This window comes from Clostridium sp. C8-1-8 (assembly GCF_009928445.1).
In the GTDB taxonomy this organism is placed as follows: domain Bacteria; phylum Bacillota; class Clostridia; order Clostridiales; family Clostridiaceae; genus Clostridium_AR.
The window spans coordinates 346,028-403,698 of record NZ_JAABNO010000001.1 but is presented as its reverse complement, the minus strand read 5'-3'; the positions used below and the strand labels follow the sequence as shown (position 1 = coordinate 403,698).

Annotated in this window: 53 protein-coding genes and 1 riboswitch (2 of these 54 running past the window's edge); of the genes, 17 read left to right on the top strand and 36 right to left on the bottom strand. The window is 31.3% G+C overall.

Annotation, left to right across the window (positions count from 1 at the left end):
- The 7 genes from GXK57_RS01685 to purR all read right to left on the bottom strand — a co-directional run.
- Positions 1–719, bottom strand: partial view of a S1C family serine protease gene (locus GXK57_RS01685; RefSeq protein WP_160670476.1) — the 5' portion only. Its footprint begins 478 nt before the window's first position; 719 of the gene's 1,197 nt are visible here — the first part of the coding sequence; its start codon is at positions 717–719; its stop codon lies beyond the left edge, outside the window.
- 34 nt (positions 720–753) lie between these two features.
- Complete coding sequence (locus GXK57_RS01680; RefSeq protein WP_160670473.1) at positions 754–2,169, bottom strand: HAMP domain-containing sensor histidine kinase; 1,416 nt, start codon at positions 2,167–2,169, stop codon at positions 754–756.
- On the bottom strand, positions 2,170–2,856 hold the full coding sequence (locus tag GXK57_RS01675) for a response regulator transcription factor (protein ID WP_128211180.1): 687 nt from the start codon (positions 2,854–2,856) through the stop codon (positions 2,170–2,172).
- Positions 2,857–3,132: 276 nt separating this feature from the next.
- The gene (locus GXK57_RS01670) at positions 3,133–4,092 is read right to left on the bottom strand and encodes a ribose-phosphate diphosphokinase (RefSeq protein WP_128211179.1); all 960 of its coding nucleotides are present in this window, start codon (positions 4,090–4,092) and stop codon (positions 3,133–3,135) included.
- 40 nt (positions 4,093–4,132) lie between these two features.
- A complete protein-coding gene (glmU, locus tag GXK57_RS01665) occupies positions 4,133–5,500 on the bottom strand; it encodes a bifunctional UDP-N-acetylglucosamine diphosphorylase/glucosamine-1-phosphate N-acetyltransferase GlmU (RefSeq protein WP_160670470.1) in 1,368 nt (455 codons plus the stop codon).
- A 548-nt stretch (positions 5,501–6,048) separates the two neighbouring features.
- On the bottom strand, positions 6,049–6,327 hold the full coding sequence (gene spoVG / locus GXK57_RS01660) for a septation regulator SpoVG (protein ID WP_128211177.1): 279 nt from the start codon (positions 6,325–6,327) through the stop codon (positions 6,049–6,051).
- 152 nt (positions 6,328–6,479) lie between these two features.
- Positions 6,480–7,295 carry a pur operon repressor gene (gene purR / locus GXK57_RS01655; protein WP_160670467.1) on the bottom strand — a complete coding sequence of 272 codons (816 nt, stop codon included), beginning with the start codon at positions 7,293–7,295 and terminating at the stop codon, positions 6,480–6,482.
- 405 nt (positions 7,296–7,700) lie between these two features.
- On the opposite strand from purR, the gene GXK57_RS01650 reads away from it, so the two are divergent.
- The gene (locus GXK57_RS01650; protein WP_160670464.1) at positions 7,701–8,762 is read left to right on the top strand and encodes an HD-GYP domain-containing protein; all 1,062 of its coding nucleotides are present in this window, start codon (positions 7,701–7,703) and stop codon (positions 8,760–8,762) included.
- 49 nt (positions 8,763–8,811) lie between these two features.
- Here GXK57_RS01650 and GXK57_RS26320 read toward each other — a convergent pair whose 3' ends face one another.
- Together GXK57_RS26320 and GXK57_RS01645 are read right to left on the bottom strand one after the other, a co-directional pair.
- Positions 8,812–8,946: a clostri-philic family protein gene (locus tag GXK57_RS26320; RefSeq protein WP_279285473.1), complete on the bottom strand. Its 135-nt coding sequence runs from the start codon at positions 8,944–8,946 to the stop codon at positions 8,812–8,814.
- A 67-nt stretch (positions 8,947–9,013) separates the two neighbouring features.
- Positions 9,014–9,559, bottom strand: coding sequence for a hypothetical protein (locus tag GXK57_RS01645; protein WP_160670462.1), 546 nt, complete (start codon positions 9,557–9,559; stop codon positions 9,014–9,016).
- A gap of 241 nt (positions 9,560–9,800) precedes the next feature.
- Here GXK57_RS01645 and murC point away from each other — a divergent pair, with 241 nt between their 5' ends.
- Positions 9,801–11,177 (top strand): UDP-N-acetylmuramate--L-alanine ligase, encoded by a 1,377-nt coding sequence (murC, locus tag GXK57_RS01640; RefSeq protein ID WP_160670459.1) that lies wholly within the window; start codon positions 9,801–9,803, stop codon positions 11,175–11,177.
- Between the two features lie 175 nt (positions 11,178–11,352).
- On the opposite strand, the gene GXK57_RS01635 is transcribed toward murC, so the two are convergent.
- The 3 genes from GXK57_RS01635 to GXK57_RS01625 all read right to left on the bottom strand — a co-directional run bounded on the left by GXK57_RS01635 (position 11,353) and on the right by GXK57_RS01625 (position 14,653).
- A complete protein-coding gene (locus GXK57_RS01635) occupies positions 11,353–12,642 on the bottom strand; it encodes an alpha-amylase family glycosyl hydrolase (RefSeq protein WP_160670456.1) in 1,290 nt (429 codons plus the stop codon).
- Between the two features lie 330 nt (positions 12,643–12,972).
- Positions 12,973–13,926, bottom strand: coding sequence for a hypothetical protein (locus tag GXK57_RS01630; RefSeq protein WP_160670453.1), 954 nt, complete (start codon positions 13,924–13,926; stop codon positions 12,973–12,975).
- A gap of 160 nt (positions 13,927–14,086) precedes the next feature.
- On the bottom strand, positions 14,087–14,653 hold the full coding sequence (locus GXK57_RS01625; protein WP_160670450.1) for a YdcF family protein: 567 nt from the start codon (positions 14,651–14,653) through the stop codon (positions 14,087–14,089).
- A 545-nt stretch (positions 14,654–15,198) separates the two neighbouring features.
- On the opposite strand from GXK57_RS01625, the gene GXK57_RS01620 reads away from it, so the two are divergent.
- Both GXK57_RS01620 and GXK57_RS01615 read left to right on the top strand, forming a co-directional pair.
- Entirely contained in the window at positions 15,199–16,935 is a 1,737-nt protein-coding gene (locus GXK57_RS01620; RefSeq protein WP_160670447.1) for an ABC transporter ATP-binding protein, read from the top strand.
- Complete coding sequence (locus tag GXK57_RS01615; RefSeq protein ID WP_160670445.1) at positions 16,935–18,722, top strand: ABC transporter ATP-binding protein; 1,788 nt, start codon at positions 16,935–16,937, stop codon at positions 18,720–18,722. Before GXK57_RS01620 ends, GXK57_RS01615 begins: the two co-directional genes overlap by 1 nt.
- A 278-nt stretch (positions 18,723–19,000) precedes the next feature.
- Here the strand turns inward: GXK57_RS01615 and GXK57_RS01610 are convergent, their stop codons facing one another.
- Positions 19,001–19,615, bottom strand: coding sequence for an NUDIX hydrolase (locus GXK57_RS01610; RefSeq protein ID WP_160670442.1), 615 nt, complete (start codon positions 19,613–19,615; stop codon positions 19,001–19,003).
- Positions 19,616–20,330: 715 nt separating this feature from the next.
- On the opposite strand from GXK57_RS01610, the gene GXK57_RS01605 reads away from it, so the two are divergent.
- Positions 20,331–22,487, top strand: coding sequence for an SPFH domain-containing protein (locus GXK57_RS01605; RefSeq protein WP_160670439.1), 2,157 nt, complete (start codon positions 20,331–20,333; stop codon positions 22,485–22,487).
- A 38-nt stretch (positions 22,488–22,525) separates the two neighbouring features.
- Here the strand turns inward: GXK57_RS01605 and GXK57_RS01600 are convergent, their stop codons facing one another.
- On the bottom strand, positions 22,526–23,185 hold the full coding sequence (locus GXK57_RS01600) for a hypothetical protein (protein ID WP_160670436.1): 660 nt from the start codon (positions 23,183–23,185) through the stop codon (positions 22,526–22,528).
- Between the two features lie 657 nt (positions 23,186–23,842).
- On the opposite strand from GXK57_RS01600, the gene GXK57_RS01595 reads away from it, so the two are divergent.
- Both GXK57_RS01595 and GXK57_RS01590 read left to right on the top strand, forming a co-directional pair.
- On the top strand, positions 23,843–25,012 hold the full coding sequence (locus tag GXK57_RS01595) for a phosphopentomutase (RefSeq protein ID WP_160670433.1): 1,170 nt from the start codon (positions 23,843–23,845) through the stop codon (positions 25,010–25,012).
- A 39-nt stretch (positions 25,013–25,051) separates the two neighbouring features.
- Positions 25,052–25,870, top strand: coding sequence for a purine-nucleoside phosphorylase (locus GXK57_RS01590; RefSeq protein WP_160670430.1), 819 nt, complete (start codon positions 25,052–25,054; stop codon positions 25,868–25,870).
- 30 nt (positions 25,871–25,900) lie between these two features.
- Here the strand turns inward: GXK57_RS01590 and GXK57_RS01585 are convergent, their stop codons facing one another.
- Positions 25,901–26,086, bottom strand: coding sequence for an aspartyl-phosphate phosphatase Spo0E family protein (locus GXK57_RS01585; protein WP_128211163.1), 186 nt, complete (start codon positions 26,084–26,086; stop codon positions 25,901–25,903).
- Between the two features lie 161 nt (positions 26,087–26,247).
- Positions 26,248–27,324, bottom strand: coding sequence for a Xaa-Pro peptidase family protein (locus tag GXK57_RS01580; RefSeq protein WP_160670427.1), 1,077 nt, complete (start codon positions 27,322–27,324; stop codon positions 26,248–26,250).
- A 346-nt stretch (positions 27,325–27,670) separates the two neighbouring features.
- Between GXK57_RS01580 and GXK57_RS01575 the strand changes: the two genes are divergently transcribed.
- Positions 27,671–28,369 carry a metallophosphoesterase family protein gene (locus GXK57_RS01575; protein ID WP_160670424.1) on the top strand — a complete coding sequence of 233 codons (699 nt, stop codon included), beginning with the start codon at positions 27,671–27,673 and terminating at the stop codon, positions 28,367–28,369.
- 99 nt (positions 28,370–28,468) lie between these two features.
- On the opposite strand, the gene GXK57_RS01570 is transcribed toward GXK57_RS01575, so the two are convergent.
- The gene (locus GXK57_RS01570; RefSeq protein WP_160670421.1) at positions 28,469–28,912 is read right to left on the bottom strand and encodes a cytochrome b5 domain-containing protein; all 444 of its coding nucleotides are present in this window, start codon (positions 28,910–28,912) and stop codon (positions 28,469–28,471) included.
- 335 nt (positions 28,913–29,247) lie between these two features.
- Here GXK57_RS01570 and asnS point away from each other — a divergent pair, with 335 nt between their 5' ends.
- Complete coding sequence (asnS, locus tag GXK57_RS01565; protein ID WP_160670418.1) at positions 29,248–30,639, top strand: asparagine--tRNA ligase; 1,392 nt, start codon at positions 29,248–29,250, stop codon at positions 30,637–30,639.
- A gap of 61 nt (positions 30,640–30,700) precedes the next feature.
- Here the strand turns inward: asnS and GXK57_RS01560 are convergent, their stop codons facing one another.
- Positions 30,701–31,522, bottom strand: coding sequence for a hypothetical protein (locus GXK57_RS01560; protein WP_160670415.1), 822 nt, complete (start codon positions 31,520–31,522; stop codon positions 30,701–30,703).
- 4 nt (positions 31,523–31,526) lie between these two features.
- On the bottom strand, positions 31,527–32,195 hold the full coding sequence (locus GXK57_RS01555; protein ID WP_160670412.1) for a sigma-70 family RNA polymerase sigma factor: 669 nt from the start codon (positions 32,193–32,195) through the stop codon (positions 31,527–31,529).
- A 218-nt stretch (positions 32,196–32,413) separates the two neighbouring features.
- On the opposite strand from GXK57_RS01555, the gene GXK57_RS01550 reads away from it, so the two are divergent.
- Positions 32,414–33,736: a DUF5667 domain-containing protein gene (locus GXK57_RS01550; protein ID WP_160670409.1), complete on the top strand. Its 1,323-nt coding sequence runs from the start codon at positions 32,414–32,416 to the stop codon at positions 33,734–33,736.
- 83 nt (positions 33,737–33,819) lie between these two features.
- Here GXK57_RS01550 and GXK57_RS01545 read toward each other — a convergent pair whose 3' ends face one another.
- Both GXK57_RS01545 and GXK57_RS01540 read right to left on the bottom strand, forming a co-directional pair.
- The gene (locus tag GXK57_RS01545; protein ID WP_160670406.1) at positions 33,820–35,295 is read right to left on the bottom strand and encodes a leucyl aminopeptidase; all 1,476 of its coding nucleotides are present in this window, start codon (positions 35,293–35,295) and stop codon (positions 33,820–33,822) included.
- Positions 35,296–35,670: 375 nt separating this feature from the next.
- A complete protein-coding gene (locus tag GXK57_RS01540) occupies positions 35,671–36,498 on the bottom strand; it encodes a VanW family protein (protein ID WP_160670403.1) in 828 nt (275 codons plus the stop codon).
- A 321-nt stretch (positions 36,499–36,819) separates the two neighbouring features.
- Here GXK57_RS01540 and GXK57_RS01535 point away from each other — a divergent pair, with 321 nt between their 5' ends.
- Positions 36,820–37,719: an alpha/beta hydrolase gene (locus GXK57_RS01535; RefSeq protein WP_160670400.1), complete on the top strand. Its 900-nt coding sequence runs from the start codon at positions 36,820–36,822 to the stop codon at positions 37,717–37,719.
- Between the two features lie 133 nt (positions 37,720–37,852).
- Here GXK57_RS01535 and nrdG read toward each other — a convergent pair whose 3' ends face one another.
- The 4 genes from nrdG to nrdD form a co-directional block, all read right to left on the bottom strand.
- Positions 37,853–38,362: an anaerobic ribonucleoside-triphosphate reductase activating protein gene (nrdG, locus tag GXK57_RS01530; protein ID WP_160670397.1), complete on the bottom strand. Its 510-nt coding sequence runs from the start codon at positions 38,360–38,362 to the stop codon at positions 37,853–37,855.
- A gap of 75 nt (positions 38,363–38,437) precedes the next feature.
- The gene (locus GXK57_RS01525) at positions 38,438–39,085 is read right to left on the bottom strand and encodes an HD domain-containing protein (RefSeq protein WP_347709074.1); all 648 of its coding nucleotides are present in this window, start codon (positions 39,083–39,085) and stop codon (positions 38,438–38,440) included.
- Positions 39,086–39,322: 237 nt separating this feature from the next.
- Positions 39,323–40,063, bottom strand: coding sequence for an NADPH-dependent oxidoreductase (locus GXK57_RS01520; RefSeq protein WP_160670391.1), 741 nt, complete (start codon positions 40,061–40,063; stop codon positions 39,323–39,325).
- 243 nt (positions 40,064–40,306) lie between these two features.
- Positions 40,307–42,427, bottom strand: coding sequence for an anaerobic ribonucleoside-triphosphate reductase (gene nrdD / locus GXK57_RS01515; RefSeq protein WP_160670388.1), 2,121 nt, complete (start codon positions 42,425–42,427; stop codon positions 40,307–40,309).
- Positions 42,428–42,784: 357 nt separating this feature from the next.
- Here nrdD and GXK57_RS01510 point away from each other — a divergent pair, with 357 nt between their 5' ends.
- On the top strand, positions 42,785–43,813 hold the full coding sequence (locus GXK57_RS01510; RefSeq protein WP_160670385.1) for a DUF3048 domain-containing protein: 1,029 nt from the start codon (positions 42,785–42,787) through the stop codon (positions 43,811–43,813).
- 66 nt (positions 43,814–43,879) lie between these two features.
- Here GXK57_RS01510 and GXK57_RS01505 read toward each other — a convergent pair whose 3' ends face one another.
- Positions 43,880–44,983: a diguanylate cyclase gene (locus GXK57_RS01505; RefSeq protein ID WP_160670382.1), complete on the bottom strand. Its 1,104-nt coding sequence runs from the start codon at positions 44,981–44,983 to the stop codon at positions 43,880–43,882.
- Between the two features lie 345 nt (positions 44,984–45,328).
- On the opposite strand from GXK57_RS01505, the gene GXK57_RS01500 reads away from it, so the two are divergent.
- The 5 genes from GXK57_RS01500 (at position 45,329) to GXK57_RS01480 (ending at position 48,297) form a co-directional block, all read left to right on the top strand.
- Positions 45,329–46,171, top strand: coding sequence for a DegV family protein (locus tag GXK57_RS01500; protein ID WP_160670379.1), 843 nt, complete (start codon positions 45,329–45,331; stop codon positions 46,169–46,171).
- 9 nt (positions 46,172–46,180) lie between these two features.
- Complete coding sequence (locus GXK57_RS01495; RefSeq protein ID WP_160670376.1) at positions 46,181–46,633, top strand: PadR family transcriptional regulator; 453 nt, start codon at positions 46,181–46,183, stop codon at positions 46,631–46,633.
- A gap of 233 nt (positions 46,634–46,866) precedes the next feature.
- A complete protein-coding gene (locus GXK57_RS01490; RefSeq protein WP_128211144.1) occupies positions 46,867–47,076 on the top strand; it encodes a hypothetical protein in 210 nt (69 codons plus the stop codon).
- Between the two features lie 30 nt (positions 47,077–47,106).
- Positions 47,107–47,209, top strand: a riboswitch (TPP riboswitch).
- Positions 47,210–47,289: 80 nt separating this feature from the next.
- Complete coding sequence (gene thiT, locus GXK57_RS01485; protein ID WP_160670373.1) at positions 47,290–47,994, top strand: energy-coupled thiamine transporter ThiT; 705 nt, start codon at positions 47,290–47,292, stop codon at positions 47,992–47,994.
- Positions 47,995–48,006: 12 nt separating this feature from the next.
- Positions 48,007–48,297, top strand: coding sequence for an MTH1187 family thiamine-binding protein (locus GXK57_RS01480; protein WP_160670370.1), 291 nt, complete (start codon positions 48,007–48,009; stop codon positions 48,295–48,297).
- Between the two features lie 210 nt (positions 48,298–48,507).
- Here the strand turns inward: GXK57_RS01480 and GXK57_RS01475 are convergent, their stop codons facing one another.
- The 10 genes from GXK57_RS01475 to GXK57_RS01430 all read right to left on the bottom strand — a co-directional run.
- Complete coding sequence (locus tag GXK57_RS01475; protein WP_128211142.1) at positions 48,508–48,696, bottom strand: ferredoxin; 189 nt, start codon at positions 48,694–48,696, stop codon at positions 48,508–48,510.
- Positions 48,697–48,865: 169 nt separating this feature from the next.
- Entirely contained in the window at positions 48,866–49,708 is an 843-nt protein-coding gene (locus tag GXK57_RS01470; protein ID WP_160670367.1) for an Mrp/NBP35 family ATP-binding protein, read from the bottom strand.
- Positions 49,709–49,725: 17 nt separating this feature from the next.
- Positions 49,726–50,559 (bottom strand): hypothetical protein, encoded by an 834-nt coding sequence (locus tag GXK57_RS01465; RefSeq protein ID WP_160670364.1) that lies wholly within the window; start codon positions 50,557–50,559, stop codon positions 49,726–49,728.
- Between the two features lie 250 nt (positions 50,560–50,809).
- Complete coding sequence (locus tag GXK57_RS01460; protein WP_160670361.1) at positions 50,810–51,394, bottom strand: hypothetical protein; 585 nt, start codon at positions 51,392–51,394, stop codon at positions 50,810–50,812.
- 139 nt (positions 51,395–51,533) lie between these two features.
- Positions 51,534–52,892, bottom strand: coding sequence for a hypothetical protein (locus GXK57_RS01455; RefSeq protein WP_160670358.1), 1,359 nt, complete (start codon positions 52,890–52,892; stop codon positions 51,534–51,536).
- 197 nt (positions 52,893–53,089) lie between these two features.
- Positions 53,090–53,944 carry a 16S rRNA (adenine(1518)-N(6)/adenine(1519)-N(6))-dimethyltransferase RsmA gene (gene rsmA, locus GXK57_RS01450; RefSeq protein WP_160670355.1) on the bottom strand — a complete coding sequence of 285 codons (855 nt, stop codon included), beginning with the start codon at positions 53,942–53,944 and terminating at the stop codon, positions 53,090–53,092.
- Positions 53,945–53,948: 4 nt separating this feature from the next.
- Positions 53,949–54,503 carry a ribonuclease M5 gene (gene rnmV / locus GXK57_RS01445; RefSeq protein WP_160670352.1) on the bottom strand — a complete coding sequence of 185 codons (555 nt, stop codon included), beginning with the start codon at positions 54,501–54,503 and terminating at the stop codon, positions 53,949–53,951.
- 489 nt (positions 54,504–54,992) lie between these two features.
- Complete coding sequence (locus GXK57_RS01440; protein ID WP_160670349.1) at positions 54,993–56,012, bottom strand: G5 and 3D domain-containing protein; 1,020 nt, start codon at positions 56,010–56,012, stop codon at positions 54,993–54,995.
- 299 nt (positions 56,013–56,311) lie between these two features.
- Positions 56,312–57,094, bottom strand: a complete 783-nt coding sequence (locus GXK57_RS01435) for a TatD family hydrolase (RefSeq protein WP_160670346.1) — start codon at positions 57,092–57,094, stop codon at positions 56,312–56,314.
- A 148-nt stretch (positions 57,095–57,242) separates the two neighbouring features.
- Positions 57,243–57,671, bottom strand: the 3' portion of a protein-coding gene (locus GXK57_RS01430) for a DUF445 family protein (RefSeq protein WP_160670343.1). Its footprint extends 1,092 nt past the window's final position; 429 of the gene's 1,521 nt are visible here — the last part of the coding sequence; the start codon falls outside the window, past its right edge — the gene reads right to left on this strand; it ends in the stop codon at positions 57,243–57,245.

Below are 57,671 nucleotides of genomic sequence, written 5' to 3'. Positions count from 1 at the left end.
GACTGTTTTTCTGATCCTTGAGCTTTAGCACCATCTACCCTTATATTGGTAGATGTAACTATACCAGTAGTTACAATACCTATATAATCATCTCCTATAGAATTGCCTAAGGCTATTACCTTATTACCTTCTCTGATATCTGAAGAATCGGATATCTTTACACAGGGCAATTTATCTGCATCTATCTTTAAAACAACAAGATCGCTACCAGCATCATAACCTATAACTTTTGCTTCTTCAACTTTAATACCTAGTCCGGCTCTCTTCACGAATATTTTCTCGTACGCCGCTATAGAACTAAAATTAGTTACTATGTACCCATTTTCCTTAAATATTAATCCTGTTGCATTTGTGGTGCTGTTTATATTAAAATTATCCTCTTTGTTACTTAAACTTACTATGGAAGGAGAGACCTTTGAAACTATATTACTTATTTGTCCATCGTCAGAATCAATAGAACTATCCTTATTTTCTACTATCTGAAATATAGTTCTATTATTGTCCTTAAGTCTTAGCCCATACTTTACTTGAACAATATAAGCACCAGATATAGCTCCAGCTACTGAGGCTACTAATATTATAACTATACCTTTTGTTAATCTTCGTATAGTACTTCTTCTTTTATTCTCTTTAAATCTTATCATTCCTTCTAAACTATCAGTGTTATCCTTTTTTAGTGCTTTCTTATCAACGCGTATAGTTTTATCCTCCTTCTCCATGTAGCACCTCCTACGGTATTAAAACCATACAATATTACACTTTTTTAAGAGAAAATGTGAAAATGACGCCTTTATCTCCAGTTTTATTTTCTACCCAAATGTCTTCACCATGCAACGAAAGTATATGTCTTACTATAGGTAACCCTAAACCAGTACTTACTTTATTGGTTCTGGATTTATCTGATTTATAAAACCTATCCCAAATATAAGTTTTTTCTTTCTCTGTTAATGTTGCTCCATCATTGTACACACTAATTAAGGCTTTGTTTCCTTTTGATCTAGTAGATATCTTTACATTTCCATTTTCATTGCAGTATTTAATTGCATTATCGATAAGATTATTTACTACCTGGATTAATCTATCTCTATCTCCTGCTACATACAAATTCTGACCTTCCAACACCACATCTACCTTTAGTCTCTTTTCTTTTATCTTCTGCTCCAAACTTATAGTACAGTGTCTAATAATCTCATTAATATTTATCTCACTAACATTTAGCTTAAGCTTACCAGCCTCCATTGCTGATAAGTCAAGAAGATCGTTTATCAGTCTAGTAAGTCTCTGAATTTCTTCATAGACTACACCTAAATAATATTTTTCTTTCTCAAGTGGAATAATTCCATCTAGTATACCAGCTATAAATCCTTTGATTGAGGTTATTGGCGATCTAAGTTCATGTGAAACATTTGATATAAATTCCCTTCTGTTCTTTTCTACTTCTTCTAAGGATTCTGCCATTGTATTAAAAGAATCTGCCAATTCTCCTATCTCATCCTTAGAACGTATGTATACCCTATTTTCTATATCACCTTTAGCTAACCTCTTGGCAGCGGTATTTATCTTAGCAAGGGGAATTATAAGCAATCTATCACAAACATAGTATATTATTATACTTGATATCACTAGAGCAACTAGTATTGAAACCCATATTATTGTATAAACTTGTTTAAGCTGACCTTTTATCTGCTCTAAGGGCGTAGTCATAACAATAGAACCAATAAAAGTATCACCATACATTATAGGTTTATAATATACATATTGAGAATCCCCGAAAGCTCTGTTTTTCCCATTCCTATCCTCAATAGACTTTCCTGACTTCAAATCTTCTATATTCTTACTATCTATAATCTGAGTTCTAAGAAGACTCTGTTTTGATTCACTAGAAGAAATAGCTACTCCTCTGTAGTCAGTAACTACTATATCTGCCCCTATGGATAAACTTACATAGTTTGCTACAGAGCTTAGATCCTCTAGCTGGCTATTTCCATTATATACATTTATTCTTTCCTTTGAAATCAAAGCAGCTTGAAGATCTAATTGTTGCTTTCTCTGATTAAAGTGATAGTTTTCAAACCAAACAGATAATACTATAGCTATAACAACCAGACAGGTAGCTATTATTAGAGTGAAAGTCATTAAAAGCTTAGAAACTAAGCTATTTTTTTTCATCTACTTCACCTCAAACTTATATCCTACTCCCCATACGGTTTCAAGCTGCCAGTTAGAACCTCCATGTAGTTTTTCTCTCAGTCTTTTGACATGAACATCAACTGTTCTTGAATCTCCAGGATAGTCATACCCCCATACCTCGCAAAGTAATTGTTCTCTTGTAAAAACCCTATTTTTATTAGATGCAAGATAATATAATAATTCAAACTCTTTAGGAGGCATTTTTATTTCATTATTCTTATAAACAACATTATACGAGTTGGCATCTACTACTAGTTCAGAGAAATATAAGGTTTCTTTATTACTTGAATCAACATTATACCTTCTCAATACTGCCTTTACTCTAGCAATCATTTCCTTTGGCTCAAATGGTTTTACAATGTAATCATCTGCACCTAGCTCAAGTGCAAGTACTTTATCAAAAGTTTCACCTTTTGCAGTAAGCATTACAACTGGAGTCTCATGTTCTTTTCTTATCCACTTTAAAACGTCTATACCATCTATATGTGGTAGCATCATGTCTAAAAGTACTAAATCCGGTTTGTAATCTAAAAAGATTTCTTCAGCAATTCTACCGTTGTTAGCAACCTTCGTATCATAATTAGCACTCTGTAAATACATTTTTATTACTTCGCATATATTTTCATCATCATCAACAATGAGTATCTTTCCTAGCAATCCATCCATAAATAACACTCCTCATTTCTTTATATATTAAATTTAACATACTTAGACTATTATTTTATATACCTTTTCAAAAAAGTTACAAATTATTCACCTCAATCGCGTTTATTAAACTTGTTTTTGGTAAAAAAATAAAGATGTACCAAGTCAATCCGAAAAATATTTTCAAAACTTTTATAGCTTTTATGAGCTAATCTTAAAAATACAACTTTCATCATGAAATGGCACATCTGTACTATCAATATAAATGTATATTAATTTATTATGTATAAGTTTATTTTAGCCTTCAAATAACTTACTTAGTGGTTTATCATCATATATTCTATTTATAGCTTCTGCAATAAGCGGAGCTACTGACAATGATTTAAACTTATGTAGATCTTCTCTTTCAGGAAGCGCTATGGTATTTAACATAACTAGTTCCTCTATAGCTGAATTATTAATCCTCTCAAATGCAGGACCTGAAAGAACCCCGTGAGTACAACAAGCATAAACATTAGTTGCTCCTAGATCTTTAAGTGCATTGGCTGCATTTGCTATTGTTCCAGCAGTATCAATCATATCATCTATAAGTATACATACTTTTCCTTCAACTTCTCCTATTATGTTCATTATTTCAGAAACATTAGCCTTAGGTCTTCTCTTATCTATTATTGCTATAGGTGCGTGTAATCTATCTGCAAATTTTCTCGCTCTAGTTACACTACCTAAATCTGGTGATACTACAACTACATCATCTCTATCACCTAGTCCCTTTTCGATAAAGTACTTAGAAAGTATTGGAGCTCCCATTAAGTGATCAACTGGAATATTAAAGTAACCTTGAATTTGTGCTGCATGTAAATCCATAGTCAAGACTCTCTCTGCCCCAGCAGCAGTAAGCAAGTCCGCTACTAACTTTGCTGTTATAGGATCTCTTGATTTTGCTTTTCTATCCTGTCTAGCATATCCGTAATAAGGAATAACAGCAGTTATTCTACCTGCAGAAGCTCTCTTAAATGCATCAATCATTATAAGAAGTTCCATAAGGTTATTATTAACTGGGGCACTTGTTGATTGAACTAAAAATACATCAGCACCTCTAACAGTTTCTCCAATATCTACTGAAATTTCTCCATCACTAAATGTACCTACTTTAGCAATACCTACAGGCAAGCCTAAGATACTTGCTATTTCGTGAGCCAATTGTGGATGTGAGTTTCCAGTGAATATTTTAATGTTCTTTCCATGAGTTATCATATTGTGAAGACCTCCTTAAAATTTAGGGTAGCAGTAAAAACTATTTTTTTAGTCCTTTCTTATCTACCCATCCAGCTATATTGGTTTGCTTAGCTCTAGCTATTGCAAGACTTCCTTCCGGAACTTCTTTAGTTATTGTGGAGCCAGCAGCTATATAAGTATTATCTTTAACTTCCACCGGAGACACCAAATTAGTATTACATCCTATAAAGGCGTTATCCCCAATGATAGTTTTATGCTTATCTTTTCCATCATAATTTACTACAACAGTTCCGCATCCAAAATTACAGTTTTTGCCTACCTCTGCGTCTCCTATATATGTCAAATGAGAAACCTTTGTATTATCATCTATAGTTGACTTTTTAATCTCTACAAAATCACCTATTCTTACGTTATTTCCAATCTTGCTTTCAGGTCTAATATATGCAAAAGGACCTACTGTAGTTTCATTACCAACTATACTATCTATTATTACAGAAGATTGTATCTCTACGTCATTACCTATTGTACTATTGTTAATCCTTGAGTTTGGATATAGAACACAGTTTTCCCCTATGATAGTATGACCTTCTAAATAATTTCCTGGATAAATAATAGTATCCTGGCCTATAACTACATCAATTCCTATATAAGTACCGTTTGGATCTATTATTGTAACTCCGTTATCCATATGATATCTATTTATCTTATCTCTAAGTATCTTTTCTACTGTAGCTAGTTCTACTCTAGAATTTACACCTATAGTTTGCTCAAATTCAGTTATAACAGCTCCAATTTTTTTATCTTCATCTTTAAATATACCAATCACATCTGTCAAGTAATACTCACCTTGAGCATTATTATTTGATAATTTATCTAGTGCATCTACTAAACTCTTTATATCGAAACAATACATTCCTGCATTTATCTCATTAATTTTTAGTTCCTCAGCACTACAATCCTTGTGTTCCACTATCTTTTCAACATCATTATTGCTTCTTACAATTCTTCCGTATCCAGTTGGATTGTCTATAAGTGATGTTAGTAGAGTAGCTGAATTTTTGTCATTTATGTGTGTATCTATAAGCTTTTTCACAGTTTCGCTAGTTATTAACGGGGCATCTCCTGTAAAAATTGCTACAACCCCTTCTTTATCATTCAAAAATTCTTTTGAGCACTTAACCGCATGCCCAGTGCCTAACTGCTCTTCTTGTAGTGAATAGGATACATTCCTATCTGCAGTTTTCTCTCTTACTAATTCAGCACCTTTTCCTATTACGACGTTTATGTCATCAATTTCTGCATTTCTAATGGTATCAATAACATGGTTAACCATCTCTTTGCCTACAACCTTATGCAATACCTTGGGTAAGGTTGACTTTATCCTTTTCCCTTGTCCAGCTGCTAATATTATAGCACATTTATACATCAAATCACCTCTTTATGAGTTATATAAATCTAATAGTATATATTATTAATTTAATATCTCAAGCTTAACGCCTATTATATTATATTTTAAATGCCCCTGCATTTCAACTTTTTGTGAAAAATGAATTAACATATAACCGCAAAACAAAAAAGTTGCTGAAGCGACCTTCTTCAGTAACTTTTTTGTTTTGCGCATTTGCCTTTCCGAATGTACATGAGGAAAATCTGGCAGGCGAATATGATTTATTTTTTACTGTTTACCCTAAATAGCTGTTCTAAGTTCTTGAGATCACTAGGTTTAACTAGAATTTTTTTATAATTTCCTATACAGTAAAAAGTTACTGAAGCGACCTTCTTCAGTAACTTTTCTTTGCGCATCTGCCTTTCCGAATGTATATGAGGAAAATCTGGCAGGCGAATATGATTTATTTTTTGCTGTTTAACCTAAATAGCTATTCTAAGTTCTTGACATCACTAGATTTAACTAGAAGAAAATTTATACTTTCATAAACAGAAATAAAAGGAAGTAGTAACTTCCCTTTATCCATATTACTCAGCATCTTCAGTATCTGATTCTAATGCCTTTTCATATTCAGTTAAAATAGCTTCTTGAATTTTTTCTCTAGTATCAGTATTTATTGGATGGGCTATGTCTTTAAATTCTCCATCTGGAGTCTTTCTGCTTGGCATAGCAATAAATAGACCATTTTGACCTTCTATAACCTTAATATCATGAACTACGAATTCATTATCAAAAGTTACAGAAACTATTGCCTTCATTTTTCCCTCAGCAGCTATCTTTCTGATTCTAACGTCTGTGATTTGCACTTCACTACACCTCCAGTTGCTTTATTGATTTATAAATTCTCTAAAAATTACTGAATTCCTCTTTTTTTAATTAAATTTTTTGAAAATTTTTTATTATCCTTTAAATTATATATTTTATATAATATCTAAAAGCATATTAATATTATTAACTGTTATTGAAATAATGCTGACGGGTTCATTATTACATCTCCACTTTCCTCTACACCCTTTAGCTCAGCTATTGCAACATAATTGTTAATGAGCTTCTTATTAGCCCCTACGTTGTCAACTAATACACCTATGCCGATAAGATTGCTATCAAATTCCTTCAAAAGGTCTGTAATACCTTTAGCAGTTCCTCCACCCTTCATAAAATCATCTATAAATATACACTTACTCCCATTTCTTAGTGATCTTTTTGATAATGACATTTGCTGAAGTCTTCCTGATGAACCAGAAACATAATTTATAGTTACAGTCGGACCTTCGGTAACTTTACTATCCCTTCTAGCAATAACAAGCTGTACTCCAAGATATCTTGCTACCTCATAAGCTAAAGGTATTCCTTTAGTCTCTACCGTAACAACATAATCAACCTCATCTTTATTGAAAAATGAAGACAAAATCAGTCCAGCTGTACTTATAATCTGAGGATTGTACATAACATCAGTCATATAAATAAAATTACCAGGAACTACTCTGTTAGTATCTTTTAACATTTCACATAATTTATTAGCAAAGTCTTTCTTAGCAGCTTCTCCTATTTCTGCTATATACTTTATGCCTCCAGCTGCACCAGATATTGTTTCAATTCTTCCCATATCCATCTTTTCTAACAATTCTCTTACTATAACAATATCTTCACTTATAGTCGACTTAGCCGCATTTAATAACTCTGAAAAAGTATTTAAACCGATTACTTTATTAGGATTTTCTATTAAATATTTAGTTATAGCCGCAATTCTACCATTTCTACTTATCTTTTCCACTATATCACCTACATCATAAACTTTACGAATTATACATATAAAAATATAATCTATTATTCATATTGTATTCAATATTATATCCATAATCAATCTTTTTAACCACTTTATTATAGTTTTACAACCATATAGTTAATTTTATTGTAATTTTTAGCTATTAGATGTACTATTAATAGTTCGTTTTTTTGAAATTAATACATATACTATTAATCTTTCTATTAAATTCTAATATAATATATAATATATAATATAGTAAAATGTAGGTAGTTTAGATTTATAGGCACCATTATAACTACCTACCAGTAAAAAATGGTGAGAATTAAGCAAATCCTAATTATAAGACACTACTATTAAATACATTACTAAATTGTAAGCTTGAAGCGATAATTTCCAAAGGAAGGTAAAAACATGAATATTTTTCAGCAAATTCCATCTCATGAACTAAAAAGTGGAATGATAGTAGCTAAAGATTTTACTATTAATAACTTGACATTGTTAACTAAAGGCACTGAAATAACTGAAAATATAGCTGAAAAAATAAAGCTTAATTTTCCCCTTTCAGACATAGTAATTTATTCAGAAACAAACCCAAATAATGCACTATTATTTGAGAATAGAAATTCTATTAAAATTAGCAACATTGAAAAATCGTTTGATAAAATGTCCGAGATTGCGGAAAACATCTTTGATTCCATAAAAAATACAGATAAGTTTAATATGTCTGAAGTAAGATGTATTTCTGACAGCATAATGGAACAACTAACCGAAACAGGATTAGTGATAAGAAATATAATTGATGAAAGAAATGAAGATAAATACCTCACACGACATTGCGTCAATGTAGCAACAATTAGCTCACTAATTGGCAGGTGGCTTCAGCTCCCAAAAAAAGAACTTATATTTTTGACATATGCGGCATTGCTACACGACATAGGAAAGATTAAGATAAATCCTAGAATTCTAAATAAAAAATCGAAGCTTACTGAAGATGAAATTAATCTTTGTAGAACTCATTCAACTTTAGGATATGATATTGCTAAAAAGGTTCCTTACATAGATCAATCGATCCTATTTGGAATACTATTCCATCACGAAAGAGAAGATGGTACAGGCTATCCACTTAAAATAAAAGGCCCCCAAATCCCTAAGTTTGCAAAGATAATAGCAATCGCAGATATATTTGATGCCATGACCTCTAATAGGGTATATAAAAATAAACTATGCGCTCTTGATGTGTTGGAAGAAATAAAGTGTGAAATATTCGGGAAACTTGATCCTATAATAGGAACTATATTTATAGATAATATATTAAACTACTATATAGGAGAACTAGTAGTTCTCAACAATGGAAAAATAGGGAAGGTAGTAAAAATAGATTCAAATTCCATTACACGTCCTTTGCTATCACTAGAAGGTAATTTAGTCAACTTGATTAATGAATCTACTCTTAGAATAGTAGACTTAATATAGATGTAAAGGACTCAACTATTATTTCTGAAATATAGTTGAGTCCTTTATTTTATCTTATAGGTTCTCCGTTGAGATTCTGGTATTGAGGGATATTCTTTGCATTCCCCTTATTATCCTTATCTTTATGAAGCTTTTGTCTTCTCTTTCCATCATCAGTTACATTATTTCTTATTTTATTTGACATCATTCATCCTCTCCTTTCGTAATTATCTTTTACAGTGAAAAACTTTTTATTCCTAAATTCATTACCTTTAAATTGTTATCCTATTGCAGTAATCGTATATATTGCCTTTATAAATCAGTTCTTTATCTGGGATATCTGTCAAGTCATCAACTTTAATAAGCTCCACTTCCTTTTTAAAGTCATATATGTTCCCGTTGACAAGAATTTGAGAAACGAACTGGGTACAAAAATAATGATTTTTTCTCTTTACTGGTTTATTAAAAAGCACACCAAACAGTCCAACAAAATTATATCTTAACTCATATTTCCTATTTACAAACTTGTCTACTTCTTCTTTAACTAATTTATATTGTTCTTCAGAAATTTTCATTTTATATACTATACATTCACTATTTCTAAATATTTTATATACACCTTCATAAATATTTTCTTCTACAAATCCACCTGAAAAAGGGTTTTTGGGATTTGTTCTCCCAAAAGAATACATCTTAGTTAAGGAACCATCCATACTTAGAGAAGAATGTGCATATTTATTTTTTGTAATTAAATATATTATTCTCGAAAGCCATGTTCCTGTCTTTGAAAAGATCAAATATATGTATTTATCCTCCATAACCCTATCTCTAACTCCCCTTTTATAACATCTTTATTGAGCTTATACTCAAATATTGCCTTGTCTTTATAACAAATAATACAGTATTACATATATATTAACAACAAAATAATTTATATAAGAAATAAGTAGCAAAATTTACTTTTTTTCATAAAATAATTATGAATTATGTTTTATTGAGTGTGCATTTTTTAAAAAGTGTATATAATTATAAATGGTAATTTATAAAGGAGTTGATATCTTGTCATTTAATTTTATAAAAGATAAAAATAAGAAAGTACATTTTATAGGTATCGGTGGAATAAGTATGAGTGGTCTTGCTGCTGTTCTCTTAAGAGAAGGCTATAAAGTATCCGGTTCTGATGCAAAGGAATCAGAAATAACAAGCAGACTAAAAAATGAAGGTGCAGAAATTTACATAGGACATGATAGTAGTAATCTAAAAGATGTAGATTTAGTAGTTTATACAGCAGCTATACCTTCTGACAACCCTGAACTGTTAGAAGCACAGAGAAAAAACATTCTCTTAATGGATAGAGCTGAATTTTTAGGAAAAATAATGCTTGGACACAAATATGGGGTTGCTGTCGCAGGTACCCATGGTAAAACAACATGTACTTCTATGGTTTCGCATATAACATTAAAAGCACAGCTTGATCCAACCATACTTGTTGGTGGTGACCTTGATGTTATAAATGGTAATTTTAGAGTAGGGAACAGTGAGTACTTTATCACAGAGGCATGTGAATATAAGGAATCATTTTTAAAGTTCTCACCATTTATAGGAATTATCCTAAATATTGATGCTGATCATTTAGATTATTATAAGGATATAAATCATATCCAAGAAACTTTTAAAAAATTCGCTTCTATAATTCCTAGCAATGGTTACTTAGTTGGATACGCTGATGACGAAAGAGTAATGTCTATAATTAATAATGCGAAATGTAACACACTAAGTTATGGCATAGAAGAAGGTAATATAATCGCTAAGAATATAACTTTCAATGTCAATGGTTGTGCGACTTTTGATGTGTTTAAAGATAATATCAAAATGTTCTCAATTAGTTTGAATGTACCTGGAAAGCATAATATTTTGAATGCTCTTTCTTCAATATGTATTGGTATAATATTAGAAATACCTGAAAAAGACATAATTGATGGACTATCAGCATTTAAAAATGCTCACAAAAGATTTGAACTTAAGGGACATAAATCTGGAATTACAGTAATAGACGATTATGCTCATCATCCTGCTGAAATAAAAGCTACTTTAAGCACAGCAAAAAAAATACCTCATAAGTCAGTTTATTGTGTTTTTCAACCTCACACTTATACAAGGACTAAAAGTCTTTTTAGCGACTTTACAGAAGCCTTTAATGATGCTGATGAGCTAATCCTTATGGATATTTACGCTGCTAGAGAAAAAAATACTGGCCTTGTTACTTCTGATGAATTAGGCGAAGCAATAAGAGCAAAAGGTATACACTGTATAAATGTTCACTCACATGAGGAAGCAGTTAAATATGTAAAAGGTAAAGCATCTGATGGAGATCTTCTAATTACTGTTGGGGCTGGAGATGTAGTTAAGGTTGGAGAATTATTTTTAGAAGAATAATTGTAAAGCAGTTTTACAAAACACACCACTTGATAGCAGGCATTTTAATATGCCTCCTATGTTGAAAATATCTTTAGTAAAATCAGTAAAGATGCATCACTTCAATTCGAAGTGATGCATCTTTACAAATTACAATCAACATTTTAGAATACAAGTTTTATAATACCAATATACCTTAATTTAAATCTATTATAATAGGCTTATTAACTAACTTTACCTTACCTTCTAATATATGAATATCGCTATCATCTATAATATTCTTATAAACTCCATCTGCTAAAGAAATATGCATATTGCCTTCAGCTTTACTTACATTGAAAATTCCTAACAATCTATTATTATCTTTTTCGTAAGAGGCAATTATAACATTATTCTCTACACAATCAACTGTATAGAATCCACTAGCAACAATATCCCTTCTCTTTATTTGTGCTAATCTTTTTAATAGGGATACATAATCTTCCTTCAAGTTGTCCCAATTCACTTTATCACTGTCAAATAAACTAGGACAGTTTGAATCTTGAGCTTCTTGGCCAGCATAAATTAAAGTTGCTCCTTTTTGGAAATATAAAAATCCTGTCCAGATTCTTAACGCCTCTTCATCTGGTATAAACTTCTTAGCTCTAGGTTGATCATGATTTTCTAAAAATCTAAGTTTAACGTAATTGTCTGGATACATTCCATCTTGCATTTTTACTTTATTTATATAATCTTTCAAACTATTTTTTTTATCAAAATATCCAGTATACTCAACATTCACATCATAATCATAAGTTATATCAAAAGCTTGGTATATTTCACTATCTGAAAGCCCTACAAATCCATGTTTTCTCATTTCAAGTAAGAAGTGAGGATGAACAGTTTCTGAAAGCCATATATGATCAGGATTTACTTGTGCAACCGATTGCCTTGCAAGCAACCAGAAATCTAATGGAACTAAAGGAGCCACATCACATCTAAATCCATCTACCCCAATAGATGCCCAATACTTTAAGGTTTCTATTTGATATTCCCATAAATCCTTATTGTTATAATCCAAGTCTACTATATCGGTCCAGTCACCAACTTTATTCCCCATGTTCCCATCTGGTTTTCTATAGAAATACTCTGGATGATTATCTACCAGCCACGAGTCTGGTGAAGTATGATTATAAACTACGTCTATCATACATAGCATTCCAAATTCATGTATCTTATCTACAAGACTTTTAAAATCTTCTATAGTTCCATACTCAGAGTTTATTCCTCTATAATCCTTGATAGCATATGGTGATCCTAATACACCTTTTCTATTTTTTTCTCCTATAGGATGAATTGGGAGCAACCATACTATATCTGTTCCTAATTCCTTTATTCTAGCAAGGTCTTCTTCCACATCTTTAAATGTTCCATTCTTACCATAATTCCTTACAAAAATCGAATAAATTATTTTGTTTCTTAAACTCTTACAGGTATCCTTTGCCATATTCTTCACCTCAATATTTTAATTAAATTCAGTTAAGCGTTTAAACTATATAATTACTTTACTGCACTTTCCTAAATATATCAATATCGTTTACATTAAGTTTTTAAAAAATTCGCTAAAGTGACCTTCTTTGATGTCTTCTTTTACCCATCTGCCACTCCAAATACATATTAGAAAAATCTAATAGCTAAGTAAGTTTTCTTTTTTACTGCACAACCTACTAACAAGCCTCTCTAAACATTTCAAATTGCTATCTTTATCTAATAGAAAACCACCTGGAGTTAAATATACTCATATAGATGTATTAAACTCCAAGTGGTTATATTACCATCAAACCTCTAACTCTATAAACTGATTAATCTCAAAATCTATATTTATTACCTCATCTTCAAGACGTTCTTTTTGCTTCTTTAAGCCTATTATACATTCGTCTACATATCTAGCTAAAGGTCTTATCTCATCGTAACTTTCCTCAATCCTAGCAAGTACACTCATATCTGTAAATATATTATCAAAGAATATATCAACAGTTTTAGTAATTAGAGAAAACTCTATCTTATTTGAAATAGTCTCAAAGGATTCAGTTACGTCTGCCAATTCCTTTTTGAACTTATCTACAAGATATGGAATCTTATTAAGCTTAACCTGGGTATCATCAACCTTTTCATACTTCTCCATAGATACAATTATGCTATCACTGAACAAATCTAACGTTCCCCAATTTTTAGCACTAGATAAACTATTTTGAGCATCATCTATACACGCAAGTAAGTTCTCCCCTGCCAGCACTGCTTCCCTTAATTCTTTTATGCTAGTACATAAATCTAATCTTAAGGCTTCTAAGCCTCTTAGTTTCTCTTTAGAAGCTTCACTTCCAATAGATTTTAACTCTTCTTCTTTTTCTTTCATAAGTTTTTTATACTGGATATTTGCATCACCTACCCTATCAAGCTCTTTTCTTAACTTGTCTAAATCCTCACGAACATCTGATACTTTTTGGCTACAATGATCAAACTTAAGTTTAATCTCAATATATTCTTTTTTCTCTTTATCAAGTTTTTCTTCTTTGTTATGAAGAATTAATGCTAAGAGATTTGATAAAGTAATTCCTTCAAGTCTTTTCACATCTAACTCTTCTTCTGCAAGCTGTGCCTTTAACTCGACTAGTTCTTTTTCATAGCTATCTAATAGTTCTTTTAAGTCTTTAATTCTTTGCTCTATATGTTCTTTTTCCTTAACCTTTTCCTTTGCATTTCTTATTTCTTCATTAATCTTCAAATACACAACAAAATCTCCATTTATTATATTTAATAATTAGGCTATGTTTAATAATATTGTTGAAACTAAATGTTTATAAATAAGATGTTATATGAGTGATCTTGCTAAAGCATCCAGTAGCTGGTCACTTAATTTCAATACGGTAATTTAATAGCCAATAATTATTTTAGCTTAATATAAGATCCTTAATTATGGCAGGCATTTCTCTTACTGCACCATATATTTCAGTTATAAAGTTTTCTTTTGAAAATACGCCTTTATAAGTGGCTGATAACTTATTTTTCTTACACAAAAGCCATGCTCGTCTAAGATGAAAATCATTTGATACTACTACCGCAGTATTTAAATCTTTTTCTTTCATTATTTTTGATGTGAATTTTATATTTTCTGAAGTATTGGTGGATTTATCCTCTATTATTATCTTATCCTCTTCAATACCTTTGCTCAATAAAATCCTTTTCATTCCTTCTGCCTCAGAAATATCCTCTCCAGATCCTTTTCCTCCTGAAACTATTATATAGTTTCCAAAACCTTTTTTATAAAGTTCAGCTGCTTTTTCTGTTCTTTCAGTAAGAAATTCACTAGGAGTCTCACCTCTAAGCCTACAACCCAATACAACTATAGCATCACTCCTTACAGGTTTTGTAAAAATAGGCAAAGAAAAAATAAAAGTCTGAAATACCACAAAAACAATAACTATAGCTAAGAAAATCATCTTAAGCCTCTTTTTCATAATTGCTCCTCCATTTATTAATAGTCATAATATTTCATATTCGTGCATAGAATTAATTGCAGGTTATACCTTAAAAAATTAAGCAAAATACTATATATTACTGAATTATATACGAAAAACAAAGTATAATAGTTATTTTTAGGTTACGTATTTAAAAATCCACACCTAATATCAAACCGTTTTGGAGTTTTTCATAAAATTAAAAATATTGGAAAAAACCTTTGACACTTTTACATGCCTGTGTATATAATTATATTAAAGAAATTTTAACGTAAAGGAGATAGGAATATGTTAATAGCGAGATTCAATTTTATAAACGGCAGATTTAGAAATTCAAACAATTCAATATTTATTAACAATAGCCCTATCTCTACGAGTTTTATTGCCGATTAATTTTTGGCTACTTTAACTTTGTATGTAATTAGGTCATGGGCTATTGCTCATGACTTTTATATTGCGCTTTTATGCAAAAAGGTCGTGGGATACCCATGGCCTTTTTTTGCATAAATGGGCACTATGAACGAACAAAAAAGGGGGGAATAGATTTGAGAAGAATCTTAAATTATTTATTTAAACACAAGGCTATACTTCTTATTGGCTCTATATCAATGATTATAATTATAGCCGTAGATAACATCACACCTTATCTTCAAAAGATAATAATTGATAAAGTAATTACTGACAAACAGTATTCACTTTTGTATCCAGCATTGGGTGGAATATTAGCTATTACCTTATGTAAGGCTGGACTTGGATACGTCAAAGAGTTTTTCTTTGACTTCATTGCAGCAAAGGTTCATAGAGATATAAAAAACGAATTGTTTGAACATATTCAAACAATGGAATTTAAATATTTTGATAATATGAACACTGGTGAACTAATGTCGAGAATAGGTGAAGATATAGAAAACATCTGGCAAACCATAGGGTTTGGTCTAAGACTTTTCGTTGAAAATATCATTTACTTCATCATAAGCAGTATAATCCTATTAGTACTAAGCTGGAAGCTTGCTATAGCATGCATAGTAATAATGATACCTATAGGTTATATGGCAATAAAGCTTGAGAAAGATTTTGCTACTGTATATGATAACATCAGCGACCAAACAGCTGAGATAAATACAACTGCTCAGGAAAATATCGCTGGTGTAAGATTGGTTAAAGCTTTTACAAGAGAAAAACATGAAATTCTTAAGTTCTTAAATATGAATAAGACTTACTATGATCTAAATATGAATCAAGCTAAAATAGTAGGAAAATACTTTCCTCCAATGGAGTTTCTAACGAATATATCCTTAGTAATAATGATCATATTAGGTGGCGTATTTGTTATAAAAGGCGAGATAACCTTAGGAACTTTAGTAGCCTTTAGCGGATACCTAAATTCACTTATATGGCCTATGAGGAACCTTGGTTGGCTTACTAATATGCTTGCTCAGAACCAAGCATCTGCTAAGAAGATATTCGACATACTAGATAGAAAACCAGAGATTTCAAGTAAAGAAAATGCTATATCTCCTGATAAAATAAAGGGAGCTATAAAATTTGATAATGTTAGCTTTAAGTATAATGATGAGCTAGTTCTTAAAAATGTTAATCTTGATATCCCTGCTGGTAGCTCTGTAGCTATTATGGGAACTACAGGAGCTGGTAAGTCATCTATACTACAATTAATAGGTAGATATTATGATGTAACTAACGGTGAAGTCTTAGTAGATGGAATAAATGTAAAAGATTTAGATCTAAAGAAGCTTAGAAGTAATATGTCTGTAGTACCTCAAGATACATTCTTATTCTCAGATACTATAGAAAACAACGTTAAGTTTGGTAATAAAAATGCTTCTATGGAAGAAGTTATAGATATATGCAAGACAGCTTGCTGTTATGATTTTATATCATCTTTCGAAGAAGGATTCGATACAGAAATAGGTGAAAGAGGTATTGGACTTTCTGGAGGACAAAAGCAAAGAATATCTATTGCTAGAGCCTTATTAAGAAAAGCACCAATCCTAATACTAGATGACTCAACCTCCGCATTGGATATGGAAACAGAGTACGAACTTCTAAAAAATCTACATGTTAAAGAAGAAAAGAGTACAACTTTCATAATAGCACATAGAATTTCTGCAGTAAAAAATGCAGATATTATCCTATTTGTAGAAGATGGGGAAGTTAAAGAGCAAGGTAATCACAGTGATCTTCTAGCTAAAAAAGGAAGATATTATGACATATACTGTGAACAATTTAAAGACTTTGATATGGCCGAAAGCGAGGTGGTATAATGGCTAAAAATACAGTAAGTCGTGATGAAGAAGGAATGCTTCGAAGTAAAACTGAGCTAACTATAAGACTTTTGCAATATCTAAAGCCTTATAAGCTTAAAGCCTTTATAGTTATTATACTATTATTGTTCGTTATGGTTTGCGGCATAATTAATCCTTATCTATTAAAGATAGCAATCGACAGTTATATAGGCGACAGCAACTTTAAAGGTCTAATGTTCATTGGTGCCCTACTTTTAACATTAAACATCTTATCAATGATTGCTTCTAAAATAAGAATAGTAATGATGTCAGCTATAACCAATAATATATTAGTAAATATAAGACATGAACTTTACACTCATATTCAAAAATTATCATTCTCATTTTTTGATAACAGACCTGTTGGAAAAATATTAGCTAGAGTTATGGGAGACGTTAATGCTCTTCAAAACCTATTTAATCAAAGTATACAAACTCTTATCCCTGAACTTATGAGTTTAGTATGCGTTTCAATAATGATGTTATTCTTAAACTTTAAACTAGCTTTAGCAGCTATTGCAATTCTACCATTCTTAGCAGTTGCTATGTTTTTTATAGAAACTCAATCAAGAAAAAGGTGGGAGGTTTATAGAAAAAAACGTTCAAACCTTAATGCATATAATCATGAGGACTTTTCAGGAATAAAGGTAGTTCAAGCTTTTGCCAATGAAGAAAATACTCTTTCAAAGTTTAAAGTAATGGTTAGTGAACTAGTTAATTCCTTTGTTGCCGCTGTAAAGCTAAATGACTTTTTCTGGCCTCTAGTAGAGCTATCATGGGGAGTTGGTATAGTAGTAGTATTCTATGCTGGTTACTTATTAGTAAGATCAAATGATGTTACTATAGGTACACTTATTGCATTCTCTATGTATATAGGAATGTTTTGGAGACCTATAATGAATCTTTCAACTTTTTATAACACTCTAATAACTAACTTCTCAGCCGCTGATAGAATATTTGATATCATGGAAATTGATCCAGACATAGTAAGTGCAGAAGGTTCAAGTAAAATGCCTAAGATTAAAGGTGCCGTTGAATTTAAAGATGTTACTTTTGCTTATGATGAAGGTTCTGCAGTGTTGAAGAATGTTAATTTCAAAGTATCACCTGGTGAAACCGTAGCCCTTGTTGGAGCAACTGGTGCTGGTAAAACTACTATAGTATCTCTTCTTAGTAGATTCTATGATCCTACCTCTGGAGAAGTAATGGTAGATGGAAAAAATATAAAGAATGTAGAATTAGAGTCCTATAGAAGTCAGATGGGTATAATGCTTCAAGATACTTTCTTATTCTCAACTACTATTAAAGAGAATATTAGATATGGAAAACTTGATGCTACTGATGAAGAAGTAATTGCTGCTGCAAAGGCAGTAAATGCACATGAATTTATAATGAAAATGGAGAAAGGGTACGACACTGAAGTAAACGAAAGAGGTTCTAGACTTTCTTTGGGACAAAGGCAGCTAATTTCTTTTGCCAGAGCTCTTCTTGCTAATCCAAGAATATTAATATTAGATGAAGCTACATCAAATATAGATACTCAAACCGAAAAATTAGTTCAAAAAGGTATAGAAAAACTTCTGTTTGGAAGAACTTCCTTCGTAATTGCTCATAGGTTGTCTACAATTAGAGACTGTGACAAGATAATGGTTGTAGGTGATGGTAATATTAAGGAATGTGGTACTCACGATGAACTCATTGCAATGAGAGGTGTTTATTATAGCCTATACAATGCTCAATACAAGTTCTTAAATGAAGGTGCATAAATCAAACTATTTAATACAAGTATAGGGATACAAAAACAGCTTAAACAATTGATTCTGTTACATTGCCGTATTGGAATTAAGTGGTCAGTCATCCAATGCTTAGACGAGCTTGCGCAAAGAATTAAAGTTTAAGAAATAGAATCTTATAGTTTTATATAATAAAAAATTGCTAAAGTTAATTCTTTAGCAATTTTTTTGTCTAACTACAATTTCTCCAAGAAAATGTATAAATGTGCTTTATAAATAAGTCTTGTTATCATATGTTCAACATCTTATCTTTATTTCATTATTTCTTCACCTAAAGCAGCAAAGGCTTTAAGCATCATATACATCTTTATATCCATCTTAGGATTACTATTGATAAGTTCCTTAGCCTCTAGTTGATTAACCATACATACTTCTATATCCTCGTCATCCTCTAAATAATCACCTGAAATCTCTCCACTACAATAGCAATAAACCAAAGCAACTGATTCATCTGTCATTCCAACAGAAACGTAAAGAGCTTTTATATCTTCCTTATTTACTATTTCTACTACCTTAAGTCCTGTCTCCTCTTTAAGCTCTCTACTTACTGCTAACTTTATGTCTTCATCACCATCTATAAGTCCCGCCGGTAGTTCATATACATAATCATTTAGCGGTACTCTAAACTGCTTTACTAAAACCAACTTTTTACTTTCTTCATGCACAGCAACTATCATTACAGCATCAACACGTTCTTCTATCTTCTTTTGAATCTGTAGATTCAGAGTAGCCATGTCTTTTCTAGAAGCCACTATCCAACTTTTAGAATCACCTTTTTTGTTTGTGTATTCAACATTATATAAACTTAGAAACTTTGTTTCTGCCAATGAATTTAAATTCATAATCTTAGGCTTAAGCTTTTTCATTTTATCACCTTCGTCGATATATTTCGTAATATAAAAATTTTAACACAATAATATAATAATAAGGAACATATATAAGTAAAATTTAAACTTAAAGCTTAATTTTCAATAAACTAAAATATACAGCTATAATTAAGTGTTATGTTGAAATTAAAAACTAAGTCACTTGATGCTTTAAATATGCATCGAAAGGAATTAATATGAATATCTTTATAGAATCAAATTATTAAAATAGTTTGCTAAAGTGGCATAAACCCTATAAATTCTTAAGAAGTTATAAATATAACAATATATATTTATAAGAAGTTTTCTTTATAACTTTTTTCAAACCTATCTATCCTAAATTAACTGGATACATAATTTCTTTATTGCCATTAGGATTTACTAATGCGCATATTTGTCCATAACGTTAGCTACAATGTAGGCTGCTAAGAAATATAAAATAATTTACTCTTGATAACATATGAAATTTAAAGGTATAATTAGAAAAAATTAGATATGCAAAGCTAAAACGTCGGCTTGCCCATAAATCATCAAGAAACATTTAATTGTTATTCAAAACGCTTTTTGCGTTATTTAATACCACATTATATAATTACATCATGAGTTAAGTACTTTAAGAAGACTTTTCAATTACTAATATATAAAAGTATTAGCTACATTGTTTATGAAACTTAAGGTTTAACTATAACAAAAATTATTAAGGGAGAGGTTTTTTATGAGCCACGAAACAATCTTATTATTAGTGAAAGTAGGTATAGGAATCCTAGCTTTCTTCTTACTAGTCTGGATATCAGGTTTTAGGATTATCCCCAACTCAAAGGTTGCCATTATAGAAAAATGGTGGTCATCAAAAGGTTCACTAAAAGAACAAATTATAGCATTAAACGGTGAAGCTGGATACCAGCCAACTGTATTAAGAGGTGGTATTCACTTTTTAAGTCCATTAGTTTATAAGGTACACTCAGTTCCACTAGTAACAATACCACAGGGTAAAATAGCATATGTGTTTGCTAGAGATGGTAAACCACTTGAGCCAACACAAACTCTTGGTAAAATAATTCCTGAAAGCAGCAACTTCCAAGATGTAAAAGGCTTTATCACAAATGGCGGTCAAAAAGGACCACAAAGAGGTATTATTCGTGAAGGTACTTACGCATTCAACTTAGCACAATTTATAATAATAACAGAAAATAAAACATACTATTTGCCAATGGGTAATGACTCTGAGCAAAAAACAATAATGGAGATGGCACAAAAGATTGCAGCTAGAAACGGTTTTGAACCTGTGGTTATTCAGGGTGAAACCGACCAAGTTGGTATAGTTACAGTTCATGATGGTCCTTCTTTAGGAAGAGACACTATAATATGTCCTACTGTTGGCGATGAACCTAGTGATCCAAACTATCACAATAACTTTCAGGATCCTGAAAAATTCTTGGCAGCAGGCGGATATAGAGGTAGACAGTACCAGGTCCTTGCAGATGGTACTTATCTAATAAATAGATTATTTGCTACAATAGAGTTTATACCTAAAACAGTTATTCCAGTAGGTTACGTAGGAGTAGTTGTTTCATACACCGGACTAAAGGGCGCAGATTCTTCAGGGGATGACTATAAGCATGGTGAATTAGTTCAAAAAGGATTTAGGGGGGTATGGAGCGAACCTCTTATGCCTGGAAAATATGCTTTTAACACTTATGCAGGTAATATAATAAAAGTCCCTACTACTAACGTAATCTTAAAATGGATAAGCAATCAAAATGGTAATCATAGATACGATGAAAATCTTAAGGAAGTAAGCTTAATAACTAAAGATGCATTCGAACCTTCTTTACCTCTATCAGTTGTTTTCCATATAGACTACAAAAAAGCACCAATGGTAATACAAAGATTTGGAGATATCAAGATGCTTGTTGATCAAACACTTGATCCTATGGTATCTGCTTACTTCAAAAATATAGGACAAACAAAGACTTTAATTGAATTAATACAGCAAAGAAATGAAATACAAAATCAATCTTCTGTTGAAATGAAGACTAAATTTACACACTACAATCTTGAACTTGAAGAAGTTCTTATAGGTACTCCTACAAGCTCAAAGAATGATACGAATATAGAACAAATATTAACACAACTTCGTTCAAGACAGATTGCAAAAGAGCAGCTTGAGACTTACTCTACTCAACAGTCTGCTGCCGAAAAAGAAAAGGAACTTAAAGAGGCAGAGGCAATAGCAAAACAACAAACATCACTTACTGAATCAGATATTAATATTAAAATCCAAGAGAACCAAGGTAAAGCAGATCTTATGAAGTCAAGACAGGATGCAGAAAAAATCCAAAGACTTTCTGAAGCAGATGCATATAAAGTTAAACAACAAGCTGAGGCTGAAGCTTATAGATTGAAACAGCAGGCTGAAGCAAATGCATATCAAGTAAAGCAACAAGCTGATGCAGAAGCCTTCAGACTTAAACAAACCGGTGAAGCAGAAGCCTTCAAGATAAAGACAGTTGGTCAAGCTGATGCAGATAGAGAAGCTAGAGTTGGTATATCAAAAGCTATTGCAGCAAAAGAACAAGTAAATGCTTTTGGTGGAGCTCAATATAAAGTAGTACAAGAAATAATGAATAACTTTGCTGATGCTATAAAAACATCCAAAGTAGATATAGTTCCAAAGACTCTTATAACCTCAGGTGGAGGAGAAGGAGAAAATAACTTACACAATGCTTTTGAGAACCTAGTTATGCTTTTATTAAGTGATAAACTTACTTCTCAAGCCTCTAATGTCAGTGAGTTATCTGAAGAAGCAGAAATACTAAAAAAAGAAATATTAAGTAGTGTTAAACCTTCTGATATAAAGAACAATAACTAAATGAAAATAGACAAACTATTAAAATAGTTTGTCTATTTTCATTTAGTTATATATTTTATTACTTCATATATTATTGAACTCTTGTTTTTTTCAGCTAATATGTATAGCTTATTTATAGACTTAAATCTTGTCTCATCATCAAAATGTAAGGTAATATATTTTTTATCCTCTATCTTAACAATTTCTTCTCTTACAGTCCTAAACTTTTTATCTTCCTTATGACTTACAATAGATAAAACAGCCGTTATATCCTCTCTCTTAGATGGATTAACTTGCCATATTACTTGATTTTCAGCTAGATTAAGATACTTCCTTATAGATGTAATGTCAGATTTTATATATTTACTATAATGATTAATATTATCATCTAAAACACTATCGTCTATATAATTATTCACTCTTACCACACTTTGAGGAAAGGTCCCCTCTATAAGGCCTGATTTTTCATAGACTTCATCAGTCATTCTAATCCAAAAGTTTGCTCCTGCTATCTTTCTTATTTTTTCTTCAATTGAACCTAATTCAGTTTTAAAATTTATTTTTCCATCTATTAAGTCAAATATAAGAACTATTCTCTTACCATAATTAGTTAGTACTAAATATCTATTAAATCTAACTTCAGATAGTTCATGTTCAACCTTCCTAGCTGTCTCTAATATTTCAGCCTTCAAACAATCACTAAGGGAAAATAAAATCAAATCACTTACCTCCTTAATAAATCAAACTATAAATATAGTTCATATCTTTAGTTATATAAATAATTAAATTTTAAATACTAAAATGGGTTTAAAAAGAAAAACCTTTTCAATCTTAAAACCAAATATTTTTATACACCTTAAATAGCACACAATATACATTATACATTTTTGTAAATTATATACAATACAACTTTTACTTCATTTCATATTTTTCAGACTTTTTTTACGTATATTTCAAAAAATATAATATTTTTATTAAGAAACTCTTTTTATATAAACCTTTATTTAATATTTTCTCAATACATAAGAAGTTTTCATAATTATATACATAGGCCTTTATTAAATAATATATAACCTGCCCTAAGTTCCATTTAATTTTTCTCAAATAAAAAATAATTAATCTACTTAAAAATATAGATTTTTGTTTATCAATTTATCTTTATAAATTATAATATAGATAAAGGATAAGTTATTAATAAAATATTCACTTACCAATAATCAATAGAATTTTATTTTTGGATGTAAATCATATATTAATAGAAGTTATAGAGATTATTATTTTGTCCATTTAGGAAAGCGCTTACACATTTATACCCTTTTAATTAATTCCGTAATGGATACACTATATAATAAATTTACTTTGCGAGGTGTTTAATTATGATAAAAAGAGTTATCTGGATTGTCTTAGATAGTGTTGGGATGGGAGAACTACCTGATGCTGATAAATATGGAGATATTGGTTCCAATACAATAGGGCATGTAGCTGAATTTAATAATGGATTAGAGATTCCTAACATGGAGAAGCTGGGACTAGGAAATATTACTGGTATGGTAAATTTAAATAGGGTTGCAGAACCTATAGGCTGCTATGGAAGAATTCATGAAGCTTCAAATGGTAAGGATACTGTAACTGGCCATTGGGAGATGGTTGGAGTGAAATCAGAAATAGCTTTCCCAACTTACCCAAATGGTTTTCCAAAATCAATAATAGATAAATTTGAAGCATTTACAGGAAGAAAGGTGATAGGAAACAAATCCGCTTCTGGTACTGAAATACTTGATGAGCTTGGCGAAGAACACATGAAAACAGGGGCCCTAATAGTCTATACTTCTGCTGATAGCGTGTTCCAAATAGCTGCTCATGAAGAAATCGTTCCACTTGATGATTTATATAAATACTGTGAATTTGCTAGAGAAATGCTTACGGGTGAAGAATCAGTAGCAAGAGTTATAGCTAGACCTTTCTTAGGAACTCCTGGGAACTTTACAAGAACTCCTAACAGAAGAGATTATGCTTTACTACCACCTCATGATACACTGTTGGACGTACTAGCAAAAAAGGGATTAAATGTTATGGCCGTAGGTAAGATTGAAGATATATTCTCCGGCAGAGGCATAACTGCTGCTGTTCATACAAAAGATAATATGGATGGCGTTGATAAGACTATAGAATATCTAAAACAAGATAAAGATGGTCTTATATTTACTAATCTTGTAGATTTTGATATGAAATGGGGTCACAGAAGAGATGCTAAGAGCTATGGAAAGGGATTAGAAGATTTCGATGCAAGACTTCCTGAGATTCTAGACAATATGAAAGATACTGATGTATTATTCATCACTGCTGATCATGGCTGTGACCCTACATTTAAGGGAACAGATCACACTAGAGAGTATGTACCATTTTTAGCTTATGGAAGTGACTTAAAGAAGGGCTTTGATCTTGGAACAAAATTTGGATTCTTTGATATGGGCCAAACAATTGCAGATATCTTTGATGCTGATAAAATAAAAAATGGAATAAGTTTCTTAAATGAGATAAAATAATCATGTTACAATCAAATAATATTTACTTGAGGTGAAAAAATGGATTTAAGTAAAAAAATAGAAGAAGCATCGCAATTTATTCTATCTAAAAGCAAATACAAACCACAAATAGGATTAATTTTAGGTTCTGGCTTAGGAGCTATAGCTGATGATATAGAAGACGCTGAATACTATAACTACAATGAACTTCCTAACTTTCCAGTATCCACTGTTGAAGGTCATGCAGGTAGATTAGTAATAGGAATGTTTCAAGGCAAACAAGTAGTTGCCATGCAAGGAAGGTTTCACTATTATGAGGGGTACGCTATGGACCAAGTAACTTTCCCTGTAAGAGTTATGAAACTTCTAGGTATAGATACAATAATAGTGACAAATGCTGCTGGAGCTGTAAATACAAGTTTTAAACCAGGGGATCTTATGATAATAAACGATCATATTAATCTCTCAGGTTCTAATCCTTTAATAGGAAGAAATCTCGATACCTTTGGAACTCGTTTTCCTGACATGTCAGAGGCTTACAGTAGAGATCTTATAGAAAAGGCTAAGAACGCAGCTTTAGAGTTAAACATAGATATTAAAGAAGGTGTTTACACTATGTTTAGTGGTCCTACTTATGAAACTCCTGCGGAAATAAGAATGGCAAGAGTTTTAGGCGGAGATGCTGTTGGTATGTCAACTGTTCCAGAAGTTATAGTAGCCAATCATAGCAAGATAAAAGTTCTAGGAATTTCTTGCCTTACAAACATGGCTGCTGGGATATTAAAACAACCTCTAAGTCATGTTGAAGTAATGGAAACCTCTGCTATGGTAAGAGACAATTTTATAGCACTTATGACTAATATAATTAAAAGCTTATAAAATAAAGGTTGATGGCACTATATTTAGCCATCAACCTTTATCTTTATTAGGTGTTCTATTTAAAAATCTATTGTATTTATTTAATGCATCATTAAATCTTTTGCCAGCCTCGATAATATCCTCTGACACAAGATTTCCTTCTCTAACTTTTATTAGGTATTCCAACTTTTCTCTAAAATAGGTAATATCATTTAGTAAAATATCTTTATCAGTCAAACTAACACCTCCACTTATATTTTTTACATATAGTTCCAATTATAAACATAGTGGATTAAGTTTTATTGTTTAGTTTACACAAATATTTTAATTTCTATGACTTATACCTATAAGCAGCTTTACCTAAATACTTTTTTAAATAATAATACTCAACAGAAGGTTTATTTTAATACTCTTAATTCTTTAGAATAATTATTTAATACCTCACAGCCATCTTCTGTTACCAATACTAGGTCTTCTATTCTTACACCTACTTTTCCTTGTAGATATATTCCTGGCTCAATTGAGAAGATCATACCTGGCTTAACCTCTTCTTTGTTCACAGAGCTAACATCGCCAAAATCATGTACCTCTATTCCAATAGAATGCCCTGTTCTATGAGTAAAATACTTTCCATATCCATACCCCTCTATAACATCTCTAGCTGCCTTATCAATATCGCAGAATCTAGTACCAGGCTTTACCTTACTTATACCAGCTAAGTTTGCTTCTAGCACTATGTTATAGACCTTCCTATCCTCTTCTGAAGGTTCACCATAGAACAATGTTCTTGTCATATCAGAACAATAAAATTCATTTCTACATCCAGTATCTATTATGATACTATTACCTAATTGTGGTAGAGACAAATCAGTTTCATGGTGTGGATCTGCTCCATTTGCGCCATATGCAACTATAGGTGTAAAAGAAAACCCTTGAGTACGCTCTTCTTCATACAACTCACCTAATATAGTGCTTAAAGCTTTTTCAGTTTTGTCTTTTGAAAATCTTTCTACAGCTCTTCCCATAACCTTATCATTTATAGCAGAAGCTTTTTTCATAAGCTCTATCTCTTCAGCATCCTTTATAGTTCTTGCCTTATCAATTATTGGAGACCCATTAACAAAAGCGGTTGCTGCACCTTTTTCCATAAGTCTTATTAAAAAATGTGCCTGCCAATTTTTATCTATACCCAAGGTTTTAGATTTATCTATTATACTGCAAAGGGCTAGTATAGGATCCTGGGTATCATTATACCAAACTAAATCTAATCCTAAGTCTTCATGGATTGGAAAAAGCTCATTAATAACTAGTTTTTTATCTCCATTTGTATTAATATATAATGCTAAAAGCCTCTCTCCAGACTCAATCCACTTTCCAGTAAGATAGAAAATCGCTGCTGGCGAAGTTAATATCATCTGATTAAGATTTGTATTACTCATTTCTTGTAAAATATTATTTAATCTATTCTGTTTCATTACACTATCTCCTTAAGCTTACAATTTACATCAATATAAAAATAATAATTTTATTTCATTATTAATTATATACAAAAAATTATATATAATCCATTTAATTAAACCCTAAAGTTAGAATATCTGTGAATGATAATATATTGTTTTTAAAAACTTTATGAATAATAAATAAACGAAATTATGAATATGTATTAAGTGGTATAATATAGTTATCAATAAATTTATGTAGCACAAAATTTGCTTAATAATAACAACTTTATTCAGATCCTAAAGTATATAGGTTTATTATAAATTTACGAAGCTATAAAATTTAGATCAGTCTCTATAATTAAAACTAGGAGGAAATAGTATGAGAATTGCAGTTATATCAGATATACATAGCAATCTTTACGCTCTACTTAGAGTTATCGAGGATATAGATAGTCAAAATGTAGATACAGTAATTTGTTTAGGTGATTTAGTAGGGTATGGTCCTCAGCCAAATGAAGTCATTGCTATGATAAAGAGAAGAGGATTGTTATGTATAAAAGGTAATTATGATGCATCAGTTGTAGATAATGGTTTCACATATATAAGGGACACTAATATAAATTCATTTTCTTTACCTTGGACTGTAGATGAACTTAGAGCCTCAAACAAGTATTACCTAGAGAATCTACCAAGTAGTATTACTCTAAATATCGACAACAAAAAAGTCCTTTTTGTTCATGGTAGCCCTAAGAAAATAGATGAATATCTATATGACACCAATCCAGACTTAGAAAGTATAGTAAGCGCTATAGACGAGGATATATTAGTATGCGCACATACACATATTCCAATGATAAAGCAAGTTCATGATAAAATGATAATTAATGGCGGAAGTGTTGGAAAGCCAAAGAACGGCTCTCCTGACTCAACTTATGCAATAATAGATATATCTAAGGGAAGAAGCGTTAAAGCAGAAATTAGAAAAGTCAGTTATGAATATAAAAGAACCATGAAGGATATGGAGATGAAAAAGTTTCCTTCTCAATTAATTCATTCCTATGAAACAGGATATGAATAAACTTTAATTAACTTATACAATCTATAAATTAAGGTATAAGTATCAGCCACTCTAAGCTTTATAAGGCTTTCTGATACTTATACCTTAATCTTTTAATTACTAATCTTTCAATACACCAACTATTCGTATATTTTTTAGAAGCTGTTTATTAAGCTTGCCTGAATTAAACTCCTGAGAAAGATCTGTCCCTGCTTTTATTCCTAAGCCAACTAACACATTAAATAGCTTTTCACCAGTTATATCATATACTGTGCCATTTACAGCTATATATGCAGGATTATCTCCTACACCATTGTATTTTTCGAGGTCTTTCATATTGAACTCCCTAGCCCTATACCCCTCTTCACTCTCATTATTTTTAATAGGATTCTTATGGGTTCTCGTATTACTGTAATCTAACATGGTTTCAATCTGCAAAGTTAATGTTTCTATATCCTTCATAAAATCTAACCTATCATCCTTTGTAGCTGTTAAAAGCATCTTTTTACAAAAATTTATCTTATTGAACTTTTGTATTATTAACTCTTCTATAGAATTAATCATTGCTCAACCTCTTAAATATCAATATATATCTATATTTTATGAGCGAATAATTGCATTTATTAAACTATTAGTGTAAAATAAATATTATTTAAGGGTTAAAGTGTTAAAATTAGTAGGCTTAACCGGTTACAACCGTTATATTTTAAGAACTACAAAACTATTTATAAGGTCATTTTTATGACAAATTAGATGGTACCGTGAAAATAAAGCCTTTCATCCATAAAAGTGGTTTGATAGGTTTTTTAATGTTTATGTACAAATTAATAATAATGCTAATTATAACCTATAAAATACTTTTGAAACGCAAACAATAATTAAGAAAGCGAGGTCATAAAATGAACACTACATTAGTAAGAGCTCTTTACAGAGAAACACAAGAGCATATTGAGAAAAGTGTAAAAATTTCAGGTTGGATAAGGACATTAAGAGCATCAAATGCTTTCGGGTTTATAGAAGTTAATGATGGCTCATTCTTTAAAAATGTTCAGGTAGTATTTGACTCTAATATTTCAAACTTTAAAGAGGTATCTAAGCTACCAATAAGTTCCTCAATATCTGTTATAGGTAAATTAGTACCTACTCCTGATGCAAAACAACCTTTTGAAATACAGGCAGAAGAAGTTATTATAGAGGGTATGTCATCAGCTGATTACCCATTACAAAAGAAAAGACATACATTTGAGTATTTAAGAACAATAGCTCACTTAAGACCTAGAAGTAATGCATTCTCTGCAGTGTTTAGAGTACGTTCTGTAGCTGCTTATGCAATACACAAGTTCTTCCAAGATCAGAATTTTGTTTACGTTCATACACCACTAATAACCGGAAGCGATTGTGAAGGTGCTGGAGAAATGTTTAGATTAACTACTATGGATCTAAACAACATTCCTAAAACAGAAGATGGTAAAATAGACTTCAAAGAAGACTTCTTTGGAAAGGAAACTAACCTAACTGTTTCTGGTCAATTAAATGGAGAATCTTATGCCCTAGCATTTAGAAATATATATACTTTTGGTCCTACATTTAGAGCTGAAAATTCAAACACAGCAAGACACGCTGCTGAATTCTGGATGATAGAGCCTGAAATATCCTTTGCTAATCTTGAAGATGATATGGAATTAGCTGAGCAAATGCTTAAATATGTTATAAAGTACGTTATGGATGAATGTCCAGAAGAAATGGAATTCTTTAATCAATTTGTTGATAAAGGTCTAAAGGAAAGATTAGAACACATATTGAGTTCTGAATTTGGCAAGGTTACTTATACTGAGGCTGTAGAGCTACTAAAGAATTCTGGTAAAACTTTCGACTATCCAGTTGAATGGGGTATTGATTTACAAACAGAGCATGAAAGATACCTAACTGAAGAGATCTTTAAGAGACCTGTATTTGTAACTAACTACCCTAAAGATATTAAAGCTTTCTATATGAGATTAAACGAAGACGGAAAAACCGTTGCTGCAATGGATTGCTTAGTACCAGGTATAGGTGAAATCATAGGTGGAAGTCAAAGAGAAGAAAGACTTTCTATGCTTGAATCAAGACTTGAAGAACTTGGTCTTAACAAGGAAGACTACTGGTGGTACCTTGAACTTAGAAAATATGGAGAAACTGTACACTCAGGCTTCGGTTTAGGCTTTGAAAGATTAATAATGTATATTACAGGAATGTCAAACATAAGAGACGTAATACCATTCCCAAGAACAACTGGTCAATGCGACTTTTAATCAATAATCCCCAGCAATTATGCTGGGGATTATTTTAATTTTAAGCGAAAAAGCCTCATGACTACTTATTGTGCTTTTCCTTTATACTGTTCTTTTCTCTTTCATTTATTTGCTTATTACCTTTTTGCTTCTCCTCTACACTGCCCTTGCTATTGTTATCCATACTAGCATCATGGCTTTTGTTATTGCTATAACTACTATTAATATCTTCATTCGTGTTTTTATCTCTATTTATATTATCATCATTTTTACCTTTATCATTATTTTTATCTTGATCCCTGCTATTATCTTGTTTTTTGCTATTTCCATTATTGTTTTGTATATCTTGGTTATCTCTACCATCCTTCTCTTCTTTGTTTTGTATATCATTATTCTTTTCGGCTTTAGCTAAACTACTGATTTCACTTTTTACGGTTTCCATATCTGGATTTCCCTTTATTGGTTTCACACTTAGTTCAGAATATGAAGATACTATATTCTTATCCTTAACCTCATTTGAAAGCATTATCAATCCATCATCTAAAGACATATTCTTTACTTCATCAACATTTATAGCATCTTTAATATTTTTATCATCTGTACTTACCCTAACAATTTTATTCCATCTATTGGCCTCTAATAATATTTTTGACTTGGCACTTAACTCTACTGCCTTTACTGGGTTATAATAATCTACTATACCAATTGTAAATATTAATAAAAAGCTTGCTGCTAGCACAGCTAGTCTTTTCATAGAACTTCCGTTACCTATTACATTACCTTCATAAGTCTCTCCTTTTAAAGGCAATATACTAGATGCTTTCACAAGTGCAAACTCTCCGCTGTCAGTAAGTATAACCACCTTACTCCCCTTTATATCAACAACTAATCCTTTTTTGTTCATTATACTACTCCTTCCTTCTTATATTTAGATAGGATTTTAAATATATGTAGTCACTGCTAGAAAGTAATATTATTAATGAAATTATGTATTTTCTCCATTTCTCAATAAACTTTCTTTTTCTTCCTGTTACCTCAATCATTCTAACTATAGGTAACTTCTTACTATCCCATAGACTTTTCATTATTTCTTCATCGCGCACACACAATAGTGCCAAATTAAGAATATCTTCTCTGGTATCTCTATGACTCGGTGAGCTCTTGGTAAGATCAAAGATTTCAATCTTATATTCTTCTAGCTTTTCTCTATATGAGTTGATTTCTTCTAGCCTACTTCTCTGCTCCATCTCTCTATCATATTTATCTAAAGATATTATATTATCTATCTCCCTAGCCCCTTCATCTTCCTCAAAATAAAGCACTGGAATATTTTTAGAGTTCCTAAAATAATCAATCAATGAGTTTCTTATTACTGTTTTTGCATAAGAAAAGAAGTTGCCTCTTTCCTCTGAAAAACTATCACAAGCCTTATTAAATGCTTCCATAGCTATGCTAAACTCTTCATCATTGCTTTTATCTAATCGCTTCTTACATATAAATGAAGAAGTTTTATGTATAAAATCTATATTTTCTTCTATAAACTTATTTTTGTTATCTATAAAAAACTTTTCGCTCAAAGTTTATCACCATCCTATTAGAGCTTTTTACTAGAATCTAAGTGATACATATTTATATACGTGTAAGATTAAAAATTTAGGGGGATAGTATACCACCCCCCTAATTTTTTTTTATTCCCCGTATATTTAAGTGCAAGGGCAATTTATGAAAGTTGTTTTTCACTTCATATAAAACCCTATGTCTATAATATTATTTTTAATTAACGGGAGGATTACTCATGAAGAAAAGATTTATTTTAGGATTATCAATAGCTTACTTACTATCATTTTCAGTTCCAGCCTTTGCTGCTGAAACAACAACTGCAAAATCAACTAAAGATTATACTTCCTATGCCGGCTTAACACCTAACAGCATATTTTATCCTTTAGATAAAGCTATAGAAAACATAGAGTTACACTTTACAAAGGATCCTGCAAAAAAAATTGAAAAACTTCTATCATTACAAAAAGAAAGATTAGGCGAGATTCAAAAGTTGATAGATAAGAACAAAAAAAACCTAGTTTCTACTTCCTTAACTGGCCTTGAAGAAGTTAATACACAGACCATGGAAGAAACTCAGAAGCTTATAGCTGACAATACAGCTCCTTTAGAGAATATCTCTACTGAGGTTGATCAAACTACTACCGGAAGTACAACTGATGGCACTACTACAGCATCACCTTCAGATACATCTAGTCAACCTAGTGATGATACTACAACTAATCCAACTACTGATAACAGTACCGATATTGTAGATACTACCACTGGCTCTGTAGAAGATGTTACAGAGGACTCAAATAAAATCCTTGACTCTATAAAGGACAAGCTACCAGAGCAAGCTCAAACTAAACTAGCTGCTGTAATTGATATGCAAACAAAAAGAAAAGAAGCTGTAAGACAGATGGTAGCGGCTAGACATGAACTAAATACTGCTAAAAAGCAAGTATCTATGGCTAAAAGAGACCTAAAGAAGGCAACTAAGTCTGGAGATGCTGATGCCATATCAAAAGCTGAAGAAGCATTAACTACAGCCAGCAGTAATCTAACAGAGAAACAAAATACTTTTATTGCTGCAAAGGAAAATAAAAAACAAGTTATTGATCAGACAAAGATAGGAGGCAAAGCTTCGGATAATAAGGATGAAACTACTCCTAGCCCTGATGGTACAACTACTACTGCTCCACAAGATTCAACTACTGTACCAGAAACTGATCCTGTTACCACTCCACAAGAGCCATTAAACAATGATACTACTACAGCAACTCAAGACAAGGTAGCTGTAACTTCAGTACCTACAACTATTAGTAGTGTTAAGGCAGCTACTTCGGATAATACTAATATTAAAAAGTCTAAATCAACTCAAAATAATAGTATTTCCTCCTCAAGTAAAAGCAATGTTGGAGAAGTAAAAAAAGAAGAAGCTACTGAGAAAAAGGAAGCCAAAGCTGATGAAAAGGCTTTAAAAAAGGAAGATAAATCTACAGAAAAAGGCAAAGGTAATTCAACTAAAAATCAAAAAGAAAATAAGCATTCTAAAGAAGAGGAAAATAGTAACAACTAATATGTGAGTTTTAATCTCTAAAAATACTACAAATACACATAAACACTACCATCTCTGGTAGTGTTTAATATTTACATAAATTATTAACTTCTAGCTTTAGCTAATTCATAAAGAGTTCTTACTCCTGCTCCAGTTCCACCCTTTATGGAGTAGTCCTCTGCAGCATCAGTCCATGCTGTGCCTGCTATGTCAAGATGAAGCCATGGTTTATCTTCAACAAATTCTCCTATGAATAAACCAGCTGTTATAGTTCCTGCATTTCTTCCACCTATGTTCTTAAGATCAGCAATATCTGATTTTATTAGTTTCTTATAATCATCAAATGCAGGAAGCTGCCAAACCTTTTCTCCTGATACATTAGAAGCCTTAACTAACTCTTCATAGAACTTATCACTGTTAGTTACTACTGCAGTAGTTGTTGTTCCTAACGCTACTAAAGCAGCTCCTGTAAGTGTTGCTAAGTCTATAACCTCATTTACCTTTTCTTTTCTAATTATATAAGTAACTGCATCCGCTAAGGTTAATCTTCCTTCAGCATCAGTATTTAATACTTCTATAGTTTTTCCAGCCATTGAGCCTATTATATCTCCTGGTTTATAAGCCTTACCAGATACCATATTTTCACAAGCTGCTACTACTGCAACTACATTAAGCTTAAGCTTGCTTTTTGCGATAGCACTCATAGCACCTATAACTGCAGCTGCTCCTCCCATATCGGACTTCATGGTTACCATACCATCATTAGGCTTAAGTGAATATCCGCCTGAATCATAAGTAAGTCCTTTTCCTACTAATCCAAGTACTCTATCCTTATTTTGATCATCCCCAAAATATCTCATTACTATTAATCTTGGTTTCTTCTTAGAGCCTCTGGCAACGGATAAAAATGCATCCATCTTTAAATCAGATATTTGCTCTTTCTCAAATACTTCTGTTTCAAAGCCATATTTTATTCCAGCCTTTACAGCCTCATCTGCTAAAGTTTCTGGATATATTACATTCGCAGGCTCATTTACAAGGTCTCTTGCTAATATTGTAGCTTCTACTAAAGTTTTTGCTTCAGTTATATACTTGTCAACCTGTATAGCCTTTATATCATCTATATTAGGACTACCTAAAGAGAATTCAAATTCTTTCTTGTCTTTGTTATCAGTTTTATATTTATTAAAGGTGTATGTACTTAGTCCAGCACCTTCAACCATAGCTTTTACTAAAAGCCCTAATTCAAGCTTATCTGTATCTACAAGTCTTAAAAACACTTTTGAACTTTTAAGCTCCACAGCTTTCTTTAAAGCTTTGCCAACAGCCCTTCTTACCTTTTCAGCATCTATAGCTTCTTCCTTACCAAGACCAACTAATATCATATCTTGTGTTCTGCCATCTATAGTTCTAACAAAATTATAAACTTCTCCAAACTTACCTAAGAAACTCCCCTTGCCTTTGACATATTCTAATATAGAATTAACGTCGCTGTTAGGAGTTTGTAATTTATCTTCAAAAAGAGAAATTATAGCTACATCTCCTTCTGAACATCCAAATTTCTTAAATCCAATATTCATTACTTTTACACCTCTTCCTAATAACTTATTAAGTTTTATTTAAAACTTCTTGAAATAACATTAATAATTTTAATGTGAACTTCTCACACTTCTTAATTTATATATGTACCACTTCGTAATGAAACTTATATTTAAAAACTCTCCTGTAAAATCCCAGATGAGCTTTAAAAATAGATTTTGGAACGAAGTTTCACATATTTAATATAAGCCCCAAGAAAGATACTTCACTTCAGTTATCTAGATTTATATCTTCTAGAAATACTTATTAAGTGTAGAAACCTAATTAGAACCTATATATAGAATTATTATTACTTAATAATATACCATATTTAGATAATTATAGATAGATTACATTTATGTTATGTTAAAATCTTTTTATTGTCTTATCAAATCCCTATCTATATATTTACTATCATACATAACTTTAGAATGATTTTTTACTATTAGCTTCTCATCAATTATATTACCATCAATTTTATTAATTATTCTCCTGAAGACTTTATTATTCCTATAATATCCGTCCTCCTCTAAAGAAAAATTCATATCTTTTTCTAATATGTGATATGAAAGCTTTTGCTCATGTAAACTTCTTAACTCACCACATAGATATTCATCTGTTGTATAGGTGATTAACTGATAAGTATTGTCTGTATTATTCTTAAATTGATAATCTAAATAATTGTAGACAATAGATGTACCTGTACCAAAGGGTAAGGCTCTATTAAAGTCTGGAAAAAGATCAAATTGGTCATGGTGATGGTGCTCAACAATACTTAATTCACTGTGAAGAACCATCCAATGAATTAGATTTGTAAACTGACACATACCTCCACCTATACCTTTACTAGCTCCGGCATTGTTTATAGTAAGACCTTCTAAATAGCCTTTTGACTTAGTGCATCTTCCCACCAGTTTCCAAAAAGCAAAAGTCTCTCCTGGCCCTATTATTATTCCATTTATCTTAGGAGCAGTAAGTGATAGATTTTTCGCTTTATTCTCTTGAAGCTTTATATCCACATTTCCTAATTTCCTTCTTATAAGTGATTTATGAGAATAAATTAAGATAGGTAATTTATCTTCAGAACAATGCTTAGAATATCTTTCCTTCGTAAAAATCCATTTAGTATACCTTTTCAATTGTTCCTTTGCCACAGAAATTTTATAAGTTAATGGGCTTATTTCGCAAAATAATCTTCTAGCCATAGCCTTGCTCCTTCTACAAAATAATTAGTTGTCTTATTAATAAGTTAATTAGACGTGTGCCACTTCACTGTAAAACTTATCTTTTCAAATTCTCATCTAAGAATAAAAATGATTATTAAAAATAACCTTCGATTAAAGTAGCACCTATTCAATTGATCATATTTATATACGATATTCTTAAGGCTCTAGTTACTATTAAACTTCTACATTCTATTATGAAATAGGTTGAATTAAATATAATTACGACAAAAAAGGCTATAAATCTCTATAAATTTGGTATAATTGATTATATTGAAACTATTAACTTAGGAGGAACTAGATGTGAAAAGGTGGATTAAATCAGCTTTTTTAATTTTTATATTTCTAGTTATATTATTGACTGGAATAAACTACTTTCAGACCTTTATAATAGATAATTCATTTCAAAACACTCCAGATAATATAGCTAAAGTAGAAAACATAAATATAAACTATAAGATAAGTGGTAATGATAAAAACCCTCCTATATTATTGGTACATGGATTATTTTCATCATCTGATGATTTTCTTAGTTTATCTAAAAAATTATCAGATAAATATAGAGTTATATCTTTAGATCTAATTGGTTTTGGTTTGTCAGACAAAGGAAGTAATCTAGACTATAGCAGTGAGAACATGGCAAAGCTATGCAATGACCTTATGATTAGCCTTGGATATAAAAGATTTTCCGTTCTTGGGCACTCTATGGGTGGAGGTGTAGCTATCCATATGGCTCTTAACTATCAAAACTCAATAGACAAATTAATCTTAGTAGATAGCACTGGTATAGGTGAACATTTACATATTGATCCCCCCAAAATATTATTAAAAGAAGGGTTACTCAGCTACTTTCCGCAGTTAGCTATGTATAGCTTAAATTTTAATAATCCTAAATATATAAACTATAGTGTCTTTGAAAAAAATCTTTTTTACAACAGACATATGGACAGCAACACAGTAGGAAAAGTAATAGAAAACTGTAAATCTATTGATAATGTAAAGGACCGATTAAAAGACATTCATGCTAAAACATTAATAGTATGGGGCTCTAAAGACGATGTACTCCCTGTAGAGAATGCTTATGTATTTAATGACCAAATAAAAGACAGCAAGCTTTCTATAATATCTAATTGCGGACATATGCCTTTTGCTGAAGCCGAAGATTTGTTTGTAGGCGAGGTAGTATCATTTATGGCTAGTTAAAAAACTCACCTTATAGTGAGCCCCCTGAAAAAACTTAACAACTTTTTCAGGGGGCTCACTAAACTAGTGGAGTTTATTAATTAATTTAATTTCAATGTAATGATCTTTATACAATTAAAGCTCCAAATTTCTATTAGTGCATAGTCACTATTTTATTAGTTCTTAAAGATTCCTTCACATCTATTAATCTTTGATTGGAAGATCCTCTGTATCTTATGTTCTCATCTTTTAAACCTACTTCAAACCTTCCATCTACTAATACATCTATATTACTTATAAGAATTTCCCAATAAGGTCTATTGGAAAGATTTTGTACTATATGTTCAAAAGTATATCCTGTGTAACACCAAATATTGAGCCCCAAGCCTTTTATCTTTTCAGCCATATAAGAAAACTTATCTGCCTGTTCAAAGGGATCTCCTCCACTAAAGGTTACTCCACTTATTATAGGATTATTTTTTAAATCCTCTATTAGTTCATCCATATCCCTAAGTTCACCGCCATCAAAACTATGTGTTTCTGGATTGAAGCAACCCTCACAGTTATGTATGCATCCTTGAGAAAAGAAAACCCTTCTGATTCCTGGTCCATTAACTAAGCTTTCGTGTATTATTCCAGAAAGTCTTATCATCTTATTGTCCATAAAACTTCATCCCCTCCAACTTACATATCGTATATTTTAATAAAAGTAAAATCCATCTATGTGGAATAATATTATTTAGGCTTCTGCATCCCATTCCTTATAAAATCTATCTAAGAATTCTTCCATGAACTTATGCCTCTCTTCTGCCAGCTCTTTTCCTTTTGTAGTATTCATCATATCCTTTAGAAGTAGCAGCTTTTCATAAAAATGGTTTATTGTATTACTTTCACTATTTTTATAGGCTTCAAAACTGTCATGAAGCTGATGCTTTACCTTTGGGTTATACATTTCTCTACCTTTAAACCCACCATAAGCAAAGGCTCTTCCTATCCCAACAGCTCCTATAGCATCTAATCTATCTGCATCCTGAACAATCATTCCTTCAATAGATTTCATGTTATTAGTAACCTTGGCTCCTTTGAAGGTAACATTATCGATTATTTCACAAACCCTTACTATAACTTCTTCTTCAACCTCGAGCTGCTCTAACCAATGCCTAGCAGCTCTACTACCGGCCTTCTCATCCCCGTCATTGAACTTCCAATCAGCTATGTCATGCAATAATGCCGCTAATTCAACTATTTCTTTATCGCACTTCTCATATTCGGCTATATTTTTAGCATTTTGCCACACTCTATATATGTGCCACCAGTCGTGGCCGCTTCCCTCACCTTCAAATCTTTCCTTAAGCATATCAGCAGTATTTATTATTATATCTCTCATCATTATCCTCCGTATCCTTAACCACTCTTTAAACATAATTATCAAATATAATTATACATATTAAATTATAATACATAGAAATAATTAAATCACATCCACTTGTTAAAGCGTTAAAAAATCTTTTACTTATTCTTATAGTAAAAAAAGTATAAATAGCTATAAAAACTCTATAGCTATTTATACTTTATACTTTTATTAATCATTTTTAATTGTTATATTACATTAACAATATGTGTATTATTTATCATTCTTAAAGCCTTGCTTCTCCATAGTTTCTTTTACTTTAGGATAGTAAACGGTCTGATATAATGATGAAGTCAAATTACTCCAGTTACCTTCTTGTTCTCTTCCAATCTCTTTTAAATACTTTTCCATGTATTCATCATAGCTATCTATATCAGCCTTTAGAGTTTCCTTATGATATTTATCTACATGCTTAAAAGTTTCAAAAGGTAATCTTGGTTTTTGCTTTGAATTATTCTCAGCATATCCTAAAACTAATCCACAAACTGGATAAGTAAACTCAGGCAGCTCCAGAATCTCAATTACTTCCTCTGGATTTTTTCTGATTCCACCTATAGGAACAACAGATAAACCTAAGGACTCTGCAGCTATTATTGCAGCTCCCATAGCTATTCCAGCATCAAATACACCTGCAGCAGTGCCTTCAACGCTTTCATGTATGATCTGCTTTCTACCATTCTTTTCAGCTCCTAGATTAGTTTTATAAAAGTCCATTACAAAAACTAAAAATACAGGAGCTTTATCTACATATACTTGGTTTCCTGTAATCTCAGAAAGCTTTTTCTTTTTTTCTTTGTCCCTAACGACTATAACTGATGTTTGTTGTCCATTTATTGAGTTAGGCATAGCTTGAGCGGATTTTAAGATTTCATCTATTATATCTTCTGTGATATCCTTATCCAAATACTGTCTTATAGATCTATGTTGTTTTATTATATTTATAGTTTCATTCATATTAGCACCTCTATTGATAATTATTATTTAATGATATTATATATCAATACAATTAAATTGTAAACAACTTAAGTTATATTAATTATAATTTTCGCGAATATGATATAAAATATTCATTAAAACTCAAGTATCCTTTACAAAAGTTTTATCCTAATTATTAATTTTTAAAAAATAGAAGCGTTATACTTTTCTCAACATTAAAATAAGAGGTGAACATACTTCACCTCTTACTTCATCAACCTATTATTTTTCAATATGATAGCTATGCTTATGATTTTCTGTATGAGTTACTCTATCTTCTCTTTCCTCATACTTACCAGGACCAAATCTTTCATCAAGACTTAGGTAGCCTGTTACTCTTGAAACACCTTGAATATCATGGCTTCCACAACAAGTACATTTTGATTCACCATTATTTAGATAAGTTCCACAGTTTTTGCAATATCTTATGTGGAAGTTTATTCCTAAGTAACTTATATTAGTGTTTTTATAAGCATAATTAAGAATGTTCATTATTGTCTCTGCATCAGGAGTTCCATCCACCTCAAGGTAGGATATGTGACCACCATTACAAATCTTATGATATGGTGCTTCTATCTTTATTTTATCAATTATAGATATAGGATATCCTACAGGCACATGATAACTGTTTGTATAGTAGTCCTTATCAGTAACTCCTTTTACTATTCCAAATATCTTTTGATCTTGTTTTATGAATTTACCACTTAAGCCTTCTGCTGGAGTAGCATAACAACTCCAATTTAGATGAGTATCCTCTTTAAGCTTATCTGTATATTCTCTTATATAAGATATAACTCTGATTCCTAGTTCTCTTGTAGCATCATCCTCAGCATGATGCTTTCCAACTAGTGCGATTAAAGTTTCTGCAAGGCCTATGAACCCTATAACCCAAGTACCTTGTTTTAATATAGGCTCAATATTATCATCGGGACTCAATCCTTCTGCACCTTTCATAAGTCCCTGTCCAGCAACAAAAGGTAAATCTTTAACTTTTAAATTCTTAAGTACCGAATATCTGTGCATTAAAGATTCTTTTGCCAACTCTAATCTACTTTGAAGTATATCAAAGAATTTATCTACATTTCCTTTAGCTTGAAGCCCTATTCTTGGCAGATTAATAGTTGTAGGTGCTATATTTCCTCTGCCTTTACAACCATGATCTCCATTTATATTATTCATAAGATAAGTTCTACAACCCATAGTTGCAGGCATATATCCCTTATCATAATACTCTTTATTAAAATCTGCATCTATATTCATAAATGTAGGATTCATTCTCTTTGCAGCAACTCTACATGCTAATTCGAATAAATAGAAATATGGATCTTCCTTCTCTCTATTTACTCCTTCCTTAACTCTAAATATTATGTTAGGAAATATTGGCTGCTCTCCTTTTCCAAGACCTTTCTCATACTCTAGTAAGAATACTTCACATACTAATGCAGCATCTGCGTTATTTGGTATTCCTAAATTAATCGATGAAAATGGAACTTGAGAACCTGCACGGGAATGCATTGTATTTAAATTGTAAACAACACCTTGCATAGCCTGATGAACACTTTTTCTAAGCTTAGTCTCAACTAACTTATCTAGAGCTTCACCTTCTATTCCATAGCTTGATAACTCTTCCCTTATTTCACTTCTTGTTGGCTCAATAAATATTGACATATCATTATCAAAGTCTGGATGAGATTGTCCTCCAAACATATCATTTTGAGTTGATTGAAGCAATATACAGGAAAGCTCTGCTGCTGTTTCAATTCTCCTTGGTTTATTTATTGTTCCATAACCAGTATTAAATCCATTCTCTAACATCTCTTTAGTTGGTATATGTAAGCAGTTAGTAGTTAAGTTATAGCTATCTAAATCATGATAATATACATCACCATTTTCATGTGCTCTAGCCAGGTGCTTTGGCATTGAAGCAAGATTATGCCACTTATTCGATTCCGATGCTATTCTAAGTAGTTTTGAAGAAAAGTTATTTCCTACATTCGCATTATCTCTATCAGTTTCAATTCCAATTTTGCCTATAGCCTTCATTAGGTCCGATTTTATCTCTCTGACCTTTGTTCTTTCATTTCTGTAAGTTGAGTATGCTTGAGCTATGTTTTTAAATCCATTATCACTTAAAGCTTTTTCAACTAAATTTTGAATTTCTTCTACTGTAACATTTGACTTTTCAGACATTTCAATATAATTGATTACTTTTTGTATAGTATCAATTACTTGACTTTCTTTCAAACTTTGACCAATTTCTTCTGCGGCACCCTTTATTGCCTTCCCAATTTTCTCAGCATTAAAGCTAACCCTTCTACCATCACGTTTCACAACATCTAGCATACCGACGACCCCCATTGCACTATATATTGTACTGACTTATTATACTTCACTAAAAACTTATAGGCAATTTCAAATTGAACTTTTTTTAAATAATAGCAAAGTATATGTCATTATATCTTCTATTTTTAAACTTTCTTACAGTATTTCTAATGTTGACATTAGGAATATTTAAGAAAATACTGGCAAATTAATTATACTAATTATGATTTTCGTTCAATTATTAATTATATTAATACTTTGTCGGCATATATTTTAATATAACTGTAGAAAATAAAATTTAAAATTAACTTGGACATGCATACCAGCTTATCGGATTTTATTTCTCCAGGATATATTAAATAACTGGGAGATGATTTTATGAAAAAAATCGCCTATTTTATAATTCTAGCAATGTGTATTTCTTTATTTGGATGCGCTTCAAATGAGAAAAAGACATCAATAAAACCATTCAAAAGAGAACAACCTCCACTTATTAATTTAAACGGTGGTACTGATGATAAAGATGAAGCTTGCTGCTACACAGAAGAAAATTTAACTGAAGATGAAAAAAATAATACTCCTTTTATGGCCATAATAGAAAATTCAAAGGATGCTAGACCCCAAAGTGGCTTAAGTGAGGCTGATATTGTTTTTGAAACTATGGCTGAAGGCGGAATACCTAGATTTATAGCATTATTTCACAAAAACAGCCCTAAACAAATTGGTCCTATAAGAAGTGTAAGACCTTACTTTATATCTATTGCTAAAGAATTTAATGTTCCATTTGCCCATTGTGGTGGTAGTGAGGAAGCGTTATCAATAATTAAAAACACCCCCTCTGTAAATAATATAAACGAGATATCCAATGGCGAATATTTTTACAGAGATAATTCACGAAAAGCTCCCCATAATCTGTATACTACAGCAAGCCAAATACGCAAATATATTGACTCAAAAAAAATAAAAACAGACCTTAAATGTAGCTTTAATTTTGATAACAAGTTTTGGGAACGCGGAAATATGGACAAGGCTACAAAAATTGATCTTAGCATAAATAAGAGCTATTCTACTACCTATAAGTATGTAAATGGAAAGTATGAAAAATATATGGATGGTGTTAAAGTAGTAGATAAAAACAACAACCTTCCCGTTACTTTTTCAAACGTAGTTATACAAAATACCGATATAAAGTTACAATCAGACAATACTCACTTAGATATAAATTTGATAGGTAAAGGCACTGGATTTGTATTCTCCTCAGGTAAGGTTACGAAGGTAAACTGGCAAAGAAATTCCGAAAATGAACAGACAGAGCTATTCACTGAAGATGGCAATAAAGTTTGCTTTTCTAAAGGAACCACAATATGGCACATAGTTGATAACTCTGTTACTTCAAAATACAATTAATCTTTTAGCAAAAACATAAAGTTCACTAAAGTTAATTTCTTAAGTGAACTCTTTTTTTATCTATAATTATTTTATTGCCTTTTTTTCTTTTTTATTTATATACATGTTTCTATCTGCTATTGAGAGTATTTCATCCATACTCAACTTACTTTCTCCATTTATCTCTGCCAAGCCATAACTGAAATCTATGAAATTTCTTTCATCACAACTACTATGTAAATATTTCTTTATATTTAAAATCTTACTTTTAGCCTCTTCTGCAGAGCAGTTTTTAAATACAATAACAAATTCATCCCCTGACATTCTTGCATATAAATGATCTGTATCCAAGTTAAATCTTAATGCCTCTGACATTATAGTAAGCGCTCTATCTCCTTCATTATGGCCATAGTTGTCATTTATAAGCTTAAAATCATCCAAGTCTATAAGTGCTACTTGAGATGTATGTTTTTCACGATTAATTTTTATCAATTCCCTACTAAAGTTATCCTTAAAACTTCTTCTATTATAAAGATTAGTAAGTTCATCATGAGTTGCTATATATCTCAACTTCTGCTGAGATAAAAAGTTTTTAAGAGCAAGCTCTAGCTCATGATTAATACTCCTCATCTTCACTATATCGTCTTTGTTAAAGCTTGTATATGTTCTAGTGATATCGAGATTTATCACTGCCATAACTTTATCGTCTACATAGATTGGAGAAAATAGAACACTGTTGATTCTATTATAATCTCCCATATCATCTATTTCACGTGATACTTCATCATCGAACAATCCTTTGTTATTACTATCTTTTAAGTTAAGTACATGTATATCTCCAAATTTATTAAGTCTATATAAATACACATCTTCTTTTTTCAACTTCATATTAAGTAATTCTTTTGAATATCCCTTCACAGCCTTATAATAAAAATATCCATCATCTTCAAGAACGAACACACTACCTCTATCCGCCTTATCAATTACGGTCATAGCTGATTGGAGCATTATCTCATAAACTAGATTTTTGCTGCTAATGTTGCTTATCTTTTTTCCCATATTATAAATTTCTTTTTTTATTTCCTCTGTTTCCATAAGATTATTCTTTAACTTATGATTCTTTATAAGAAGAATTATTATGAAAAGTATTAGAAACGAAAATAATATAATTATAAAAAAATCCTTCTTCAAGAACTTCACCTCATAATATTTACGAAAATGCTATAAATATTGTTCCATTGATGTTTATTTATGCTACGTATATGACTATTATAATTAATTTTCTAACATAATTAAATATAATCGTAATTTATTTACTATATTTCTAAAACATATTGTAATAAATTTAAAAACACTCAATTATTTTATACAACTATATCACTATTGATATAGTTATCACTTGTGATATAATTTAATCATAGCAAAGTCTTTTAACTTAAAGGCTTAATTAAGCGTTTATGATTTCACTATAAACTTTACATGCATATATTAACTTACTATAAATAGTATATTTATGAATACGAGGAGGAATATAACTTGCAAAAAATAGCTTTAATCACCGATAGCGGTAGCGATTTGGATAATGAAACATTAAAAAAACATGGTATTTTCTTTTTACCATTGAGAATTATATATAAGGATAAAGATTATTTAGATAGAATTGAAATAAGTCCTGATGACTTATATTCTTCACTTGAAAATGAAATACCTAAAACTTCACTTCCTGATGGAAAATACATGGATGATATTCTAAATGAGATAGAATCAGAAGGATATACACATGCTATAGCAATAACTATATCCTCCGGTCTTTCAGGAACATCAAATAGCTTAAGAATTATTGCAGAAAATCATCCCAACCTAAACACACACATTTTTGATACTAAGATATTGAGTATGCCTCAAGGAGTGTTAGTGTTAAATGCAATCCAAATGTTAGAAGAAGGCAAGAGCTTCGAAGAAATAATAGAAGTATTGCCTAAACTAAGAGAAAAAACTTATGGCTACTTTACTCTAAACACATTGGAGTACTTAAAAAAGGGTGGTAGAATAGGAAAAGTTTCTGGAACAATAGGTGAAATGTTAAATATAAAACCAGTTATTTCTGTAAATGACGATGGTATTTACTATACTCATTCTAAGGCAAGAGGTAGAAAACAAGCTATTAGTAAACTTAAGGATATATTAAACGAACATTTGAGTGTATCTAAGTGCAAAATCTGGGTTCTACAAGGTGGTGCTTTAGAAGAAGCAAAAACCTTATTTGCTGAAGTAAAGGATTGGGCTAATATCAGTTTTATAGATATAGCTACAATAGGCCCAGCTCTAGGAGTCCACACAGGTCCAGGACTATTAGGACTTGCGGTTCAAAGGGAATAGTGTCTTATTGTGGATGAGTTTAATTTCAATAGCTTAGAGGATATAAAAGCTGAAGAAAGAAGATTATATAATGAATATAAGCAAAAGATTAATGAATTAAAAAAGGTTCAAAAAGAAAAAGAAGCTGTAGGTCAAGTACTTACAAAAGGTCTTCTTCCAATATATGTTCTTTATATATTAAGCTTGGGTCCTACAAATGGAAATGATATAGCTCATAAAATAGGTGAAAGAACCAACGGTTTATGGATTCCTAGTACTGGTGGAATATATCCTTTGTTAAAAAAGTTTGAAAAAGATGGTCTAATATTAGGCGAGTGGGATGATCCTAAAAAGAAGTTTATGAAAATCTATACTCTAACAGAGAATGGATTAAAAGAATTTGGGGATAGAAAAACTCTCCTTAAGGTTAAGATAGAAGAAGCCTTAGAAGTCTTCAAAATTATCTATGCTGACCTCTATTAAAAACATACTTATTATATAAAGTAAGGTTATAATATATAGCCTTACTTTATTTTTTTAAGGCTGCACCTCTCTATCTGTATATAGAAAATGAAGGTAATGTTCATTAGACTATTGTCTTATTATAAACGTTAAAACATTATTCCTTTCAAGAAAAAATAAGTATGTGATTTTAAGTATAAATCCTATATCAAAGTAAAGAATACTATATAAATCATATTTTAAGAGGTGATAACTTGAAAGGAAAAGTTTTAGATATGAACAAAACTGATGCTTTTATATCTCTCGAAGATGGTACAACAATAGATTTGTCTGTATCAAGACTATCTCAAAATGTTAAAGTTGGAGATACCATCGATGTACCTATAAGTATAAGAAACTCAATAGATAACAGCTCCTTCTCACACGACAAAGCCACTAGTGACAAACTAATTGATTTTTTCTAAAATCTGGAGTATAATTGTGGTAAATTAAAATAGTGTGGCTAGGGGTGCCTTTAAGGCTGAGAGATGATTCTTATCATTAACCCTCATACCTGATCTGGATAATACCAGCGTAGGAAAGCGTTATTGATATTATATCAACCGTATTCCTTCTGGAATGCGGTTTTTTTGCTCTCGCTTTCCACTCCTCATACACTAAAAAGGGGGTTCTTTTTTATGATTAGTTATTTTAAACAATTGTTCGGAGACTTTTGGGAGGCAATGTCCAAGTTTGGTAGCTTACCAAAAAATATCGTTGACATCTTTACAAATCCTACTTACGTCATAGCTATATTAGGCTGTGCAGTACTTATTGGTGTTTTTGTTGCTTCTAAAAAGATCAAATTTGATGCTAAGCTTATAGCAAGAATAGCTTTAGCCTTAGCTCTAGCAACTATATTGCAAGCACTTAAGCTTTACCATTTTCCTCAAGGTGGTAGCATAACTCCAGGTAGTATGATTCCAATAATACTTATAGGTTTGATATACGGTCCCTCAGTAGGTCTATTAACAGGATTCTTATATAGTTTAATAAATCTTCTTACTGACCCTTACGTAGTTCATCCAATACAATTATTATTTGATTATCCATTGGCTTTCACAGCTCTTGGTATATCAGGATTCTTTAAGAATAGTAATATTCTAAGAAAAAACACAAAACTATTAGCTTGTATAGTCGCTATATTCGGAAGATTTATATGTCACTTTATATCTGGAGTAGCATTCTTTGGTTCATATGCTCCAGCTGGTACATCTGTATGGATATATTCCTTAACTGTAAATGGCTTATTAATGGGTGCAGAAGCAGTCATATGTGTTGTGATACTTTACTTCTTACCTGTAGAAAGATTTATTAAGCAAGCTTCTTTAAGCTCTTATTAAGAGGTGATTTCAATGGTAATAGCAGATATAGCAGTAATGCCACTTATTCCATGTGTTACAGAAGATGAGATGTATAAAGTAGTTGACAAGGTTATTGAATATATAGAGGACACTGGCTTAAAATATGAAGTAGGTGCTATGAGTACCACCTTAGAAGGTGAATTTGACGAGGTTATAGAAGTGGTAAAAAGAGCTCATAAGATTCCTTTTGAGCTTGGAATAGAAAGAGTTATAACAGTAGTTAGACTTGATGAAAAAACCGGCGGAATATCTATTGATGAAAAACTAAAAAATCATAGATAATATAGCATTTATGACTTCTCTGACAATAGTTACCCAAAACTTAATTAAAAATATAAATCGGTTAAAAATAAGATTACTTTTAAATTATCTTTATAAATTATTATAAATAAAAGCCATGCACAAAAGGAGATTGATTTACCTTTTTATGCATGGCTTCTATTTTTTAAAGGGCTTCGATACCTTATATAGCAGCCCCTATCAATATCATTACTATTCTACTGATATTGCATTAACAGGACATCCCTCTTCTGCTTCCTTAGCTGAATCCTCAACATCCTCTGGAACCTCTGGGTTCACTGCTGCTGCCTTACCATCATCCTCCATATCAAAAACTTCTGGACAAATAGATGGGCATAATCCACATCCTATACAAGTATCCTTATCTACATTAGCAGTCATAAAAATTCCTCCCTTAAAAAATAATTAACACCTATATTATTTACTAAAGTTTTCATATTATGTATATTCACACTATCTATATGTGAAATTTTAAATAATATTAGCCTATAGACCAATAAGGCTTTACCTCTTAAGTTGGATTATAACTAACGGATATTTAATCTACATACTAATATAATGATGAAAACATCATGTCATAAAGTGCATTTTCTGCAACATAACTTTCAGCTTTTCCTTCTTCTAATGCTTCAGTTAGGTCTACATTGATTGGTAACTCACATATTAGTGGTAAACCTAAATAATCTGCATGTTCTTCTGCTGACTTTTTAGAGAACACTCTCATCTTAGTACCACAACCATCACATTCTATGTAAGCCATATTCTCAACAACACCTCTTATCGGAACTCCAACCTTCTCTGCCATTATTACAACCTTTTTTACGATCATAGAAACCATGTCTTGAGGTGTAGAAACTACAACTATCTCATCTATTGGGAAACTTTGCATTACAGTTAAAGCTATATCTCCTGTTCCTGGAGGCATATCAATTAATAAATAATCTAATTCATCCCATACAGTATCTGTATACATCTGATTTAGAACACCAGTTACTACAGGCCCCCTCCATATTACAGGCTGAGCCTCCTCTGCTGTAAGTAAATTCATTGAAATAACCTTTATTCCCATTTCAGTTTCAACTGGAATGAACTTAAAGTTATTCTTATCATCTATAGGAATCATTTGAGCTCTCTTTTCATTGATTCCAAAAAATCTTGGCATTGATGGTCCAGTTATATCAGCATCCAACACACCAACTTTATATCCCTTTTTTCTTAAATGAGTTGCTATTATACCAGTAACAGTAGATTTACCTACTCCACCCTTACCACTTATCACACCTACTATGTTTTTTATATTTCCATACTTAGGCATGACCTTCACGCATACATTAGTGCCGCTTTTAGCACTTGAGCACTTATCTTTGCTTGCACATGTTGAACAACTTCCCACTTTTAGTTCCTCCTATTTTACCAGCTATCTGGTTTTTTATCTAATACGCTTATCTGCCATGCATTAAAATCATCATACTTTGCATCTACATAATAGTTAGTTTGAGAATTATCTTTCTTATTAGTTATAGTAACTATTGTCTTAAAAGTCGTGGTCTTGTATCCTTGATTCTTAACACTTATTAAAGTATCGTACTTATCAGTATCTTTAGTTGCTAACTCCCCTTTAGGAACCACTGCTTTTATATCCCTTTTAAACTGTTCTAGATCAGTAGATAGTATATACTGTGCACAGTCCCTATCTTCAGAGATATCCACTCCTACATTGCTACCACCTTGAATTATTTTATCTTTATCCTTTTTCATTACGTCTATAATAGATTGATAATATACGTGCTCAAACTCTCTTGGCTTTCTAATAAAAGAAAGATTTTGTATTATATCATTATCTAATCTCTTAGGTACAACGTATGTGGATTTATCATCATAGAAGTTGCCTGTCTTTTTATCATATATACCTACAACATAGTTAAATTTCTTTATATCTTTACCCATTTGCATTTCAAAAATATAGTCAGGATCAAGACTAGACTTTTCTGATACAGCCTTGGCTGATGACAATAGATCATATATCTCAGATATGGTGCTCTTATCAGTTACTACAAACCTAAATCCAGTGTCCCTAGTGCTCTGAATTACAATCTTATCAACCTTATTTTGTTTTATATATTCAAAATCTTTGTTCTTATTACCAATCTTACTTTGTATGGCATCGGTTATACTACAGGATACAAGTATTAACGATACTAAAACGGATACCAACGATAAAATAATATACTTTTTACTATTCACTATGTACCAATCTCCCCTTATACAAATGTACTACTTCGTAACTAACTTATAATTTAATATTTTCCTAAATAAAAAATACTTTTATGCTATATAAAATTATAAGTATTATATACATCTATCAGTTAATTCTCAAACCAAAAACAATACTTAAAGGAGAAGCTTTATGCTTCTCCTATTTTGTTTATTTAAATTATAATACTAAAGAGTTCTAAACTCAACCTTTTATAATTATCAACCTTTATAGTATGAGTTATTTATTGCTTTTAAAACTCTCAATCACAGTGTCAAACACAGACGTTAAGCTTTCTTTGTACTGGTCTTGGCCTAAGCTAAAATCCACCTTAAAAAGCACTCCATCTGACTCACTAACATAATATGTACTGTGATATACTAGCTTCCCCTTATTAAGTTTCTCTTTATAGTTAACTCTCTTGCATTCGTTACCATTAATTTTATCGCTTACTACCTTATAATCTAATATCTTTTCTGTACTTAGCCTATTCTTATCATCACTGACAACCTTGTCCAACTTTTCATTAGAGTTTATAACCTGGGCATAACCTAATATACCTAAGTCATCATTCTTAAAATTATTATCATAGACTATATAATTGCCAGGATAACTCTTTTGCTGGCTTTCCCATTCACTTGGTAGCTTAAATGTATATTTACCATTAATTATAGAATACTGTTTAAAATCTGTTATATTGCTATTCATTAATGATACAATTCTAAACCTATCATTAAATCCAGTTTGAGCTATAAATAACACCGCCATTAAAGCTATAAGAATTAACATAACTCCTAATTGTTTTTTATTAATGATCTCTTTCACCTTACCCCTCCCAAAATATATGTTATATACTTCAGTATATTAAGGGTACAAGCTATTTATTACAAATAAAGGTGGTGAAAAGACAACCTGCTTCAACTTAATTAGTTTAAGTAGACTATCCAATCTCACCACCTTGATTTTATTTCATTGGCACAACTATCATTGAATTCTTAAAATCATAGAACATCAACCAATAACCATAATCCCTTTCCTTTTTAGGATCTGGCATCCAGGTTACAAATCCTGACTTACCTCCATAAGGTTGTTCCAGTTTATCCTTTGTTCCTGGTACTGCATACACTAAATACTTAACTCTTCCCTCATCATCACATTTAAATCCAATCATAAAATGACCATACTTTTTAATATATGGATAATAGTTTATCATAGGATAATATACAACGGTATACTTATTGTAATTTGATATGTTGCACATAACGTCTAAATCTTTAACGGGAACTTTGTACCACTTGCAGTACTTTATGTCTCTAAAGCCTTTAATCTCCTCGAAATCTTGAACAACATTTTCAAAAAACTCTCCTATACTTCCCCTAATAGAAAAGTCAGGTTCTTCATATTGTTCTTCTGGTTCCTGGCGACTATTCTCAAAATTAGTTTTCGAATCAACAATAGATCTCTCATACTGATCAAATTTGTCATCTTTGGGTTCGTCTTCTTCCCTATCATCTATATTCTCCAGAATAGATTCCACAGGTTCATCACTTTCAGAGGAAGTATTCTCAACTTTGTCCTCTACCCTAGCTGATACTTCATCTACTATCTGTTTAGACTGCTCACTAGGTTGTACTGATTTTTCTTCAGCCTTTGCAGAATCTTCTGCTTTTACACCAACATCCTTTAATTCTTGTTCACTTTGTTCTTCTCTATTGATTTTCTTTTCAATTTCTTGTTCAATCTCTTCTTTGATCTGTACTTTAATCTTTTCTTCTTCATCATGCTCTAGTTTTTTATGCTCATCTTTGTGATCATCTTTATGATGATGCTCATCATGATGCTCTACTTTTTCTTCTACTTTGACCTCTACTTTTTCATCAACCTTTACCTTTGCACTAATTACCTTATAAGACTTCCAGTCATCAGAAGGTGTTTCACCGTTCATAAACCCACCTAATACAAAGGTCAACTTTCCATCTAGGTCTTTAGCAAGTGCTGCACCAGAAACCTTATCAAACAGGATTCCAGCACCTCCGATATCATTTGCTAGATACTCAAAGCTTGTTTCTGCCTTACCTTGTTCAGTTATGTTCACCGGACCTAAATTAATTAATTGCTTATTATCTTTTTTTGAACAAATAAGTATCATACACAGCTTGGTATTATCTTTCTTTAGGTTCTGCGCGTAGAAGGTTATCTTACATTTATCATTCTTTGCCTCAATCTTTGCATATCCTGACAAAGGCTTATCTGATGATACAGAATGCCCTCTTTCGTCTTCTTGAAGTATAATAAAACTCCTATATAATTTTCCGTGTGACAACTTAATAGTCCCTCCACATTATATTTATTCCTTATATTATATGTGGAAAGTCTTATAATATGATTGAAAAGCATCCATATATAGTTATACTACTTGCTTAGTCTATTTTTCATAACAACGTAATCACTAGTTATGTTTAATTATATCCTTGAAGTTAAGTGGTCATACAGAATATATCCTGTAATTATGTACAAATACTACTTAACATTGTTCTTTTCATCATAAATAGAGTCACTAAGTGCAGCAAATTCTTTTATACTTAGAGTTTCTCCTCTTCTCTTTTGGTCAATCCCACTATTCTCAAAGGCTCTCTCCATATTTTCCTTAGGTAGACCTATACTCTTTACAGCATTCCATAAGGTCTTTCTTCTCATATTAAAAGAACTTCTAACTACATCAAAAAACAATTTTTCACTCTTAACCTCTACTCTAGGTTTCTCAAGTCTATCTAATCTTATAACTATAGATTCAACCTTAGGTCTTGGAATAAAACAATTAGGTGAAACATATCTTATTATATTAGTATCACAATAGTATTGAACAAGAACTGAAATAGATCCATATTCCTTACAATTTGGCTCTGAATTTATCCTTTCAGCCACTTCCTTCTGAATCATAACAGTTAAGGACTTAAAATTATATCCTTCATTTAACAATCTAACTATGATTGGAGTTGTAACATAATAAGGAAGGTTAGCTACTAACTTTACACTTTTCTCATCTCCAATAAGTTCATTGAAGTCTACCTTAAGTGCATCCTTATGTATTAATTGAAAATTAGGATTTTCTCCAAGCTCATTTTGTAATATTGGAACCAGTTCATCATCCAGTTCTATAGCTATAACTTTCTTAGCTCTTTTAAGCAGCTGAGCAGTTAGTGTTCCTACTCCAGGACCTATCTCTATTACTACATCTTCTTCAGTAACTTCCGCTCCATTCACTATATCCTCTAAGACTGAGTCATCAACCAGAAAGTTCTGCCCCAAGCTTTTAGTAAATTTAAAATTATATTTTTTTACTAACTCTTGTGTCTTTACATCTCTTATATCCATATATCTATTCTCCTATACTTAGCTTTTTATCTACCTTTTTCATAGCTTCCACAAATTCTTCCTTAGTTATTCCATAATTATTTAATCTTGAAAGGAGCTGATTTGCATTTCCATAGCCTATACTTAGCTCTTTGCCTAGTGCAGCTCTTCTATTCTTGGCATCACCATCTCCAACTAACTTAAAGTATAAAAGATCTTGAATAGTGAAATCTTGTCTCTTCTCCTTCTGAGTTGCCTTAGCCTCCGTAAGTGCACGTATTATAACTTCAGGAGTTGCATTTTCTACTCCTATATCACCATCTTTTGTACCATCTTCTCTTGCGATATAAGCATGTTTTATGCCTTCTACCCTCTTTGAGATAATTCTTCTTATTTTTTCGCCAGCAAAATCAGGATCAGTTAAAACTATAACTCCCTGTCTTTTTTGAGCTTCTTTTATCCTACCTATAACCCTTGCATTTATTCCAAACCCACCAACTGCTATAACCTCTGCATCTACAGCCTTCTTTACAGCAGTGACGTCGTCTCTTCCCTCTACTACAATAACTTCTTTTATCACAAAAAGACTTCCTTTCTCAATTTGATCATACTCTTAATTTAACTAGTTATACTATTTATGTCAACTTTAAGCGCAAAATGTAATATAAAAAATTCGCTAAAGCGATTTTCTTTAGTGAATTTTTTTGCGCATCTGCCTTTTCTGAACGTATGTGAAGAAATTCTGGCAGGCGAATATGCTTTGTTTTTTACTGTTCACTCTAAACAGCTTATATACCTACTTAAAATTACTAGGCTTAGGTATAAAAACAGCATACTATTCCAAACAGTAAAATTTCACTAAAGCGATTTTCTTTAGTGAATTTTTTTGCTAATCTGCTTTTTCTGAGCATATGTGAAGAAACTCTGGCAGATGCTGTAATATTTATTTTTATTCTTTCTCTGATATCTATATTTAAACCGTCTACACATATTCATAAACAAATTTATTTAAAATATAATTCTATAAAGAAGAAAATAGAGATAACTATATGTTATCTCTATTTTCTCATTATCCTTGACCTGGATAAGCAATAATGTAAACATCTACGTTTCTAACACCCCACGAATTTGCATCGCTATTTGAGTTCATGTAAAGATCTACTCTATTATTCTTTATCGCACCACCAGTATCATGCGCAATAGCAAATCCATAACCAGGTATATAGACCTTTGTTCCTAAAGGAATTACCCTAGGATCTACCGCTATAGTACTAGTTCCACTAGAGTTTCTCTTAGGTATGTTTCCAGTAGCAGTAGTGCCATTTCCAGTATAAGCTGTTGCAACAACTGACATCTTTTTCTTGTACGATATCGAGTCACCTCTAGACAATGCCAGAGTATTCATGGTTCCCTTAACAACAACTTTGTTTTGTGGATCCTTTACAACCTTCTCCGCCACTGCTTTTCTACTTACTTCTTTACCATTTTCAACGATAATCTTGTAAGTAACTTCCTTTTCTCCAGGAGCACCTTCCTGAATTGTTTTTACAACGCTTCTGTCCAAATTGTCATCATTATTAACAATAGTGCTAAAGTCTAGCTGTTGACTTTCTTTAACAACCTTTGACTCTACTCTTGTAACTTCTATTTTCATTCCTGCTGTTATTTGGGTGTTTACTGCTGGAGATATCTTATCAAACTCTTGAAGTTTTATACCTTCAGCACTTAACATTTCATTTACGTTACCTTCTGCGGTTTGTATCTTTAGCTCTTTTCCATCAACTCCAACCTCAACATCAACTGCTTTTTTTATGTTAATCTTTATCTTGTTCTTTACAGCTTGATCTAGAGATGGTTGAATCTTGTCCTTAGGGCCCAGAACTATACCGTTATCGTGTAATGCCCCTTTAACAGTCCCTTTAAATGTCGTTAATGTCTGTTCATTTCCGTCTATACTAACTATTACAGTCTTTCTCATGTTGAATATAATTATAACCAAGCTTGCTGCAACAACAAGCCCCAACACGATTTTTGCCTTAGGACCATTAGAAAAAATCTTTTTTACATTACTTCTTATTTTTTCTACCATTTATTTTCCCTCCTTTGGCAAGAGCGTCTGTAGCATTATAACTTAAAAGATCGATTTTTGTCAAATTTTAGCCTCTTGCTTTGTTATTGACTGTCTTTAAATGCACCATCTGCATATATTGAAATAATTTTATTAATTAAAAATGAGAGCATTAATGAGGAAACAGTCAGTTTGGGGGATATTTACAGATAAATGGCCCAAGTTTATTACTGTATATATATATTAGTTTTATCATAAAGTTATTACTATTATTTTCTGCTTCCATAAATTGTAAAAAACAGTATGTATATTTTAACTCATTATTGTAGCTTTAGCAACTCTTTTATATTTTTTATAAAATGCTCATTAATTTCTTTTGGTTCCAATCCTTTTATCTCTGCCAATTTCTCTATTATATATTTTATATAGTCAGATTGATTTCGCTTACCTCTATAGGGCGTAGGAGCCATATAAGGACAATCTGTTTCTACTAACATTCTATCTAGGGGAACTTCACTAGCTACTTCTAGAATCTTCTTAGCATTTTTAAAGGTCACTACACCAGTAAAACCTATATAATATCCCAACTTTAGGCATTCCTTGGCAAACTCAACACTTCCAGAAAAACAATGAATAGTTCCTTTTACATTTGGGAATTCTTTAATTATTTCAAGAGTATCCCCATGTGCTTCTCTATCATGTATAACTACTGGCAATCCCAAATCATCTGCCAGCTGCATTTGCGCTCTAAAGGCTTTCTTTTGAACTTCCTTAGGTGGGTTTTCCTCCCAATAATAATCAAGTCCTATTTCACCAATTGCCTTTACCTTATCATACTTAGCTAATTCTTTTATTCTTCTAAAGTTTTCGTCATTAAACTCATTGGCGTTTTCTGGATGTATTCCTACTGCTGCATAGAATATGTCGTACTCTTTAGCTAACTTAACTGACATCTCAGCACCATGCATTGAGGATCCACAATTAAGTACTCCTATAACTCCATTGTCTTGAATACGTTTTACAACTTCAGCTCTATCTTCTTCAAATGATTCATCATCATAATGAGCATGGGTATCAAATATATTTAATGTTAAATCACCCATAATATTCACCTCGCAAAATCGAATATATAAATTATCACATAAGATGTATAAGCTGTCAAATTGAATTTTCAAACAATTCCATCAATATCGATAATTTCCGAGCAAGTCTAATATCTAATTATTGTCATAAATTAACAATAATATACAATTATGATCCTATACTAGCAAGTAACGGAGATAATATTCCTAATATACCGCCTAAAAGTGCTCCAAGCCAAGTTATAGCTGACAACTCTTTGTTTGCAATTTCTAATATTATCTTTTCCGCATAATCTACGTCAAAAGAGTTAATTTGTTTTTCCACTACTTTGGGTATATTAATTAGATTAATAATACTAGAAGCCTCATTATTGATAAATTTATCATAAACCCTTTCAGCTATACTGTATATTTCATCAACTACTTTATTATCATAAGGCATTGCTATAGATATTGAGTTATCTAGTATATCATCCAAAGTTATCTTTATAACTTTGTTAATTTCAACAGAAATATCACTACTCTTAAACGTATTTTTCAATACCCCTCTTATGTAATCCGTTATCTTATCCTGATAGTTCTCTGATATTCTAATTAA

What these genes read in the sequence shown, in the direction of transcription:
- GXK57_RS01580 (WP_160670427.1), bottom strand. Translation starts at nt 27,324, where the DNA reads ATGAAACAGAATAGATTAAATAATATTTTACAAGAAATGAGTAATACA.
- thiT (WP_160670373.1), top strand. Translation starts at nt 47,290, where the DNA reads ATGATTAGTTATTTTAAACAATTGTTCGGAGACTTTTGGGAGGCAATG.
- GXK57_RS01625 (WP_160670450.1), bottom strand. Translation starts at nt 14,653, where the DNA reads ATGAAAAAGAGGCTTAAGATGATTTTCTTAGCTATAGTTATTGTTTTT.
- GXK57_RS01540 (WP_160670403.1), bottom strand. Translation starts at nt 36,498, where the DNA reads ATGGCTAGAAGATTATTTTGCGAAATAAGCCCATTAACTTATAAAATT.
- GXK57_RS01575 (WP_160670424.1), top strand. Translation starts at nt 27,671, where the DNA reads ATGAGAATTGCAGTTATATCAGATATACATAGCAATCTTTACGCTCTA.
- GXK57_RS01435 (WP_160670346.1), bottom strand. Translation starts at nt 57,094, where the DNA reads ATGGGTGATTTAACATTAAATATATTTGATACCCATGCTCATTATGAT.
- GXK57_RS01560 (WP_160670415.1), bottom strand. Translation starts at nt 31,522, where the DNA reads ATGAACAAAAAAGGATTAGTTGTTGATATAAAGGGGAGTAAGGTGGTT.
- GXK57_RS01650 (WP_160670464.1), top strand. Translation starts at nt 7,701, where the DNA reads ATGAATATTTTTCAGCAAATTCCATCTCATGAACTAAAAAGTGGAATG.
- GXK57_RS01635 (WP_160670456.1), bottom strand. Translation starts at nt 12,642, where the DNA reads ATGGCAAAGGATACCTGTAAGAGTTTAAGAAACAAAATAATTTATTCG.
- GXK57_RS01550 (WP_160670409.1), top strand. Translation starts at nt 32,414, where the DNA reads ATGAAGAAAAGATTTATTTTAGGATTATCAATAGCTTACTTACTATCA.
- GXK57_RS01525 (WP_347709074.1), bottom strand. Translation starts at nt 39,085, where the DNA reads ATGAGAGATATAATAATAAATACTGCTGATATGCTTAAGGAAAGATTT.
- GXK57_RS01440 (WP_160670349.1), bottom strand. Translation starts at nt 56,012, where the DNA reads ATGGTAGAAAAAATAAGAAGTAATGTAAAAAAGATTTTTTCTAATGGT.
- GXK57_RS01520 (WP_160670391.1), bottom strand. Translation starts at nt 40,063, where the DNA reads ATGAATGAAACTATAAATATAATAAAACAACATAGATCTATAAGACAG.
- nrdD (WP_160670388.1), bottom strand. Translation starts at nt 42,427, where the DNA reads ATGCTAGATGTTGTGAAACGTGATGGTAGAAGGGTTAGCTTTAATGCT.
- GXK57_RS01610 (WP_160670442.1), bottom strand. Translation starts at nt 19,615, where the DNA reads ATGAAAAAGCTTAAGCCTAAGATTATGAATTTAAATTCATTGGCAGAA.
- GXK57_RS01615 (WP_160670445.1), top strand. Translation starts at nt 16,935, where the DNA reads ATGGCTAAAAATACAGTAAGTCGTGATGAAGAAGGAATGCTTCGAAGT.
- GXK57_RS01590 (WP_160670430.1), top strand. Translation starts at nt 25,052, where the DNA reads ATGGATTTAAGTAAAAAAATAGAAGAAGCATCGCAATTTATTCTATCT.
- GXK57_RS01570 (WP_160670421.1), bottom strand. Translation starts at nt 28,912, where the DNA reads ATGATTAATTCTATAGAAGAGTTAATAATACAAAAGTTCAATAAGATA.
- asnS (WP_160670418.1), top strand. Translation starts at nt 29,248, where the DNA reads ATGAACACTACATTAGTAAGAGCTCTTTACAGAGAAACACAAGAGCAT.
- GXK57_RS01670 (WP_128211179.1), bottom strand. Translation starts at nt 4,092, where the DNA reads ATGATAACTCATGGAAAGAACATTAAAATATTCACTGGAAACTCACAT.
- glmU (WP_160670470.1), bottom strand. Translation starts at nt 5,500, where the DNA reads ATGTATAAATGTGCTATAATATTAGCAGCTGGACAAGGGAAAAGGATA.
- rsmA (WP_160670355.1), bottom strand. Translation starts at nt 53,944, where the DNA reads ATGGATATAAGAGATGTAAAGACACAAGAGTTAGTAAAAAAATATAAT.
- GXK57_RS26320 (WP_279285473.1), bottom strand. Translation starts at nt 8,946, where the DNA reads ATGTCAAATAAAATAAGAAATAATGTAACTGATGATGGAAAGAGAAGA.
- GXK57_RS01545 (WP_160670406.1), bottom strand. Translation starts at nt 35,295, where the DNA reads ATGAATATTGGATTTAAGAAATTTGGATGTTCAGAAGGAGATGTAGCT.
- GXK57_RS01595 (WP_160670433.1), top strand. Translation starts at nt 23,843, where the DNA reads ATGATAAAAAGAGTTATCTGGATTGTCTTAGATAGTGTTGGGATGGGA.
- GXK57_RS01675 (WP_128211180.1), bottom strand. Translation starts at nt 2,856, where the DNA reads ATGGATGGATTGCTAGGAAAGATACTCATTGTTGATGATGATGAAAAT.
- GXK57_RS01480 (WP_160670370.1), top strand. Translation starts at nt 48,007, where the DNA reads ATGGTAATAGCAGATATAGCAGTAATGCCACTTATTCCATGTGTTACA.
- GXK57_RS01645 (WP_160670462.1), bottom strand. Translation starts at nt 9,559, where the DNA reads ATGGAGGATAAATACATATATTTGATCTTTTCAAAGACAGGAACATGG.
- nrdG (WP_160670397.1), bottom strand. Translation starts at nt 38,362, where the DNA reads ATGGACAATAAGATGATAAGACTTTCTGGAATAATACACGAAAGCTTA.
- GXK57_RS01680 (WP_160670473.1), bottom strand. Translation starts at nt 2,169, where the DNA reads ATGAAAAAAAATAGCTTAGTTTCTAAGCTTTTAATGACTTTCACTCTA.
- GXK57_RS01510 (WP_160670385.1), top strand. Translation starts at nt 42,785, where the DNA reads ATGAAAAAAATCGCCTATTTTATAATTCTAGCAATGTGTATTTCTTTA.
- GXK57_RS01475 (WP_128211142.1), bottom strand. Translation starts at nt 48,696, where the DNA reads ATGACTGCTAATGTAGATAAGGATACTTGTATAGGATGTGGATTATGC.
- GXK57_RS01605 (WP_160670439.1), top strand. Translation starts at nt 20,331, where the DNA reads ATGAGCCACGAAACAATCTTATTATTAGTGAAAGTAGGTATAGGAATC.